Below are 56,881 nucleotides of genomic sequence, written 5' to 3'. Positions count from 1 at the left end.
TAAGTCATATAATTGTAGCATTATTAATCTCCTTTCTCTGTATCAAGAGTTTTGGGGATTACTCCTCTATCATATAATCTATAAGCATTAACTCCATTGGACTCATATCACAATTAAAGTTTACAAGTTCATCTATATGGAATCTATGAATATCTATTTCATTCTCTATATCTAGAAGATCTTTAATATCTCGATTCCAGTCCATTATATATTCCTCTGCAATCCTTATATTATTATCTTCTATTAAAGGTTTTCCCTCTTCGTCTTTAATACTATACATATCAATAAGTTTTTGTTTTTCTTTGTTGTATAACTTAAGTTCATCTTCTATTTTTGCTATATTTTTAGCTAAAACATAGGAAACTTTTATAGGTAAATTTTTCTGTGAGATTGCTCCTAAGGCTGGAGCATCATTTACTATTCGGTTATTGCTTAATTTTATAATCATTATAAAGTACCTCCTACAACTAATTTTTCTTCACCAATATATAAACTTTCATAAAATTCATCCATGTAAGCTAATTATGGATCTTCTATCTCATTTATTCTTGTTAATGCTACTTTCTTAGTTGCTTTTAACATATTGGTTATCTTTTTATCTAAATATATCTAGATTTATATTTAATATTTATATCTACACTATTTCTACTAACAGTAATTGTATTGGCTCCTGGCTTAAGTCTAGGAAACTCCCACATATCGCAATCATTAAACTTATTAATTCCATCAACTGTTACAGTATCTTCTCCTATTATTACTTTTTTACCACCTGTTAAGTTTTTAATAGTAATAGGGTTATCACTTAATCCATTGATTACTAGATCTGCAATAGTTATAGAAGGTATTATCTCAACTATAGCTGGTGTTTCTATATCACCATCTACATCTATAGTTTTATTAGTAATTCTATTCATGATCTCAATTTTCTCTTCTTTCTCAGCTACAACAAGCATAGTCACTTCTAGAATTTCATTTCCCTCTACTATATGCTCTGATGATGGAGTATCACTTATAAAACCCTTATAATAAATGTCTATATCATGAAATTTTATTGTTGATATAGCTAATTGCTTAATAATATTACTCTTCATGGTCTCTATCTCATCATCATTACTGCATATTATATCTAACTTAAGTTTAAGTACCTTATATTTACATCTAAACTTATTAGATATATATGGATTAAGTGAGTTAGCGCTCCAATCATTTATAATATCAATTTCAGCGGTTCCTATATTTCTATCTAATAATTTTGCCTTAAAGTTATTTATATTAATATTATTTATAAACACTATCTCACCCTCTTTCCAGCTAAAGCAAATTTACCATCAACTTTTTTATAAGTATACTCGGATATTTTCTCGCTATCCATATATACTGGAACTATAAATGTGCTATCTTCTTGAATATCATCGCTATTTAGTTTAGTGTATGGAGTTTCCATAGCAGCTCTATAACTAGAGTTCATTGCCATATTGCCAGAAACTTTAGTAGTTTCAAAATCAATTGTAGCTCTCATTTTTCTTGTTAGATCCTCTAGATTACCATCTACTTCTTTTTCAAGATTTGGAGTTTCTACATCAACACCTACACCAATACCCTTAATAAGGTTTTTACCTATCATATCTCTAAATAGAGTTGATGGTGAATGGATTCCAAAAAAGTCTTTAAATCCATTTGCTATACTACTGGCTACATTTCTTACTGTATCCACCACTGCACTAACCCCTGCTAGAAGACCATTTTTTAAGCCCTCCAAACAGTTTGCACCTATTTGCATCCAATCAGCTTGAGCAAAAGCTCCTATAATTGCAGCTATTATAGTAGGTATACTACCTACTAACGTAGGAATTGCTATAATAAGTCCTTGTATTAGAGCCCCTATTATTTGAATGGCTGCTTCTATAATTGATGGTAAGTTATTAATAACTGCTAATACTATTCCATTTATTATCTTTGGAATTTCCATAATTAATTGTGGTAATGCTCCAATTATTCCTTGTATTAGAGCCAGTATTATTTGAATGGCTGCTTCTATAACTTGTGGAAGATTTGCTATGAGAGTATCTACTATATTTAACAAAGCTTGTACAGCCATTGGAATTAGCTCTGGCAACATTGCTGCTAATCCATTAATAAGTGCCACAATAATATTTATACCACTCTCAAGTATAAGTGGTAAATTTTCTCCTATAGATTCAATGATAATTGTTATGGCTTGTATTACTAGCGGTATTAACCCTGGTAACATTGAAGATATTCCATCCATAAGTGCTAAAACAATTTGAAATATACTTTCCATAATCGTTGGTAAATTTTCGATTAAAAAATTCATAATACTTATCATAGATTCTTTTATTAGCTCCATTAAACCTGGAATAGCTGTTACTAATCCTGATAACAATTCAGATATTAAAGTAATTCCTAGCTCAAATATATTAGGTAACATTTCAATAATGCCTTCAGCTAGCTGCGTTACTATCTTTATTGATGCGTCTGCTATTACTGGCACATTATCGCTGAATCCAGTTATCAATGTTTCTATAATTGAAACTGCAATATCCATAAATTCAGGAGCTTTTGCAGCTATGCCTGCAATTGCCTCAGTAAATACATCTGGAATCTTATCTGCAAGCTCTTCAAAGCCACCTTCTTTGAATGCTGAAGATAACGTCCATATCATACCTGTCGCTGAAGCTGTTATTTCTTTTAATGGACCATCTAGGCTATCACTCATATCTTTTCCAAGGCTCATAAGTGAGCTTTGGAATATAGTAACTTCACGGCCTAATCCATCTTCCATACCTGCCGCATCTTCATTTAACTTTGCTATATTTTCCTCTGCATCTCCACTAAATTCAGCAATTTTAGATACTCCTTGTGCAAACTGTTCTCCAGCCTTTATTCCATAAGATCCAACTTTTCCAATAGCTTTAATAGTACCACTAAAAGCAGCTGATGCAGCCTTACCAACTTTGGATGATATGTTTGCAAACGCACCTATTCCTTCTTTACCAACCTCAGCAGCAATCTTTAGAAAAGCTCCTTTTCCTGATATTCCAACAGCAGAACCAATTCTTTCAAAAGCCCCTTTACCATATTCTATGGTTGAAGATGCGAACTTACCCCATTTAGTTTCTTTTATTGAATTTAGTGCTCTATCAAAACTTCCCCTTATCCTATCTGAAAATTCACTTATCCTATCTGAAATTTCCCTTGATTTTCTTTCAAGAGTTTCCGCTATGGAATCAAAAAGACTTATTTTCCTTAATTCTCTTCCAATTAAATTTATAGCTTTAGAGTTAGCTTTAATTATTTCTTTTCCTGCTTCAGTAACTAATTTAGAAATAATTTTTGTACTTTCCTCTTTAGCTTCTTCTCCTTGTGACTCTAAGTTTTCTAATATGCTTTTTAATGTTGCATTTATCTCTTCATTTATACTTGTATTTGACATAATATCACCTGCCTTTTATTAAGCAGGCTATGGCTCACTACTCTAGGGTGTGGCTCTAAGCTCTGGCTTTTCTATTTCTATATTTATTAACCTCTTACATCTACTGCATTTTATTTCTCCTTTGATGTAATCAGCTTTAATTAATAATTTGTTACAAAATGGACACTTCACTTTTACTATAAAGATCACCACCTTTATCAATATAAAAAGTGCTTAGTTTTCTAAGCACTTTTTATTCTATTGATTCCTATATAGAATACACAAATTAAAGTATTCCACTTAAATCTCCATTTCCCATAAGAGCATTTTCAATTTCTGTTACCTTTTGTTTTTTAGATTTACTTAATGGAATTGCATAGATTTTCTTCATATTGCTATAGAAATCCTTTTGTTCTTTACTCATATTACTATTTATAGTCATAGATCTATATCCCATAATCTTAACTATTTCATTGTCTTCCTTTAGTGATTTAAACATGGCTTTAAATTTCCACCAATGTAAGTCTTCTATGTCTTGAAGATCTATGCCATATTGGGTTAGAAAAGCGGAGTAAATATAATCATCGTCATATTCAAAACTATATGCTCTTGTACTCTTGCCCATAGCTACTCCACTACTTCCTTCCTTAATCTCTTTTCCACCTCTATAAAACCAAAGAATTTGTTTAATTGCTTCTTCTAAATTATCTGGTATCAATGGATAATATAGAAAAAGAGCATTATTTATTTTTTCTTTATCATCAAGCTCATCATCCTGCATCATTATTTCAAATAATATTGATGTACGAAAATCATAATTAATTCTATATTCTATATTATCTATTTCAACTTTTTGAGGCAAAATATCAATTAAAATATTCATTATTTTTTAGAACGTCTTTGAATTCTATTAGAAGAATACTTATTAGCAATAAGTTCAATTTCTTTATTCTTCTCATTTATACCTGTGATAAGAGCCTCAAAGGCCTTTAAGCATTCAAGTAAGTTAACTTTATCTCCAAATATTCTTTTATGAGTGCCTTCGCCAAAAAGTTCATCAAATACATTAAAGATGGCTCTGCACTGAGTTCTTATTCCTTCTCCAATTGACATATCTTTTATGTCTTCTTCTATATTCATTACTTTTTTTATTGCTTTATCATATTTTTCTGCCACATCAGCATCAAATATATCTAATTCTAGCTCAATTCCATTAATATTCATTGAATATACCTCCTACTAAATTGCAGTAAATGTTTTTGTTTTAGTATCAAATGTACCTTCGATAAAATCGCCTACTGCATTTAAGTTTCCTGATACTACAATAGTTTCTCCACCTGCTCCAGCTAGTCCAGCAACTTCACAACTTACTTTAAATTTTCTAGCCTTATAAGTATTTTCACTTCCTGCTATTGGTTGAAATAGTTCAACTTTAACATAGTCAAATTGTGCATCTGCACCAGTAAGATGATTTCTTCCAACGTTGTATAATGCCATTACTGCCCCTTCACTTTTAATTAAATCTGATGTAAATGGGAATTGTGTTTGGTATGACTTAATTGTAGTTGAAGATGACTTATCGTTAATATAAACTTTAGTATCAAGTTGAGCTGCAGGGTTTTCGTCTAATGTATTAAAACCTGCTCCCATTAATTCATATTTCTCTGCACCTGTTGCTCCACCTATATTTATATAATCTGCTATTTGATGTCTTTGTATTGATTCTTTACTCATTATTTTTTCCTCCTTCTTGGTAATATACCACTCTACATTCTATTTTATATTGTGCTTTATCTAGATTTTTTTCGAAAACATAACCACTTGTTAATGCTTCTATTTTTTGTGCCACTCTACCACTATCTAATACTGGTAGATTATTAAGTTCTGATTGAAGTTCCAGCCACTTAGCAAAGTTTTCATAGAATTTACTATTAGCTATATTTTGTACTACATCTTGTCCATATACTTCCCTACTGACAAACATAAAACAGTATTGTCTAAGACTACTACCATCAACATACTTTTTTAAAATTTGTTCTCTAGGAAGTTCTTCTATCATATAGGATACTGTATTTTCACCTAAGTAATTAACATTAATACCATCATTGATATTTGCTAAATAAGGACAGGTTCCTATATATTCTTTGATACTTTCTACTATATTCATTTCTACCTCCTCTACCGATTTATATATTCTCAATATCTATTAGCTATTTATTAAAATCATTGTCACAGTTTAAGAGCATTGGTTGCTAGTTTTTAAAATTGAATTGGTTTATATAGATTCTATTAAGCTAATTAAATTTAAATATATATTTTTATTTACTTTAAATTAGAGGCTATTCTTTCTTTTAAATTATCCTAAGGTATTTCAAATAATTTATAAATCTTAATGTAAAAATCACCGCATTATTATCACCCCTTTCCTTTAGCTTCATTTCTTATTTGTTAATAAAACTTTTTAACCATAACTCATAGTGATAAATTAATATTTTAAACTTTATTATTCTTATTTAAAAAATTAAAAACTAATTTATTATCTTAAGGCTCAACTTTTAATAACTTATCACCACTGCGATAATATTATTCTAGCACCTCTTTAAACCGATTATATAAAGGGAGTTTAAAAGGAATTTAAAAAGAATTTAAAAAGAATATATTTGCAAGAGATTTAATAGCTTTTGACTTTATTGATGACACATATTCCTCTGTAATATAAAGCTTTGCTGAAATATTCCTATTACTTTCCTTCTGAAAATATCTCATTTCAATAATACTTCTTTCTCTATCTGTAAGGGTTTCTAGAGCATTTTCAACCTTTTTTATTTCAGCATCCTTAACTTTCATAGCATAGTTCAATCTGTTAATTTTATCCTCTTTTCTTATTATCATATTTTCCACTGTTGAAGTAATCTTATTTGTTTTTCCTGTATTTTCTATGTAATTTATACCAATACCATCATCATATTCACTTTCTAACAATTCTATATCTAGTTTTATATTTTTTATTTCTGCTTTCGTTTGGTTAAAGTTATAAAGAATGGTTTCAATTTTTTTATTCATATTCATATTGGTTCCCCCTTGAATTTAATTTAATAATTTATAATTTATTTCTTTTAATAACAATATTGATCATATTCATACACCTAACTCCTGTTTGAATTTAATTGAAATTCTTATGTAATACACTTATAGGTAGTAATGTGCATGAATACACTGAATATTAGACTAAAAGAGCTTCCACTCAGCTACAAATACTTAAGTTAAAAATTAAATGCTATAAATACAAAAATCTTTGGCGTAATTTGAGCTATACTTATTAAAGAGTATTATATTTTTAATTTGTAAACCAAAAATAAAATTTTTTTATTTATTTTTCATTAAAAGTTGTTTTATGACTTCAACTTCCTTTTCATCTACCCCAAAAACCTCTTTAATAGTAGGTAGACTTATATAAGTTGTAATTACAATTAGATACCCTCAAATAGCACATATGCATTTAGCTATAAAAAAGGAAAAAAATAATAGGAGATTTATAATTTTTATAAATCTCCTACATAAATCTATATGAAAACTCCCTAAGGCTAGTGTATCCGTGGATAGAAAATGTATATGAAACAGTAGATATGTTTTTAATAAATTCAGTATGTTGTATATATAAAGATTGTGTAGACACCAACATTAGCAATAAAATAGAGACATCTTAAAGGATATGCTAGGAGACAGATATAAGAAATTAGACATTAAATAAAAGTATATGTAAATAATTTGTTTAAGATTATTCCATTTTCATATTGTTGCGAATTATGAATTACTATATCACACTATGTTAAATTAATTTGTATATTATAAATGAAGATATAAAAGAGTCTATTTTAAAATAGACTCTTTTATATCTTCAATATCTTTTTTTATAGTTTCAACTATAGTAAATTTTTCTGTTAATTTAGAGATTATTTCTTGGTATTTGTTTTCTCTTTCTTCTTGTTTTAAATCTCTCTTTTCTTGAGCTTTTAAGATATAAAATAATAAACTCATACTTAGTAAAGCCCATATGCCTTGAGATGTTGCTACGTTTAATAATTCATTTTCCAACTTTATCACGTCCTTGTATATTATATTTTAATGTTCTTTAGTAAGTTTAGATCTTAACGCCTTAAGCTATCAATAGCTTGTCTACTTATTTCTAAATTATTAGACACTTCTTTATTTTTATTAATAAATACTCTATCTACGCTATATTACTTTTTATTTTAGATAGAGCTTTTCTATTTAATCTATTGATATATTGTCTAGACATACTTAGTTTTTTAGATATTTGTATATCAGAAAGACAATCAAAGTATTTTAAAATAATAATTTGTTTTTCTTTATCAGTTAGATACTTTAGAAAATCATAAAATTCTAAATCACTATGAAAATCTACTTTATTATTGAAGTCCTGAATTTCACAAATATATTCGCTAGTATTAATTTTATTTTTATTACGACTAATATTTATAAAGGAATTTCGAACTCCTTTATTTATATAGCTTAAAATAAATTTATCATCAATAAAATTTTTATTAATAGGCATCTTATTAATAATCTCTATAAAGCATAATGTAATATCACATTTTGCGTCCTCATAATTTAATAGTTTAGAGTATTTAGATAATAAAGGATTAAATTTTAATATTAAATTATATAAATCATTAGAATCCCCCAATTGAGCATTAGTTATCATGTTACATAAATTAGAATCCATATAATTCCCTCCCCTTAATATGTAAATACAAATTAAGTCGTAAAATGTAACCTAAACCACATAATGTAATAGAAATATATTTACTAACACCATATTAGGAAGGATTTTTACAATATACTCATTAACCGGAAACTTAATCCAATTAAAGTTAAATCCAATAAAGTAACTTTATTGGATAAACATATAATAGTTGGTAAATCTGCATTAACAATTTTTAATTATAATAGAAGTTACTATCTCTATATTTATTTTTTCAGTTTAAGAAGATAAAAATCTAAGATAAATGAAGTAACTACAAGAAAATATATATAAGAGCAAGGTGGCTTCAAACGAAGGGATAGACAAGCACATTTAGCCCCTGGCTAGTAAAAGAGACTTATCACCCGTTTTACGTGTAATTATGACTAAATAATAGAATAATAACTTTTATAAATATCCTACATAAATCTCTATATAAAAACTTCTATAATGATAGAAAAAGTAATAAAGTATAACAATAGTTATATATATGTATAAAAAAGGTTTTAAAAAAGAGGACATTTCAAATACCCTCTTTCTTAAAACCTTTTATTAGTTAATTTCATAAGCAGTTTCACTGGTGTCTACAGCTATTGCACTAAGCTTTTCAACAAGCTTGCCCTTCTTAGAGCTAAATATACTTTGATCACCGATACAGTTATCCATCAGATTAACTATATCTTGTTCCTGAACCACTTCTTTTCCATCAGAAATAGTTAAAATTCACATACTTAATTACCATTGATGACTTCATTTTTGTAGATGTAATTGCCACAAAAATCACTCCTTTCTTAACTTCTTATATATATGTGGTTTTATTTATTTTTTCCTTTTTCAATCTTCTAATCACATTATGCAAGGTGGAATTTATATTAAAGCATTAGAAGTATTAAATGATAAATGGTTACTGAGACGATGGTTTATTTATCTGTTATGGTATAATTTATGAATGTATATAAGTTTGATTAATAATAAAATATATGTTTATTTATAAGGGGGGTTAAATAATTATGGCCGGATACATAATTATTTCTATATTTTTTGCGATTTTACGTTCAATAAATAGTAGATGGGTTAAATTTAAAAAGAGTAAAACTGAAGATTTCAAACATGAAAAAATATTTATGATTTTGGATAAATTATTCTTAGTTCTTTGCATTTTATCACTTTTGGCTTTCCCTATTTCTTTTATTGCTGTGTGTATTATTGTATTCTTTTTTCAATAATTTAAAAAACAAGTTAATTGTAAATTACAATTAACTTGTTCCTTTTTCAACTTTCATGCAATTATAATAGTATTTTATAGCTTCATTAATAATCTCACTGTACTGAATAACTTCATCTGAATATAAAAATTTCCTCAAGCTTCTTTATATTATCAACTTCGATTAAATAAGTACGTCTTAAAGATTCCTTTCCACTTGAATTAAGATGTAGCTCCTGTTTACCCACTTCCTTTTTAATCTTATTTATCTTACTGGATGCTCTGCTATGGTTTGTTAATCCATATGAATCATCCAAAGAAGGCTTTTTCTTAATGTCCATAGACATACCTTTAACTTTCTTTTTCTTAGCCTCCATTTTTTTAATATCCTCTATATCCATATAAGTGTAGGGATTCTCTACATCCTCATCATATTTTTCAACATTCCTTGAAACCTCTTCTTCTTCCTTAGATAGCACATAATTATCAATAGTTTTAATTGTTCTATCATTATTAAAAATTAATTTTTGATTTACCATTTATACATCATACTTTCAATATTTTAAACTTTTTAACTTTTTAACTTTTTATGTTCTTCCTAGGTTAAACCCTCGATATGACTATCACTAATCCACCTAGAGCAAACCCACATTTTTATAAACAGAGTTCTTTGCTTTAGAGTGGGTTTATATGCTTCACAAGAACTCATAGATAGAATTGTTTCTTCAAATAATTTATCTAATCCCCAGCAAAGCATATCTGCACCTTGTCTAAGGTGCTTTTCCCTATTAAATCACAAGTTCAGTTGCACTTTATAATGAGTATGTACTCCTGTAAATCCATCTTCATGTATATGATCAATTCCTAATCCTTTAATATGTTCATGGGTGTGCATAAATGATACTTGTAATTTTTTATTTACAGGGTTAACTCCCACATATGCATTTACACCAAACACGTCTTTTAACATTTCAGAATTTATTACTTCGTCTACTGTTCCAAAGCTTATTATCTTTCCGTCTTTCATTACAATCAAATAATCACAATACATAGATGCTAGATTTATATCATGTATAGCTGATAAAGTAGTTATATTAAGACTTTTAACTAAGTCCATGAGTTGTATCTGATAGCCTATATCTAAATGATTTGTTGGTTCATCTAATACTAAAAAATTAGTATTTTGAACTAAGGCCCTAGCTATTAACGTTCTTTGTTTTTCTCCCCCTGAAACTTCAGAAAAATTCCTCTCACTATAACTTTCTAAGCCTACCTTTTGGAGCATATCCTTAACCATTTGTAAATCATCTTTAGAGTAATCTTCAAAAACTGATTTATATGGATATCTTCCCATCTTTACTATTTGCTCCACAGTAAAATCAAAGTGAGTATTACTTTCTTGAGCTAAAACTGCAATCTCTTTTGCACAATCTTTATCTTTCATTTTCGCTAATTCTTTATTATCTAATAATATACTTCCACTTGATGGCTTATAAAGTCTGTATATGTTTTTAAGTAATGTAGATTTTCCTGAACCATTAGGACCTATAACTCCTACGAATGAACCTTTTGGAATGTCAAAAGATATATCTTTTAATATTTCTTTTTTATCTATGCTAAATCTTAAATTTTTAACTTGAACTTTAAACATTACTCTTTTCCTCCAAATGAATAGTTTTTCTTAGAAATTAAGTATAAGAAGAATGGTCCTCCAACTAATGAAGTTATTATCCCTATAGGTATTTCTATTGGTGGGAATAGCCCTCTAGCTATAACATCTGATGCTATTAAGAATATAGCACCTATTAACGATGAAAGTACTATAAGTTTTTTATGATCACTTCCTGCTATAGTTCTACATATATGTGGTACTACAAGTCCTATAAATCCTATAGCCCCAGTTATAGCAACTAATGCCGATGTAAGCAATGTAGCTAATATTAAAATTATAGATTTTATAAGCTTTATATTTATTCCAAGTATTATTGCACTATCATCACCAAGAAGTAATATATCTAGTGATTTAGACATTGTTAATGCTGCTATCATAACTACAACTAACATAATGAAGGGGAATAATAAAACCTCCCACTTCGCTCCTCCTAAACTACCAATAGTCCAAAACAAAGCGCTCTTTGCTTGATTTGAATTCTCTGCTGAATATATAAGTAAGTTAGTAAGCGCCGAGAATATTGTTGATATTGCCATACCTGATAATACTAATCTTGTTGTAGATGTTGTTTTACCCATTTGAGTACCTATAGCAAAAACTAACACTCCAGATATAAGAGAACCTACAAAAGCTCCCGTTGTTACACTATTTATCCCAAGTGATGACATGCCACCTAAAACTATGACTGCAACAGCACCACAAGATGCCCCTGATGATATACCTAATATATATGGTTCAGCTATTGGGTTTTTAGTTACACATTGCATAAGAACTCCACAAAGTGCAAGTCCTGCTCCACATATAGCTCCTAGTAGCACTCTAGGAAATCTTATTTCCCATATTATATTTTGTGTCATTACACTTCCAACATCACTGTAAACTTCTCCATTTGTTAATTTACAAAGTAATACTTTATATACTTCTCCAGGTTCAATATATGTACTACCTATAGCTATTGCTGTAACTACTGTACCTGCTAATATTATAGTTAAAGCTATGACCCAAAATAAAAAGCCTTTCTTTTTAGAAAGGCCTCTTTTATCTTTTAAAGTTCCTTGCATTACTTATCTTCTCCAAATAAATATCCGTGTATTTGTTCCACAAGTTTAGGATTTCGAACTCCTGGAGATAGGTCAGCTAATCCCACAGCATATATTTTGTTATTTTTTATAGCAGGCACATCTTTAAGGGCAGGATGGGCTTTCAAGGAATCTATTTTCTCTTGTACTGGGCTTCCTGCCATGTAATCAGTTACTAATATAACTTCTGGATTCTCTGCTACTATACTTTCAAAGCTTACATGTATATAAGGCTTAGTTGCATTTTTAGCAAATACATTGCTTCCACCTGCAAGGTCTATTAAGTTGTTAGCAAGTCCTACTCCAACTACCATTGCATCATTTTCACCAGCATCATATACCATCATTTTCACTCTATCTTCTTCTTTTATGTCTCCAACTTTATCAGTCACAACTTTTATATCTTTTTTCATTTTATCTATTACTTCTTGAGCTTTATCTTGTACTCCAAATATTTTTCCTAATAATTCAAAATCTTCATAAACAGTTTCTACTGTAGAATCTGCTTGATAAGACTTAGCCATAAATGGAGTTATATCTTTTGATATAAGCTCATCAGGTGATCCGGTAGTTTGTTCACTTATAGATGAATCCCATCCACTTACAAAGTCAGCACCTGTAGCTATGAATCCTTCTTTAGATATTGAATGTCCTTCTAGAATTTGAAGCTGAGGTATTTTATTGTACGCCTCTTCAAATTCCGGTAATATAGGATTATCTAAAAGAGCCGTTGCTATCATTCTATCCTGCAAATCTAATGCTAATAGCATTTCTGTCATAAATTGAGATAATGTAACTGCCTTTTGTCTTGGTGATTCTACTGTTACATCATAATTTTTAGCACCATCTGAATATACAAATTTTACTGCCTCAAAATTACTTACTTGAACTTCAGTATCTGGTTTTTTCACCGTATCTTTTTCATTATTAGAGCATCCTACTGCACCTATAGCTAACCCAGCTATAGTTAATGTAATTATAAATTTTCTTAACTTCTTATTCATCCCCTATTTTTCTCCATTTCTTTATTTTATGAATGATCTTATCAATATTAAAAGTGTCAAGCACTGTGAATGGTTATTTTCACTCTGCCTTACCCATTTTACATTGCATCTTATAATGCATTTGGGAAAAAATTTCGTTTTAAAGACAATATAAACCGCAAATCTACATTTGAAATGCAGCTTTTGAGCCTTAATTTAACAAGCAACGATTTCCTTGATCATAAACTCTTTTCCGCATAATAACTCCCATCCTTCACTTGTACAGTTTGGACACTTACTATTATGCTCAATGATATTAAAAACTTTTTTACATTTTTTGCAAAGAGCATTGCCTGGTAATATCTCAATTTTTAATTTTGTATCTTGTAATCGTGTACCATCTACTGCAGCTGGATAACAGGATTCAATATATCTGGGAATCATTGATGATAGCTCACCAATTTGGAGAACTATTGTATCTATTTTTGTTAATCCATTTTTTTCTGCGAAATTTTCAACAGTCTTAACAACCTCAATCACTACGCCTAATTCATGCAATTAAACTCACCTCTACTTACCTATATTAAAAATCTAAGGGGAACCTTAGGTCCCCCTCTATCTTTTTTACAATCTATCTTACCTTTAGGCATTATCAAATAAATAATTAAGAATTTCCTTTAATCATCTTCTTAACTTTTCTAGCATTAATTACGATTTTACGCTTAATTATATTTTTAACAATTATAGGTTTAAGTTTTTCAAGTGGTACACTTTGTGCATCATATTTTCTATAAAGTGTAATAGCATCAAACTTACATCTAGTTGTACATGCACCACATCCTATACAAGTATATTCATCTACTGTTGTAGCACCACATCCAAGGCAACGCTCTGTTTCCTTCTTCATTTGCTCTTCAGTAAAGGTAGGACGTAAATCTCTAAATGTTTCTTTTGATTTAGCTCCATCTACATGAGCTATTCTATTTCTCTTAATATTATCATAACCATCCAAAACTAAGTTAGCTTTGTCAAATGCATGATACGCTCTTCTATCACGACCAAAAACTAAGCTTTGTCCCGGATGAACAAAACGATGGATTGATATTGCAGCTTCTTTACCTAAGGCAATAGCATCTATAGCAAATTTAGGTCCAGTTAAGGCATCTCCACCTGCAAATATATCTAGTTCTCCAGTTTGTAATGTAAATGAATCTGCTTTAATTGTCTTGTTTGGATTTAATTCTACTTTGCTATCTTCTAATAAATTACCCCAGTCCATTCCTTGACCTACTGAAATTAAAATATGGCTTGCCTTAACAACTTTAACTTCATTTTCATCAAATTTTGGATTGAACCTTTTATTTTCATCAAAAACAGAAATACACTTCTTAAACTCAATTCCAATTACCTTGCCATTTTCAATTAGAATTCTCTTTGGTCCCCAAGAATTATTGATTTCTATCTCTTCTGCTAAAGCTTCATCAATTTCTTCATCTAAAGCAGGCATTTCTTTTCTTGATTCAAGACAGAACATAGAAGTTTTAGATGCTCCAACTCTTGTAGCTGTTCTTGCAACGTCAATGGCAACGTTACCACCACCGATTACAACAACTTCTCCACCTAGCTTAATGTCATTTCCTAAGTTAACTTCACGTAAGAAATCAACTCCAGTCATAACACCTTCTGCCTCTTCACCTTCTATACCAAGGTTTCTTCCAGCTTGTGCACCTATTGCTAGATAGAATGCTTCATAGCCTTCACGTCTTAAATCCTTAAGACTTACATCTTTTCCTACTTCAACACCAGTCTTAAATTCAACACCTAATTCTCTTAAAACTTCTATTTCTGCATTTATTACATCTTTTTCTAATCTATAAGATGGAATTCCAAGTGTTAACATACCACCAAGTGCTTTTTGCTTTTCAAATACAGTTACCTTATAACCATCAATAGCTAAGTAATAGGCACAAGATAAACCTGAAGGTCCACCACCTACAATTGCTATCTTTTTACCATATTCATGTCTTTTCTTTGGCACGAAACGATGTTCCATCTTTAAATCTTGCTCAGCAATAAACTTTTTGATTTCATCTACAGCAACTGCTTCATCAATTTCCCCTCTAGTACATGCAGATTCGCATTTTCTTGGACATATACGTCCACATACTGCTGGGAATGGATTTTCATTTTTTATAAGTTCAAGTGCATCTTTATATCTTCCTTGAGAAGCCAGTTTTATATAACCTTGAACAGAAATATGGGCTGGACAGTATGTTTTACATGGACTTGTACCAGTTTCAACAACATTTTCTCTATTAGTACGATGATCCACATTCCACTTATCTTCTCCCCACTCTGTATTATGAGCAAAGTCTTCTCTCTTCTTTTCAGAAATTGGTGTTTTAGTACATAATTTTTGTCCTAATTTTAATGCATTAACTGGACAAACTTGAACACATTCTCCACACGCAACACATTTGTCTTTATCTACTTTTGAAACATAATTCGAACGCACAAAATCATTGTTTCCAAACATACCAGCAAGTCTTGTAGCGTAACATGAACAACCACAACAGTTACAGATAGCATGAGTATGGCCTGGACCATCTGCATTTGGTATTTGATGCATTAAACCGTTTTCTTCGGCTCTTTTAATGATTTCAAAAGCTTCTTCACGGGTAATTGCTCGACCTCGGCCTGTACGTATATAGTATTCTGCCGCATGTCCAAGCTGAATACACATATCTTCTTTTAAGTGTCCACAGCCTTCGCCCATAGCTTCTCTTGATGTACGGCAAGAACAATCAGAAACAGAGAATACAGTATTTTCATTAAGATATTTAGAAATTTCTTCATATGAAGCTCTTCTAGTTTCTCCTTCAATAGCTGTTTCTATTGGTATAACACGCATAGTACCTGTTCCTACTGGAAAAACACCCGCTGTAATAGGAGCTTTTTTTCTTCCGTATGCCTCAAAAGCCTCTGCAATTTGCTTATAATTTTTAACACTATCTCTATCAGGATGATTAACTATCATTTCCATTTGTCCTGGAACCCAAATATCAAACCAGTACTTATCAACCCCATCTATTTCATTAACAAAGCAAACACCCGCAACAGCTAAATCCCATAGTATTTTTGCTGTTTCCTCTACAGATTTTCCACATGAAGCTGCAACCTCTTCTGCAGTCTTCTTTTTACGGAATTCAAGACAAAGCCCCACCTCTGCCATTTCTGTTGTAACAACTGGCTCCAAAATTTTATATTCTGGGTCTTTCGGCTTTATTTCATTTTTTGAACCAGGTTTTATTTTACTTATATGATTTGCAAGCTCTAATACTTTTTCTTTTACCATATGTATTCCCCCTAATTACGTCTCTCTCAAATAAATAATAGATCAGTTTTCTCGCCTATTTTTCACTCCAATTTTTTACTTCCCTACGTATCCAGTTAGCCCATTCATCGATTCCCTCACCATTTCTAGCAGAGATTGGGATAACCTTGATATTAGGATTCAATTTTTTTACACGCTCTTTTACTGCCTCTAAATTAAAATCAAAATAATCTATGGCATCTATTTTATTAATTAATAAAACATCGACAATGGAAAACATCAAAGGGTATTTTAAAGGTTTGTCATCTCCCTCTGGTATACTTAAAATCATGGCATTTTTTGATGCACCAGTATCAAATTCTGCTGGACATACTAAGTTTCCTACATTTTCTAAGATGACAAAATCAACGCCTTCTGTACCCAATCCAGTTAACCCTTGTTTGGTCATATCTGCATCAAGATGACACATTCCACCTGTGTGCAATTGGATTACTTTTGCACCTGTCTTTGAAACAGTATTAGCATCTACATCTGAATCAATATCTGCTTCTAAAACCCCAATACTCATTTCATCTTTCAAAGTTTCAATTGTTCTTAAAACAGTTGTTGTTTTACCTGAACCTGGTGATGACATTAAATTCAATAAAAAAGTCTTTTCTTTCTTTAGCTCTTTCCTAAGCAAATCCGCTTGCCTATCGTTGTCTTCGAAAACACTTTGCTTAATCTCAAGAACTTTATACGTATCCATATCATCTACCCCCCCATTTAATTTATACTTCACCATAAAAAATATTACTTACAATCAAATTGTATCACGGAATCCATATTAATGAAATATATTCCCATATATGTTTTAATATAATAAGATTTACTATATATTATCTATTGTTTTGCATTGGTTGTTTATAACCTTCATTTCCTTAGGAAAGTCGATTCACATTCGCTTTAGTAAAGGAAACTTCTTCTCACATGCGTTCAAATGAGTAAGCTCGAGTAACCAAATCAAAGATTTGGACTCTTACTTAAGTTCTGCTAACTAAACCAAAGATTTAGAGCATCACTTATGGTACAGTTCCTCATATCATATTCTAAATTCTATTAAATTTTGCATAGAACTACTATTCCCTCCTCATTCATCAAGTTTATAGATGTCGCCTAATCCATAATCTAATGAGTGGTTATCAGCTATTTGTCTTGAAATAAGATAATAGTTTTAATTGTTCCATCATTACTAAAAATTAACTTTTGATTTGCCATTTTTCCCATTTCGAACTTCTTAGTTTCCACACTTCCTATATTCCACCCAATTTGAACACTTGATATAACTAATACTAAGCCTTCTCGAGTAAAACTATATTTTTACAAATATATATACTTAACTTCTCAAAAATAATTTTTAGGTAAATATCTTAATACATAGTACAATCCCTTCTGTAGATACAAGGATTAAAAGTTATAAAGATACTAATAGCCACATTTACTTAACTCAATTTTGTTAATAAATACAGTTATGGTATAATATTCATATGAGATGACGCATATCATGAAATTAGGATTACTAATATAATCTTTTTGTTTGGAAGGAGCATGGGTATTGTCAGAGATAAAGAATGCAAACATTGATGATTCTCAGCTAATTACTGACATAAAAATAAAAGCATACAATAAAGAAATTAATACTTATTTAGGAAGGAATGGAGGCCCTCAAGGATATAATGAGGTGGAGTCTCAAATTTATATTATCGAAAACTTTATTGCTTATAAAATTGAATTAGATAATCAAATTATAGGGGCATTGTTTCTTATCCCTTTAGGTGATAATAAGATGAGATTTGAGGATTTTGTAATAGAGCCATCATTTCAAGGAAAAGGCTACGGTTATAGAGTAATGGAATTGATTGAAAAAACATATCCAGATATTAATCAATGGCAACTTTCTACACCCGTATTTAGTGTAGGTAATCAACATTTATATGAAAAATTTGGTTATATAGAAGTTTCAAGAAATGAAGATGAAATTGAATATATAAAGAAAATTCAATTGTAAGCAATCTTCCTTAATATTAAAAGGTAGTCCAAGTTTGAGTTCAGACTTGGACTACCTGTATTTAGTGTGTATACATCAACAATTTGCTCTAACAGAGCCTAATTTTAAAATAGTAGATGATATTAATGTTAATGGACATAGAAATTAGCTTAACAAATTAACCTCTAAATTCGATCAGTTCACCATCAGGTCCTTTAAAAACTACTCTTTTCCAACCAATTTCTTGCGGCACTCTTGGAGTGGGAATATGAGGTTCGGTCACAACTGGAACACCTGCATTCTTAAGTCTTTGATAATCAGCATCAAAGTTATTGCTAACAAGACAAAAATGAAATCCACTATTTTTCTTTTCTTTTGTCCAGTGCTCAAATTCTAAAACAGTATCTCCCAATTGAAGATAAACTACTTTTTCAATTTCTGGCATGCCCGGAACATCATGTTCAAAATATTTCTTAAAGCCGAAATATTTCTCATAAAAATCAATTGATTTCTGTCTATCCTTTACAGCAAATGCAACATGGTCTATACGTTTAAACATTTAATCTACCTCCATACTAGAAGTCATTACTTCCAAGTTTTTTGAATTACACGGTTAATATCGAATTAACTGGTTATCTTAATTTGCAGTACAACCCAATTCGATGAGCTGGTGTTATTAAATCCATGAGTTTCTCCCTTGGGAGATAAAATAATGTCTTTTTCACTTATTATGAATTCTTCATTATTTATTGTTATGGTTCCTTCACCAGAAATAACATAAAAAACCTCATCAATATCCGTATGCTTATGATCTGGTGTCGTTTGGTTAGGCCCGTAAAGCAGAAGTCCTACGTCAAGCTGCCCTTCTTTAAAAATAGCTTTGCGTGCACTCCTTTCAGATGCAAAATCAAGTATGTCCCCTATATTTATTTTATTCATATAATTATTTCTCCCTTCACAAATATCTTGTGTAAAAATCGTAGTCTGCATTTGAAATAACTAGACTGTTACAACTTGATTATATTGTAAGATCTTTACTTTCTTATCGCAAGTAGGCACTATTTTGTGCTATACTAACTATAAAGTAAGTATTATTTAATAAGTAAAGGAGATAGTAAAATGCCATGTGATAAATCATGTCCTATTGAGCATACAGTTGACTTGATTGGGCACAAATGGAAGGTGCTTATTCTTAGAAATCTAATGAATAACGGTATTCAAAGATTCAACGAACTTAACAAGGGAATTGAAGGAATAAGTCAGAAGATGCTTACGCAACAGCTGCGGCAAATGGAGACCGATGGGCTTATTCGAAGAAAAATTTATCCTGAGGTTCCACCAAAAGTTGAATATTCTCTTACAGAACTTGGCCAAACATTGAAGCCAGTCTTGGATGTAATGAGTCATTGGGGAACGGAACATATTAATAGTGGTATATTAGATGACTGAGATTTATGCAGGCACGACAAAGCATTATTTCTTCCTTTCTACTACATAGAGCCTGTGAAAAAAAGTCTGTAAATTATATACAGTGATTAGTCACATTTTTCTTATATTAAGCATTACAGGTGGACAATCCCATCTGTAGTTTTTTAACATTATATTAAAACATAGCCTTGATTTAACATGCACAACATCATCTGTTTTAGTTGGAACACTTCAGAATTTAAAAGTTTTGTCAGGATCAACTTTGTTTGAACTCTCTCTATCTATCAAAAGTTCTTTTAGCATTATCAAATTTAATTTTATTGTTGTTTTCATCTAGTTCTATTAATAAGCTCTATATATTGTGAATCTCCATATCCTATTGTTGGGAAAAGATCAAATAACCTATTAACTAATTCTGATGTTGGTAAACCTTTATTTCTAGAAATATACTTTACTACTGCATTATTTTCTTTTAGCATATCTAAATATATGTCTATTGCCTGATACATTACTGGAAGTAGTTCATTTGATGGTTTTTCATGATTTACCAATACTTCTTTGTATACAGAATAATAGTTACCTAATTTAAGTTCAGTTTGACTTACTTTAAATTCATCCTCTCTGAAGCTATTTAGGAACACTTTGCCATCATATCCGGACTGTTCAAGATAGGCAAGTATTGTAAGTAGGTTCATTTGACAAAACATGTCTTCACCAAACCATAAAACTATACATTTATATTCTTTATTAAAAAGATTGTCTAATGGATCAATAACTTTTTTAATATAATTTTCTACTGAACCATGATGTCCTAATGCTCGTATTTTTATAAACTCTTTATCAAAGACTTGTTTATTAGTCGCGTTTACACACATCGCTTCATTAAATGGAACGTAATCAGAATCTCCCATTAGTTTTTTATCTTTAAACTCTTCATACATGACCTGACCATTCAATATGTTGAGTACGTCTTTGTCAAACAACTCACTCTTCTCATTTTGTAACTGTTCAACTTCAATTTTTCTAGAAATACTCATTTTACACCATTCCTCATCTTTATTGATAGTAAGTTTAACAAATGATTGAATAGGCAGTTTGTTAAGTTGAAATTCTCTTGGATTTATACCAAAAACAGTTTTAAAAGCTCTACTATATGCTTCTTGCGAAGAATAATCGTAATCAAATGCAATGTCAATTATCTTCCTCTCATTTGCCAAATCTTCCGTAGATAAATACAATCTTCTAAGAAGAATATAGCGCCTAATACTTATACCTGTTACTTGGTGAAATTTAAAAGAACAATAATAAGGGGAATATCCCATATAATTAGATAGTTCATCTAATGAAAATTCATTTTTTAAATTTTCTTCAATCCAATCAATCATAAGCTGTATATATTCATTCATTTATCTCACTCCTAAATAAAATTATAATAGGTATCAATTTCTCTCTTTTGATATTTCTTGCGATTTATAAAATTAAACTTTTATAAAAAATTGTGAGATAATATCTCTAATCTCATATAAGGGGTTTGGCTAGCAGAACTGACACGAATATAACCGATTTTTCGCAAAATATCACCTAGTTTTGAGACAAGTCTTATGAGACGCTCTTAGCTATTACTTTATCAGCCTACTACACTTGCATCAATAGAGTACACCTCACTTCTACAGTTTTCATATATATCTCATATTAGTAAACTTTATAAATTTATAAAAATAGTATCTAATCGAAGGTGGATGTATCTTTTTTATTATAGTGAATTTATTGTTACTTTTATCATATATTAAACTTCTGTTTGTTTTAGGCCTATGCATTTAATCTAATAGGTGGAGATTTGGCTTTATGGTAGATCGGATTATTTATATCTCCGGTCTACCATAAAGCTAGGTTTTAATATAGATAAGTTTTATGTATTTTATCCGATGACTATCCGCTCTAATACTCCCATCTTCTTCAAATTGGGAGTAAAAATCCCCTCTGAAGCAAAGAACTCTGTTTATAGAAAAACATAAAAAAGAAATGTATAAATCCTACATTTTCATGTTGGAACAGTTATACACTTACATTATAAAACTTACTCTAGCAATAAACTTCAACTACTCTTTTTTCTTTGTCGCCTATAAAAATTGTTGTTTCCTTCATTGTTCTGGCTTCTCCATTTACCCTTCTAAAGTCAAATATTAGAAGGTATCCTTCATTAAGGTTATACTGCTCTAAGTATTTACATAGCTGCATTAATCCCTTTTGATGATAAGATTCTCCACTCCACCTTTTTAGCTCTAGGATATACATCTTTTTGTTATATGTTATAACAATATCAAATCTCTTTTCATATCCACCCTGTACTTCTTTAAACGCAAAGCCTGTTCCATTTATTATTGGACTTATGAAAGCTAAAAATAGAAGTCTTCCATCAGCCTCCAAAAAAGCCCCTCTTTTCTCAGAATACTCATGCTTCATAAACTCTAAGAACTTTACAAGTATTTTTCTAACATCTAGGTTGCCATCTTCCTTTATATAGCCACTCCTTTGGTTATAGGAGCCTACATTAGTTGAGGTTTCTATAAGGGAACTCATATAATTATAAATTCTTTGCTCATATATCCTATTGTTAATTTTAATTTTTCCATTATAATTTTTAAAAAGACCATATATTATACATGGTCTTTTCCTTCTTTATTTCTTCAATCATCCACTGATATTGTGAATCTCCAAGGCCGTACTGAGAAAACAGTGTAAGCAGTTCTTCTACTAGATTTTCCTTGTTAAGATTGTTTTTGATGTAGCGTATGATATAGCCGTTTTCTTCTCGGTATCCAAGATATAAATTCATTGCCTGATAAGTGATGGGCAGCAATTTTGCATCACATTTTTTTCTATCGCAAAGCACAGTTTTGTATATATAATTATAACCATCTGTATCAATTTCCACAGCATCTGGCAACATTTATCCGTTTGCTCTTGCACCATGTAAAAAGCACATCACCGTCAAAATGAACTTCCTCCGAATATAAAAGAACAGTAATTAAGTTCATCTGGCAGAACATATCGTCACCAAACCATAAAACGAGTGAGTTTCATTTAACTCTTCCCATAAATATCTTATAGAATCTAAACTTTCTTTATTTCCACTTATTACTTAAATTTTACTCACTATATTTCCTCACATCCATATCCTTAATATACACTATACATAAAATTATGCGTTACTTATTATATTGTCATTACCTATATTCATGTCACTCTTTAGATATCTATATAACTATTCATCGAATATCTTCTCTCAGGATACGGTGGAATGATTGTAGCACAACACTGAAACTCTGTTGATATAGTGGAGATTTTATGATCTTTTATAGAATTTATTGCATAGTAAAAATACATTGACTAATTAGACAATGTATTCTTTGTAGATTTGAATATTATTTTCTGCTATTGCTAAACCATTCAATCGTAGCCTTTTCCATTTCTTTTGGAAGTTTTTTATTATATACCTCATTATATAACCATGCTAATGTCTTATTATTTAGATATTTTATCATTTCATTTTCTGCTTCTGACATTACTACCTTTATTAAACAAGGACATTTGGTATGTGTATCTGGTAAATTATCTTTATCTAATAATATATTATTTTGTCTAATTTCCGCACATTGAAAGAATGGTTCACTTCCTTCTACTGCTTCAACAACATCCCAAAATGTTATCTCTTCTGCACTACGAGCTAGTGCATAACCACCTTTTACACCTGGTATAGATTTTATAATTCCTGACTTGCTTAATTTTGCATATACTTTTGATAAATAGGTCTCTGAGATACCTTGAAATGTTGCTAAATCCCTTATTCCAACAGATTTACCTTCTTCTAAGTTTACCATATATAATAAACAATGTAATGCATACTCTACTCCTACTGAAAACTTCATCTTATTTATACTCCTTTATTATATTACAGTCTTTTCTTAATAATAGCTTATTATTTATTTTCATTCAAGATACTCATACAGCATCAAATATATACTTTTCAAAAAACATATTTATTGACAATGGCGGAAAAACGTAATATTATAATTATAGATGCTATGTGTCGACGATAAGTATTATCTATAATTCAAGGAGGAATATAAAATGTTTACAGAAAATTTTTTAGAAGTACTAAATCATGAAGGTGTAGTTTCTATTGTAACTTGTTCAAATAATGAGGCTCATGTTTCTAATACATGGAATAGCTATTTAGTTATTGTAGAGGACAATAAAATTTTAATTCCTGCAGCTGCTATGATTAAGACAGAAGAAAATATTAATGCTAACCATAATGTAAAATTAACTCTTGGTAGCAAGGAAGTAATGGGATATAACTATATGGGAACTGGATTTTTACTTGAAGGAACTACTAAGTTTTTAAAAGATGGAGATCACTTTAAGATGATGAGAGAAAAATACTCATTTCTTACAAGAGTATTAGAGATTACAGTTAGCTCTTGTAAACAAACATTATAATTTTTCAAATACAAGGAGAAAACTATGCCAAGAAGAATCAATAAATCAGATTGTGTAGCTTGTGGAACTTGCCAAAGAGTGTGTATTGTTGGGTGTATAACACAAGTAGACGATAAAAAGAGAATAATCACTGAATCTGCTTGTGTTGACTGTGGAGCTTGCCAACTTGCTTGCCCTAAAAAATGTATTACCCACTATTAATAAAACCGTACCAGAAGTAAGTGGTACAGTTTTATTAATAGTATAATTACAAGAGTGTGAAATTATTTCTGTAAATAACATAATTAATATTTCTTCATCATTAAATTCTCCCCGAACTTAAAAACTCCTATATGTAATCACATTACACATAGGAGTTTTTCTTATATTGAACTTTTATAAAATTCTACTGTTGGTTTATCTTCTTTAATTAGCTTATTTAACTTCTCTATACTTCTATCATTCAAATTTTTACTATCTAATAAAGAGCATATTTAATTTGATAAATCATTATAAAATTGTATTTTCCATTCACTTGATTAAGTTGATGACCTTATTATTCCATTAAAAAACTTACTCTAGCAATAAACTTCAACTATTCTTTTTTCTTTGTCGCCTATAGAATTTGTTGTTTCCTTCATTGTTCCGGCTTCCCCATTACCCTTCTAAAGTCAAATATTAAAAGATATCCTTCATTAAGGTTATGCTGACCTAAGTATTCACCTAGCTGCATTAATCCCTTTTGATGATAAGATTCTCCACTCCACCTTTTCAGCTCTAGTATATACATCTTTTTATTGTAAGTTATGACTATATCAAATCTCTTTTCATATCCACCCTGTACTTCTTTAAAAGCAAAGCCTGTTCCATTTACTATTGGGCTTATGAAAGCTAAAAATAGAAGTCTTCCATCAGCCTCTAAGAAAGCCTCTCTTTTCTCAGAGTACTCATGCCTCATAAACTCTGAGAACTTTACAAGGATTTTTCTAACATCTAGGTTGCCATCTTCCTTAATTTAATGAAATTTTAGGAGATAACTTTTCATTAAATAAGATAATAGTTTTAATTGTTCCATCATTATTAAAAATTAATTTTTGATTTGTCATTTACACATCCTACTTTCAATACTTTTAACTTTTTAACTTTTTATGTTCTTATGTTCTTATGTTCTTACTAGGTTAAACCCTTGATATGACTATCACTAAGTCGCCTAGATAAAAACTACACTTTATAATTATATATTTAATTTTTAAAAAATAATTTTTGTTTTAAGTTTAAACTTTTAATTCCTATTGGCCGATAATATTTAAGGATATTGAATTCACTAATCCTGTAGAGTACAAGAGATAACAGTTTATAAATACCATAATCAATATTAACATTAGTAAAAATATTTGAAAAAATTGACAAAATTAGGACTGATGTATATAATTATGGTGAATTTGAAAAGCGGAGGCTGAACAATATATGAACAATTTAAAGATAAAGTCAAAACTAATATTTTTATCGGTTTTAGCATTAGTGCTTATTAGTATAATCAGTGGGGTAGGATATTATTATATTGCAAATGCAAATGAAGACATAACAACAATGTATAAAGAAAATTTATTGAGCGTCAAATGGTTAAATGATAATAGAAACCAAGCTAGGGCTATAGAGGCAGATTTATATTACATACTATTACATACAGACGATAAAAATAAGCAAGATGAAAAATCAAAAGATATTGAAACTAGGAAAGAAATATTTGATACAAACTGGGATAACTTCAAACAAATTGCTAATGATAGTTATGTAAAAGAAAGGATTCCTATTGTTGAAAGCAATCTTCAAAAATTCATAGATGGAAGAACTGCAGCTACTAAATTAGCCATGGAAGGGAAACAGAAAGAAGCCATGGAGGAATTTAGTGCTGTTGAAAATAATAAAGAAAAATTTAATGAGAGCCTAAATGAAATCGCAATGTATAATATTAAATTAGCAGATGATTTAAATACTAAAAATGATAACGATTTTAGTTTTTCACGAAAGTTATTTGGGACAATATTTTTAATTGCCTTAGTTATTGGTTATTTTTTTGCACGTATTATTTCAAAGTCTATTTCTCGACCATTAGTTTTAATAGCAAATAATTTAAAACTTATGTCTACTGGTGACTTTACAATAAATAATTCAATAGTATTTATAAAGAGAAAAGATGAAATAGGAGATATTGCAAATGCAATGGAAGTAATGCAAAATTCATTAAAACATTTGATTGGCAATGTAACAAAAGAATCTAGTGGTATTAAAACAGTGGTGAGCACTATTTCAGAGAATATGAATAATTTAAACGCAAATATAGAAGAAGTCAACGCAACTACAGAAGAGTTATCGGCAGGAATGGAAGAAACTGCAGCATCAGCACAAGAAATGAATGCAACAGCGGATGAGATAGAAAGAGCAGTTAACTCTATAGCAACAAAAGCCCAAGAAGGCGCTATAGAAGCTCAAGTAATAAATAAAAGAGCAATGGATACTAAAGATAATGTTATAAAATCACAAGAGAAATCCATGGAAATATTATCGAAAACTAAAGGCAAATTGCAAATTGCAATGGAAAATTCAAAAGTAGTGGAGCAAATCAGCATACTGTCTGAGTCGATTATGCAGATATCTTCACAAACTAATCTTTTGTCATTAAATGCAGCCATTGAGGCAGCAAGAGCTGGAGAAGTTGGAAAGGGATTTGCTGTAGTTGCAGATGAAATAAGAAAACTTGCAGAAGAATCCAAAAATATAGTGATTGAAATACAAAGTATGACTGAAAAGGTTACTGGTTCAGTAAATGATTTATCTGCTAGCTCGAAGGAATTATTGAGTTTTGTATCGGAAGAGGTTCAGAGTGATTATAATACAATGCTAGATGTGGCAGGTGAATATAGTAAAGATGCAGAGTTTGTAAGCAACTTAGTACTAGAATTTAGCTCCACTTCCGAGGAACTTTTAGCTTCACTTCAAGATGTAGTAAAGACAATAGAACAGGTATCAATGGCTTCTAATGAAGGAGCTGAAGGAACCACAAATATTGCCCAAAAGGCATCGGATATAACTGAAAAATCCAATAAAATCGTTGAAGAGGCAGAAAAGTCCAAGGAAAGTGCAGAACAATTAAATGAAGAAGTATCTAAGTTTAAAATTTAAGTTTAATACCTTAGAATTAAACTAACTATGTTAATTAAAAGATAATATATATTTCAAAAAACTACTATACCCTAGTGGAGCAACTGCAATGTGTTTCACTAGGGTTGTATTTATTTAGTATGAATGATTTATGAAATTAATAGTTCTTAGATATGAGGCTCTAAAAAGCTTATTAAACACCAATGCAATAAATCATTGCATCGCTATTTAAATTTTTTTCAAAATAGTGGAAATAACTTAGTTCCAGATACTACTACTTTAGCCCTATTGCATGCTTTGCTATTCTGAAACATATTACATCTAAATTATACCATATACATATGATATATTAGATGAACCTTTATTGTAATAATGTGGTAAATAAGTTATAGTTATCTTATTAAGTAACTGAATTAGTTAAAAATGTGAACTAAATATTATTGATACAATGAGGGGTGAAGAAAATGATTAAATGTTATCAATGTAACGAAGTATTTTCATACAAAGACATTTTGATAATTCTCTGGAAATCATCTAAATATAAAGACGTAATTTGTAAAGATTGTGGTTGTGTATATAGGATCAGCTATTTTACAAGAATATTATTAGACATTCTAATAGTATTGCCTGTATTCTTTTCTAATTTTTTAGCATCATGGGGTATTAATATATTTTTAGTTTACTTCCCATATATTATAGCACTAATTATTATAAGTCCAATTTTTGTTAAATTTAAACTAATAACTAATAAGCAATCCATTCAAAGAAATGAGAGTAATCTGTAGTTTATAGACTCTACAGTAGCTCTGATTGAGATCTATAAAAGGTATTAATTAAATAAAGAATGTTGGTAAATATATTCATCACAATGCCCCCATTAGATAACAATAATTTAATTTTTTAGGAAGATATTGTAAAATATCCTGCAAACGTAACTATTCAGATTATATAAATGGGGTGTTGCTAACATTTCCGTCAAAACCACGCTAAGCAATAAATTTCAATGAAATATTTATGTAAAAATTCTTGAAAATGTAAAGTTGAATATCATTCAAGTTTTTTTTACTAAAACTCAACTTTCTCTCCATTGTTAATAGAGTTATATTAAACTTATAATAGATTTATCAAAGGGCCTTTTAGTTGCAAAAATTGGAGGTATTAAGTTGAATGAATTAAATATTGGTAAAACAATTTTAGAATTAAGAAAGACAAAAAATCTTACTCAAGAGCAGTTAGCTTCCATGGTTGGAGTTTCAGCAGGAGCAGTAAGCAAATGGGAAAACGGAAATTCCACGCCAGATATTTCGTTGTTAGCTCCATTAGCACGTGCATTAAATACATCTATTGATTTTTTGCTATCTTTTCAGCCTCAGCTTTCGGAAACAGATGTTGCTAATATTAAACAGAAATTAATAGAAATATTTTTACATGATGGTTATACTACTGGAGAAGCAAAGTGTTTACAATACTTAAATGAGTATGCAAATAGTATGCAACTTAAATATGAAGTTGCTGGTTTAATTTATATGTATTTGTTCATGGCCAAAGAGCCTTCTGAGGAGTTTATAAAATCAAAATGTCAATATTCCTTAGCCTTGTTGCAGCAGGTAGTTGATAGTAGAGACCCTAAGTATACTCAAATGGCACTTTTTAGTATTGCACATATTCAGATGGATATGGAGAACTATGAAGAAACTGAAAAAGCACTTAAAGAACTACCACAGAACCCTATAGATTCAACAATTGTATATTCAAATCTTTACCTAAAACAGGGTAAGAATAAGGAGACTATGGAGCTTTGTAGTGGTAAATTGATATATTATATAATTCAAAGTGGTGGTATGCTTGCTACATTAGCAAATGTTTCAAAGATAGAACAAAATTATGATAAAGCAATAGTTTACCTAGATGCATATTCTCAACTGCAGAAAATATTTAAAATAGGGTTAGGTTCAGCAGCATGCAGTTATTGCAAATTATATATGGAAATTAATCAGAATGATGTTGCTGCTCTATGGTTTAAGACTTATGTTGAAGAATTACTCACTACTAAATATGAACATGAAAGTAATCCTTATTTTGAAAAAATTAAATTAGAGGTTAATCCTGAAGGTCAGAAAATTATAAGAAAAAATATGTTGCAGTCCCTTATAAATGAAGATGAATTTAAAATTTTAGCTGGAATTGATGACTATGAACAAGGTATTAGCAAGTTAAAGGATGCTGTTACTAAAATGTAAATAAGTTTTCAATGAAAATTATTCATAGCAATCAAACTACTAAATTCTAATGTTATATTATTCACCAAGGAGAGATGAAGAAAGAACTATTTTATATTGTTACTTAGAAATGGAGAAAGCGTGTTATCATGAAGATTGATAGATTACTAGGAATTTTAAATGTCCTTGCCAATATGGACAGGATTACAATCCAAGAATTGGCAGACCGGTTTGAAGTTTCCAAACGTACAATTTTTCGAGATTTGGATACTTTGAACCAGTCGGGAGTTCCTATTGTTACATATTCAGGAATTGGTGGCGGTGTATCAGTCATTGACGGATATAAACTCAAAAGTAATATTCTTTCTAAGAAAGATATAAAAAATGTTTTTACTGCACTTAATGGACTCATGAGTATTAATGAAAACACAGATTTAACAAATCTAATAGCGAAACTAATTCCAGAAGAAGCAAGTACGGTATTTTCAGAAAGTGATTATGTAATTGATTTGTCCTCATGGTTTCAAGACAGCATTACACAAGAAAAGGTATCCGGTTTGCATAAGGCAATTAAAAATCAAAATTGTATTTATCTAGAATATATCTCCAAGAGGTCACGTTCAGCAAGAATTGTTCAACCTCATAAACTTGTTTTTAAGCAATCATACTGGTATTTATACGCTTTTTGCGAGGATAAGCAGGAGTTCCGCTTGTTTAAGGTCAATCGAATTGTTACTTATAAAATTATGGATGCAAGTTTCAGTTGTAAGTCAGTTGAAAAAATAGATTTTAGAAAAGATTTTGGTACTGATTTATTTTCTTCACAAGACCCAACATCATTGTTCGAAGTTGTACTAGAATATGATGTTACTAATGAATTCTTTTTAACAGATAAGATAGATGCTAAATTTTTTCATAGGATAAACAGTGGAGAAGAAAAGAGTCAGATTATATTTTCTGCTTCTACCTTAGAGTGGGTTACTAATTTAGTTTTCAGTCTGCAAGACAAAGTTAAAGTTATAGCACCCCTTGAACTAAAAGAAGCAATAAAAACCAGAATAAAAAGAATAAATGAACTCTACAAAGATGACATATAGGTGTCATCTTTTTCGTTGTACAATACTTAAGAAAGGAAGTGTTACAATGAAAAAAGAAATACTTGTGTTTATTTTTGATGGATATGCAGATTGGGAAAGTGCTTATATTTGTTCAGAACTCAATGGATCAGAAACAGATTATATTGTAAAAACTTTAAGTCTAGACAAAGAACCTAAAATCTCTATGGGAGGTTTTCGAATCATTCCTGATTATACTGTAAGTGATTACCCCCAAAAATTCGAGATGTTGCTTTTGATTGGTGGTCACGCTTGGATGGAACAGAAAAACAATGCCATTCAACCTGTGGTAGAGTATGCCATCAAGCATCATATTCTAGTAGCATCAATCTGTAATGCCACTAATTTTATGGCAGAGAACGGATACTTGGATAATATCAGACATTCAGGCAATTCGTTGGAGTATATGAAGTCACAAGCACCACACTACAAGGGCGACAGCAATTTTATTGAAAAACAAGCAGTTTGTGATTCTGCTATCATCACTGCAAATGGTACGGCTTCTTTAGAATTCGCTAGAAAAATTATGTTGTATTTGAATGTTAAGCCTGTAGAAAAAATTGAGGAATGGTATGAGTTTTACAAATTAGGTTTCTATCAGAAATAAAGCAATATAGTTCGATGTTAAGACAAATCAGAAAGTGTATGCTTGCTATTTTTTCTTAGGCACGTGAAAATAAATAATAGACCAAAGATTCGAAGTATATTTGTCACGAGGCAAGGAGTTAAAATCCTGTCATAGTTGCGCTATGATAGGATTTTAACGACGCAGTATTCGTGGCAAATAGGCGAGAAAACTGATCTATTATTTATTTGATAGTGCCTTAGGCTCTGTTAGATTAAAATGTTGATTTATAATATTAAAATAAGATAGTCCATTTTTACATTTGGACTACCTTATTTAACGAGAGTGTCTAATTATACTATCTAATACTCTTAGGAGATATCTTAATTGCTATGCTTGTACCAACTCCTACAATAATTCCATTTAATGCAGAATATATAAAATCTGGAATAGAAATTACATATATCCTTAAAATACCAATAATAAGCATAACTAAAAATACACAACAGACACAAAAACAGGCTTTCCACTCTTGCTTAATAGTGATATATGAACTAATTTTTTTAGTGAATTTATCTTTTTTATCAATATTAAAATAAATAATTATGCTTAATGCCATAGATATTAATAGTGGCATTGATTTATACAAAGAACTAATCATATTTCTATTCTGACCTCCCTTAATTTTTATCATATATTTATTATATATAATTATATCTAGCTTTATAGTTTAATCAGTATAATTTTAATATTGTACAATAAACTAATATAATTACGTTCAATTATTTTATTGGTTTTCCAATTTTCTTATCTTGTCTCCATTGAGGAGCAATTCCATCATCACCCCAATATTCATCCATGCTTATTATCTTTTCTCCACAAAACCTAATAAATGAAGTAGCGTGAACAGATACACTATTATCTAAAAGCCACACTCTTGTAACTGAAATAGCCAAATCATCTACAATTTCAAGTTTCTCAACCTCTCCGCACCACTTACCAGGGTATTCACAATTTGCTATTATATATTCTTCTGTAGTAAAACTTTCATTAGTATTATGCCAATTAATTATTGCATTTGTCTCAAAATATGTTTGAAGTTTTATAGGGTTTTGTTCAATAACATCTTCCCAAAAATTCAACACTCTTTTCTTAATATCCATATACATTCCCCCTTTTTTAACAATTCTCAATATAATTAAAATATTTATTTAAGAAATGTTATGTTTGTTGGTTGGTATCCACATTTTTATAGCATTTATATTATGACATATTTCTATTAGTTCATTGATTAATACTCGTCCAATACCCTGTCGCCTCAATTTTTTTAATACTCCAATTTCGTATAAGCACATCATATCTCTTGTCATATCCACTCTGTTTTGACAATATGCCATTGCATATCCAACAACGCATTGGTTCTCTATAGCAACTAAAAAATAGTTATTTTCATTAGCAAGAAATTTATTAATGGCAATTTCATCTAATATTACATCATCTTCTTCTCCTTTTACTTTTGTAATTGCTTCAATTACTAATTTAATGTCTAAGCTATTACATCTATGCACCCTCATGATTGACTCCTTTCACCAAAGCAAATAATATTAAATATTCCATTTTCTATTATTGTACCATAATCCATAGCTATATCCATCTTTTCTTTGTTCAACCATTTTGATTATCAAAATTGAAGCATTAAGGTGCATTTTTATAACATTGTAAGCCATCTCTTAATAAAACTTTATTGAAGGTAACTCAATTTCTGCTTTAAACCCTTTTCCTATATCACTTGATAAAATCAAACGTCCTTCATGTGCCTTTGCAATTCTTGCAACCATTGGTACACCTAAACCATGCCCATTCTGGCGGGGGCGCTTTCTTTTAGAAGAAAAGGGCAGTTCTAATAGATCAGGAAGTTCATTTTGAGAAATCCCCTTACCATTATCAGCTACGATGAAACTATAGGTCTTATTGTTTGCATCAAAGGATGTTTGCAATTGTATCCGACATCCCTCAGGATTATGATTAATGCTGTTTTGTATCAAATTAGTAATGGCCCGGGTCAGTAAACGTTCATCACCACTTACTTGAGCGCTTTCATCCGAAATCTCTACTTCCAGCATGAACCCTTCATCTAATCCATTATTTAAAAATTCCGATGCAATTTGTCTTGCCAATGCTGATAGCCGGATCGGTTTTTTGTTTATGGGCTGCATTTCATATTCTAGCATTGAAACAAGGTTTAAGTCGCTTACAAGGGAGCGCAGGTTTTCTGCCTGCTGCCTTATAATACCCGCTTCTCTCCTTTGTTCTGTTGGAATATCCCTATTTTCCTCCAGATCACTTGCATAGCCAAGCACCATAGAAAGAGGGGTTCGTATATCGTGTGAAATACCAGCAATCCAGTTGGAACGGGCTTCATCCCTGCTTTTCAAACTATCATTTCTTTGCCTTAATAAATCTGAAGTGCGGTTCACGCTTTGTGCAAGGTTAGCTAAGATTCCTTTTGGATCTACAAATGTTTCTCTATCCTCAGCAAGGTCTTGTATTCCTTGGATTAGCGGACGGATGGAGTGGATTAACCTGTAGCCTATGAAAAGTGATAAAAGTAATGCCAGCGCAATATTTCCAATGAGTAAAGAAGTAATCCTTACCGGCAAAGAAGAAGCTAAGCTTATTGGAAGGATATATTGATATTTTGCCAAGGTTTTTTTCGGATACCCCACAACTACCAATCCTTCATCATGTTCCCATACAAAAACGGGATAATCCATCAAGTAGCTTCGGGTAAACTTAGCAGCATCGGTTAATGAATATGTTTTGGGAAGTTCGTTGGGAAGCATATAATTCCATGCTACATCTCCTGTATTGTCAATGAGCATTGCCCATGCATGATTCTGCTTCAGTAATTTTTCTGACGAGGAATCCAAAGAATAGGTATTAGATGAACCATGCAAGCCTTCTGCCACGGTTTGAGCAACAGCAGCTGGAGAGTTTCCCTCATTCATACCTTTGAATACCCAGATACCTAACAGTATAAAGTTTAAAATTAGTATAAAAACAGAAATTATCATGGTTGCACTAATAAAGCGTTTTAAGATGCGTACTGTGCCTTCCATCTTTACTCCTCCTTTACCATCAACTTATATCCTAACCCTCGTATGGTCTGTAGATATTCCGGATTGGAAGGATTTCCTTCGATCTTTTCCCGGATACGACGAATGTGCACCATAAGTGTGTTTTCATATCCATAATAATCATCTCCCCATGCGGCCTGACAAAGAGCGTCACTGGTTACGATTCGATTTCGATTTTCATAAAGCTTAGAAAGCAATGCATGTTCTTTTGCTGTCAAAGAATATTCGTCGCTACCATTCCGAGCGATACCACTTTCAAGATCAATAATGCGATTCCCCAAGTTGAAGACTGGACGTTGTTCTCTCTTAGGCTGTGAATAAACCCGTCGCAATATTGCCGTTATACGAAGAACTAGTTCCCGTGGCAAAAATGGTTTTACAATGTAATCATCTGCACCAAGTCCAAGGCCTAATAGACGATCCTCATCCTCACCTCTTGCTGATAAAAAAAGGACGGGCATATTTGATATTTGACGCAAGGATGACAGAAGAGAAAAGCCGTCTCCATCAGGTAACATCACATCCAAAATTGCTATATCAGGTTTTACAGATTGAAAAACCTCCATTGCCTCTGCACAATTAGAGGCTTGATAAATACGCGCAAATCCTTCTTTACGCAAGAATCCCTCTACCATATTTCTTATTTCACGCTCATCCTCCACGATGAGCAGTTTTTTATTTTTAATATAATCCATATAAAATCACCCACAATAATTATACATTATTATTTCTCATTTCACCCATTATATTCTTCCTATTCCTACGATTTAAGGTTGACGTAAGGTTATTTTCAGCTTGAAGAAAGGTTGCCTCATTATACTTTAGGTATATGAAAATAAAGAACAGATCAAAGAACACTGTTAAACAGATTGGAGGAAGTTAATATGAGTCAAATTGTTTCTACTCATAATCTTTCAAAGCGGTATGGCAATGACTACCGTGTGAAGGATATAAATTTATCAGTATGTGAAGGTGATATTTACGGCTTTCTTGGTCCCAACGGAGCAGGAAAATCCACAACATTAAAAATGATTTTGGGGTTGACTAGACCTACTGATGGCAAAGTAACGGTCTTTGGAAAGGATTTTGAAGAAAACCGCAATCTTATTTTAAGCCAAACCGGTTCTCTCATCGAATCTCCATCCTATTATGGGCATCTTACAGGACTTGAAAATATGCGTGTTATACAGAGGCTGAGGGATGTACCAGATAAGAATGTATCAGAGGCCCTGAAGATTGTACGGTTGGAAAATCAAAAGGATAAAAAAGTGAGTCAATATTCCCTGGGCATGAAGCAACGTTTAGGAATTGCCATGGCGCTGCTATCTTTTCCAAAGCTTTTAATTCTGGATGAACCTACAAATGGTCTTGATCCTGCTGGTATCGGTGAAATCCGTGAACTGATTAAATCTTTACCTCAGCGTTATGGAATCACGGTACTGATTTCTAGTCACCTTCTTTCTGAAATTGAGCAGATTGCAACCTCTGTAGGCATTATCAACGATGGAATGATGATGTTCCAAGGTAGCATGGATTCGCTGAAAAACAAAAATCGCCCAACTATTGAGATAAAGACACGACACAATACATTGGCCCAGAAACTACTTCTTGCCAAAGGTTTCTCTCCTATAGAGCAGGAGGACTCTCTTGTGTTTGAAAACCTGACAGATGATCAAATAACACAGGCAAATAGAAGTTTAGTTGCAGCTGATATTGATGTTCTTCGTATTGAAGAGCATAAGAAGAACTTGGAGAGCATTTTCCTAGATATTACGGGAAAGGAGCAGAGTCTGTAATGAAAGCCATTAGACTTGAATTCTATAAATTGCGTCATAAACACTTGTTTTTGATGACTACATTATTTTTACTAGTAGAAATCGCATGGACGTTCATGTCAACCAGTATGTCCATTTCCCGTAATCCAGATTATGCCATATGGGAGCTGCTTATTGCAACATTGTCATCCATGAATGGCCTGTTTTTACCCATTCTTTCAGCAGTATGCGTATCTCGAATCTGTGATATGGAGCATAAAGGAAATACGTGGAAATTATTGATGACTGTTTCTGTAAAGCAAGGTCAACTCTATGCAGCAAAGTTTATTTCAGCATCTATAGTCATGCTGTGGGCATGTACCCTGCAAGTAATTGCCATAGTAGTATTTGGCGTTGTTAATGGTTTTGAGCAACCTGTGCCATTATTTTTGCTAGTTCGATTTCTTATAGGTATGGTTTTAACCAATATGACCATTATAGCATTACAACAATGGGTATCCATGGCAGTGAAAAATCAGGCTTTCGCACTATGCCTCGGTATGATCGGTGGATTTATCGGCATGGCAGCAGGTTTGTTCCCTTCTGGAGTGCGTAGGATTTTTGTGTGGTCATATTACACAGATCTAAGCCCAATTACACAAAGCTATATAAGTGAAAAAATGCAATTTATTGTACGAGATATGAGTTCATTACTGCCTGCGATGGCGATGCTGATTGTGGCTGGAATTGTTATATATCTAGCTGGAAGCACCCATATATCCAGGCAAGAGGTATAAGGAGGATTGATTATGTCAAGACGGTGTATTTCTGCTGAATGGGTGAAACTTCGCCATTCCCATATATGGATGATACTGATGATTCTTCCGGTTGTAAGCGTATTGATTGGCAGTGCCAACTTTTGTATGAACCAAGGTGTATTGAAGAAGGAATGGTATAGCCTATGGTCACAAATTGGTTTATTTTACGGGGAATTTTTCTTTCCAATTCTTATTGCTATTTGCTGCGCATATATGTGGAGACTGGAACATCTTAATAAAAACTGGAATATGATTATGACCGCGCCCGTATCAGCTGCCAGTATTTTTCTATCTAAATTGATAGTAGTGGGCGTGCTGCTGATTTTTGTTCAAGGATTCTTTTTTCTATTGTACTTCTTTGGAGGTAAACTGTTAGGCTTAACCTCTTCTCTTCCTAGTGAACTACCTGGATGGATGCTTCGGGGCTGGATATCTGCTCTTACAATTGGCACACTGCAATTAGCACTATCCATGTGTATCCGTAGCTTTGCTGTTCCTATTGGGATAGGTTTATGTGCTACTTTCCTTGGCCTAGGTATGTACGTTATGCATTTTGGAATGTTTTTTCCTCATTCACTACTGACCATTGGTATGGGAGTTCTCAGCCAAACAAGCCTTTCATCCCAGGGTGATCATCTTTTGTTTTTCATAATGAACTTGCTATACATTGTTGTAATCAGTATAGTAGCCATACATCATATGAGAAAATCTGATGTAGTAGCCTAGGCACATGAAAATAAATAATNNATTTTAACGACGCAGTATTCGTGGCAAATAGGCGAGAAAACTGATCTATTATTTATTTGATAGTGCCTCAAACATAGAAAGGAGTGTTTTCATGAAAAAAACAACAAAACTATTAGCTGCCGGTGTAGCCCTTATTATTGTTATGGTTGTATCATTTTTCATATTCTTTTTTAATCCTGCCAGGCTTACCCCCAAAAATCCTGAAGGGAAAACCTGCTATTACACTATGATAGTCAATGATGACACAAAGTTAAAGGTCGAAGAAGAGTGTGAATATACATTAGATGCTTATAATAAGAATGGTAAAAAAAAGACCCTTACCTTTATCAGTAACAAACAACTGCGAGAAGGTGCGTATTTAGAGTTATATGTTGCACCATTTCGTGGCGTTACCTACTGGCAGGAGGTTCAGTTGGATGAATTGCCTAATCAAGTCAAGAATGTTTATTCAGAGTAAAAATTAAAAGGCGTATTAGTGAAGAATTTTAAATTGTAAATATATGTTATCAAATTTTCTCAGCTGTAGTATTATAGACAGGAAATACGGGTTTGATGCTATATGAAAAATAGCCACAAAGTAGCAATGAACTAATTTGTGGCTATTTCTGACTTGTAGTATCAATTAAATTTTTCTTATCCATCCGTGGTTTGTTTGCCACCATGTTCCGCTTTCATCTATTATTGTAAATGCTTCTCCTGGAACATATGAACCGATTCTGTTACCATTAGGGCTATCCATAATTGGCATTGTTATAGTAGATTTTACATTCAGTGTACTTACATAACCATGATTTGTTTCCCACCAATTTCCCTGCTTACTCATAAGTATAAAGCTTTCATCTACTGAATATGATCCAATTCTAGTACCATTTGGGCTATCCATGATTGGCGTATCGGTTGAGGCTTTATATGCACGTTTTTGTACAAATCCGTGGTTTGTTTGCCACCATGCACCAATTTCACAAAATGCTGTGAATGATTCCCCTGGAACATAGGAACCGATTCTGTTGCCATTAGGATTATCCAAGATTGGCATTGTATTATAGGATGTGCCATTTGTTACATTTATCCATCCGTGTAGTGTTCTCCACCACTGACCACTTGCACTAATGACTGTAAATGATTCTCCAGAAACATAACTACCAATTCTAGTACCGTCAGGGTTGTCCATGATATTTATTGTACCTGAAGGAGTGTATGTGTACTTTTGTATATATCCGTGGTTTGTTTGCCACCAACTACCTACATCACCTATAATGGTATACTCTTCTCCTGGAACATAGGAACCGATTATGTTACCATTAGGACTATCCATAATGTTCATATTTGTAAAGGCGTTACATACAATTGGAGTGAAAGCGCTGATACCAGGCACTCTTCTTGCTGCATAGAAACTCCAACTCTCTATCGGTGATATTTTTACTACATCGCCTGTTTTAGGTGCGTGAATAACTTTACCATCGCCAATATATATACCAACATGTTCAGTGTCTGGAAATACTAAATCACCTGGTTGTAGATCAGATTTAGATACGGGCACACCAACATGTATTTGATCATGAGTTGTCCTAGGTAAATTTATTCCAAAATGTGCGTATACATATTGTACTAAACCAGAGCAATCAAAAGTAGGTTTACCATTTCTGTCCAATTCACCTGTGGCTCCCCATACATAAGTACATCCTAAAAATTTTTTTGCATAACTTACTATATCTTGTCCGGTAACAGTAGTTGCTTCTACATTTGTATTGAATAACAATACGTTAAACAATAAAGTAAAAACTAAAAGTGAAGAAATGATTTTGCTTTTTCTTTTGAACTTCATTTTTTATCCCCCTAAAATTTATTTCATTTACAAGTATAACTATTAAGTGTAAAAAATTACAAATACTGTGCAAATGGGTACTTGAGGAATAGATTCTTAATGCTCTATATTCCTAATATATACTTATTATTACCTATTATTACATATATTTATATTATATTTCATAATATACATTGTTAATCATTAGTTATATTAGACTGAATTTATAAAATTACCCCTTCTAATTTCCCAAAAGCATATATAATATAAGAGCACATGTTTATAAGAGTGGTAATATTATGAAAATAGATTTTATTTAAGATTTATGCGGAATAATTTAGCTTTATGTAGGAATAATAAGATGTATCTAATTGAGAAGTAGGGTATATATTTGCTTGAGAAAAATAATAGGAAAATTGATATTTATCTTAGATTGTATAAAAAAAATGGAAGCAAGCAAGACATATAGAAGAGCAAATAGAAAAGATAACCAGATTTATAATAACTCTTTCTGTAGCTACCATAGGTTTAATTATACAGAAGTCATGCTCTAGAATGTGTATACTTTTAGCAATATTTTTAATTATATTAGGTATATACGTTATTATTATTTTTATGAAGTATTATGAAAGGTTTAAATTTCATATTGGAAGAGAGAGGATTATTAGAGAATTTGTTGATGAAAAGTATTTGGGCTCAAATGTAAATAAATTGATGAGGAAGAGCAAGCTAAATCATAATAAAAAGTATTGTATTACTTATAAAGTTAGACTTTATTTCTCATGATATCAGATTATTTTATTTTTAGAGCACGCTCGTTTACAATTTATTTACATTTATAACGTATTTATCTAACTTGTATGTGTGATATCCCATCTGAGCATATTGAATTTTAAAAATTCATTAAATTTTCTTATTGACATTTTCCCATGCTCATTGTATAACTAAGAAGGTCCTAATAATAAGGTTTACATAACTACTTACAGTAAACTCACAAGTGTTTTATTTCCATTTAGTAGTTTATATTAATCACTAAATCAAGGATAAAAATCTACATAATAAAGTAAGAGGTGTAATTTATGAATAATTTGAAAAGAAAAGTCTTGTGTATAGCTTTAGTCTCCACTATATCCATTTCTCTAGTTGCTTGTGGAAATTCTGATAAAGCTAAAAACACTAATAATGATAAGGCTACTACAGAGCAGTCAAGTAAGAATGAAGTTAAACTAGAAAAAGGTAACTGGGCAAATGAAAACTATGAAGCCTTAAAAACTCTTATAGAAAACAACGGTAAAAACAGTAAAGACTATGATGAAACTAAAAAACCATATGCTGTATTTGACTGGGATAATACTACAATAATTAATGATGTTGAGGAAGCATTACTTGCATATCAATTAACAAACCTTGAGTTTAAAATGACTCCTGAAGAGTTTAGTAATACTATTAGAACTAACATTCCAAAGGATAACTTTAATGAAAAATGTAATAACAAAGCTGGAGAGGCTGTTAATATCGAATCAGTTGGTGCTGATATTGATTCAGACTACAAATTCTTATATGAAAATTACAAGGGATTCAAAGGCGATAAATCTTTAGATGAGATTAAAAATACTCTTGAATATAAAGACTTTATAGCTAAAACTAGATATCTTTATGCATCAATTGGAGAATCTTTTAGTTCAGATATAAGCTACCCATGGGTAACTTATTTATTTGCTGGAATGACACAAGAAGAAGTTGCTACATTAACAGAGAAATCAAATGATTACTGGTTATCTCATGAACTTGGAGAAGAAACTTGGGTAAGTCCAGAAGAATTAAAGGGCAACGCTGGTGTAGTTTCTGTTACTTTCAATACTGGTTTAAGAACAATAAAAGAACAACAAAACCTTTATAAGACTTTAATGGCTAATGGAATAGATGTTTATATCTGTTCAGCATCATTTATAGATGTTGTTAGAGAATTTGCTACAAACCCTAAGTATGGATATGATATTCCAAAAGAAAACGTATATGCTATGGAATTAGTAAAAGATGATAAAGGCGTAATTAAACCTGAATTTAACAAAGATTACTATCAAACTCAAGGCAAAGGCAAAACTCAAACTATAGAGAAATTTTTAGTAGAAAAGCATGGTGGAAAAGGTCCTTTAATAGTTGGAGGAGATAGTGCTGGAGATGTTGCTATGTTATCTGACTTTAATGATACAAAGTTTTCATTAATCGTTAATAGATGCAAAGGTGATGAACTAGGTAAGCTTTCAAAAGAAGCTGCTGACACTATAGGAAAAGAGGATGCTAGATATTATTTACAAGGAAGAAATGAAAACACTGGTGAATTTATACCAACTCAAAAATCTGTATTCCTTGGAAAAAGCGAAGAAGTTTTATTAAAAGAATCTAAATAATCAAACCATGCTTATATGACAAAGTGAATTAATTATAGATATTACTTATAAAAATAAAATATTGTTTTAGGATTAGGGGCTGTGCACTAAATAATTAGTGCACAGCTTCTTTTTGTATAAACAGAGTTCTTTGCTTCAGAGGTGGTTTTTACTCTCACTGAAGCTTACTAACGGACTTCTAAGTATCAGTATTTTTAATACTTAGAAGTCGTTGTCATTATCCGGATATTATCATTTAATATTATGTTGATATTATAACAATTTTTAAGGGAAGCCACTTCAACTCGGCTTCCCTTAATGCACTTATTAAGAAGATATACTATTTTAACCAACAATCTACTTATAATAGACTACATTGTTCAAAAATATCTCCTTGCCTTCTTTTTGTAGTTCAAATATTCTTTTCCAAATACAGTAGGTAGAAATTTCTCTTCTTCTAATATTTGAAGATGGAGCAATAAGATTGAAGAACACGCAAATATTAGATTAAAGGTATTTGAAAACGCTATAGCTATGCCTATATAAAAAAGGTCAAAACCCACAAATGCAGGATTTCTGCTGTACTTGTAAATACCAGTATTAATTATTTTAGTCTTTTGAGTATTATCTATTCCTGCTCTCCAACTATCACGCATTGTTACCATGGCAGTAATAAATACCACAACGCCTAATAAAGCAATAACAAATCCTATATATCTTATTAAATTATTTTGTATTAAGATTGGTAAGTTTTTTATAAATACAACACTAATGAATTGTATTCCTGCTGTTAAAAATGTAATGGATTTTAAAATAGTTTCGATAACAAAAGTCTTTTTAGGCTTACTACCTCTACCCATTCGATCAGTTTTAATGCCACTTTTACCTTGCATAAGCATTTTAGCAAAATAACTTCCATAAAAAACTAAGATAACTATTAAACCTATAATATTATTTGTGTTCACCCATCCCCCTCCTTTTACACGATTACAAATAATTACTAATATATTTAGCCGCAACACCATTAACCCTATTCATCTTACGGTAATTTCACTGACATGAACGGCTATGGCAGACTTTGCAAGTGCAAGCCCAAGACCATATCCATTTGTTTATACTCTATTATAAATTCTTAACATTTAATGCTCTGAAAGAATTCAATACTGCAAGGATAGTTACTCCTACATCAGCAAATATTGCAGCCCACATTGTAGTTATTCCCAGTGCACTTAAAATAAGCACAAGAACTTTTATACCAATTGCAAATACAATATTTTCATATGCAATTTTTAATGTCTTCTTGGAAATCCTCATTGCAGTAGCAATTTTGGAAGGTTCATCAGTCATAATTACAACATCAGCTGCTTCAATAGCGGCATCAGAACCTAAACCACCCATTGCTATTCCAATATCTGCACGAGCTAAAACAGGTGCATCATTAATTCCATCTCCTACAAAAGCAAGTTTACCTTTTGCAGATTTTTGTGAGAATAGTTCTTCCAGTCTATCAACTTTATCTCCAGGTAATAGTTCAGCATATACTTTATCAATGCCAAGATCTTTACCAACTTTTAAGCCAACATTTTTATTATCACCTGTTAACATAACTGTTTGTTTAATGTTAGCTGCCTTTAATTCTTTTATTGCCTGTGCTGAATCTGCCTTTACCTCATCTGCAATAACAATGTATCCAGCATATTTGTTATCAACTGCAACATGTACAACAGTACCTATGAGCTCTCCATCAAAATAAGGGATATTCATCTTTTTCATGAGCTTGACATTACCTGCTGAAATCTTTTTCCCATCAACTATTGCATTAACACCATGACCTGATATTTCTTCGACATCCGAAATACGTCCATTATCGATTTCTTTACCATAAGCACGTTTTAGAGAAATAGAAATTGGATGATTGGAATAACTTTCTGCATAAGCAGTTAATTCTAATAATTCTTCTTTTGAAATTCCATGACCATTAATTTCTTGTACATTGAATACACCTTTTGTTAGTGTTCCAGTTTTATCAAAAACAACAATTTCTGTTTGTGCTAATGCTTCTAAATAACTACTGCCTTTAACTAAGACTCCCCTTCTTGAAGCTCCACCTATTCCACCAAAGAAACTTAAAGGTATGGAAATAACGAGAGCACAAGGACAAGAAACTACAAGGAATGATAATGCTCTATATACCCAATCACTGAAAGTAGCCCCATCTATAACAAGAGGCGGTACAATAGCAAGTATAGCTGCAATAATTACAACAACAGGAGTATAGTATCTAGCAAACTTAGTAATAAATTGTTCTGAATTAGATTTTTTACTGCTTGCATTCTCAACTAAATCGAGGATCTTACTTACAGTAGATTCTTCAAATTCCTTAGTAACCTCTACAGTAATAACTCCATTTATATTAATACATCCGCTTAGAATATCGCTTCCTACTTCTACTTCACGAGGAACAGACTCTCCAGTAAGTGCTGATGTATCAACCATTGAACTTCCATCTATAACCTTACCATCAAGAGGAACTTTCTCTCCTGCTTTAATTACAATAATATCTCCAACCTTTACTTCATCTGGGTCAGTCTTAATAAGTTCCTCTCCTTTTTTAACATTGGCATAATCGGGTCTAATATCCATGAGGTCTGAAATTGACTTTCTTGACTTACCAACTGCATAGCTTTGAAATAACTCACCAACTTGATAAAACAACATAACTGCAACACCTTCTGGATAATCACCAATTAAAAGCGCTCCAATTGTAGCAATACCCATTAAAAAACTTTCATCGAAAACTTTACCCTTAATGATATTTTTAACAGCCTTCATAACTACATCTCCACCTACAATGATGTAGCTTGTTAGAAACATAGCAGCCCTTAGCCATTCAGTATTAAAATTTATGAACACTGATACAATAAATATTACTGCACCAATAATTATTCGCCATAAACGCTTTTTCATTCTTACACAACTCCTTTAAGCCTTTTTCATAATCACATGAGACTCAATGTTTTTGACGATTTTTTCTGCCTCTTGCACAATTTCAGACATCTTTTCATCTTCGCTCTCAATGATAAGTTTTTGTGTCATAAAGTTAACGGTAGCTTCCCTAACACCAACAAGCTCATTAATAGCCCTTTCAATTTTTGCTGCACAATTTGCACAGTCTAAACCTTCAAGTATAAATTTCTTTTTCATGATACATCCCCCTAAATATTATTTATAATTTTATTTTATATGCTCTAAGCCTTTTTTGATTCTCTTAGCACATTCCTTACTTGATATGAATACTTGAATATATATTCATGTGTGCTTTTAAAAAACATCTAGATTTAATACATTAATAATTCTTATCGGTATGAATTAAATCTAGATTATATATACTTTTATGCTTTAAAATTCCTTTAAGCTTTTAAGCTTTTTTCACAATAACATGAGACTCAAGTTTTTTAACGATTTTTTCTGCCGCTTGTACAATTTCAGGCATCTTTTCATCTTCGCCCTCAATAACAAGTTTTTGTGTCATAAAGTTAACAGTAGCCTCCTTAACACCATCAAGCTCATTAATAGCCCTTTCCATTTTTGCTGCACAATTTGCACAATCTAAACCTTCAAGTATAAATTTCTTTTTCATAATACCATCCTCCTAAATATTATTTGTATTTTATATATCTAAGCCTTTTTAATTTTCTTAGTATATTTTTTATTTTATGTGAATACTTGAATATATGTTCATGTTTTTTCTTAAAAATATTCTAATATATATTTTTACGTATTTTTTTATTCCTCGTTGATATGAATTAAACCTTGGTCAAATATATTCTTTACATGGTCATCATCAAGAGAATAATATACTACTTTACCTTCTTTTCTATTTTTCACTAAATTAGCCTGCTTTAAAACTCTCAATTGATGGGAAATTGCTGATTGTGTCATGTTAAGCAAAACAGCTATATCGCAAACACACATTTCAGCTTCATCCAATGCCCATAGTATCTTGATACGGGTTGAATCTCCAAATACTTTAAATAATTCAGCTAAGTCATAAAGAATTTCTTCTTCAGGCATTTTAGATTTCACTTCATTTACAATATCTTCATGTATTACATCACAATCGCATCTTTCAATTGGAGTATATTTCTTTGCCATATTGTCTACCCTCTTTCTATAGCACCTTGCTTTGATACTTGAATGACTATTCATATGTTATATTCTTATTGTATTCCTAGTTTAATCATATGTCAATAGTTATATGAACAATTATTCAAGTGTTTTAGAAATATTTAATTTAAGTACTTTAATACACTAATTATCATTTTTCTTATGTTTATAAAAAATAAATTTAAGACCATTCTAAAGAGTAGATTGGAATTAAATATTTATTACCTCTTTTTCACATCCCAAAATAGGTATATTATGCATTAAAAAGAGCAGAATTATAAACAGAGTCCTAAGCTTCAGAGAGGGTTTTACTCCCACTGAAGCTTACTAAGAAGTCGTTGTCCTTTAGGGNNTTAGGGGAAATCGTTATCCAGGTCGTAACCGCTCTTTACTACCACTTTGAAGAAAAGCAGAAAGCTCAATCTCTGATTTGGTGCGAATCGCTTTCACAGAGTGCAATGTGAGTATTAGAGCGGCTAGTCATCGGATAAAATGATGTTTAAATATTATACATCATTTTAATTATATTAATATTAATTTATGTTGGGATGAGAAGTTTATGAAAGAAGTATTACATTTAGGAGTTGATATAGGATCAACTACTATTAAGCTTGTATTATTAGATACTAAGAACAATATTATTTATAGTAAATATGAAAGACACTACTCTAATATAAAGGAGACTACAGCTTCCTTTATATTAGAAGTTTTTAAAAAATATAAAGATTATGATATCACAGCAATGATAACAGGCTCTAGTGGATTATCACTATCAAAGTTTTTAGGATTATCTTTTATTCAAGAAGTTATTGCTTGCACAGAAGCCGTTGAAGTTTTTATAAATAATGCTGATGTAGTAATAGAATTAGGTGGAGAAGATGCAAAAATAACATATTTTGAAGGTAGTTTAGAGCAACGTATGAATGGTGTTTGTGCTGGTGGTACAGGCGCTTTTATAGATCAGATGGCTACATTACTTGAAACAGATGCTAAAGGATTAAATGAATTAGCTAAAAATTATAAGATAATTTATCCAATTGCTGCAAGATGTGGGGTTTTTGCAAAAACAGATATACAATCTCTTATAAATGAAGGAGCCACCAAGGAAGATATAGCTGCATCTATATTTCAAGCTGTTGTAAACCAGACTATAAGTGGGCTTGCCTGTGGAAAGCCAATAAAGGGAAATGTTGCGTTTTTAGGAGGTCCTTTATACTTTTTATCAGAGCTTAGGAAAAGGTTTATTGATACTTTAAAGTTAAAGCAAGAAGAAATATTATTTCCAAAAGACCCTCAACTATTTGTAGCTATTGGTGCAGCTATTGAATCTAAAAAAGAGAAAGTTATAACTTTTGAACAACTGTTAAAAGCTGTTGAAAGTTTAGAGAATAATAATATAGCTACTTCAGATACCTTAGAGGCATTATTTAAAAATGAACAGGAATTACAAAGCTTTAGACAAAGGCATTACAATTATAAGGCAAAGACAAGGGATATAACTTCATATGAGGGAGAGACTTTTTTAGGTATAGATGCAGGTTCAACAACTACTAAAGCTATATTAATAGATAATGAAGGGGCTATATTATATTCTTTTTATGGTAGCAATAAAGGCAATCCTATGCAAATTACTATAAACATATTAAAAGATATATATAGTAAAATTAATGAAAAAATAAGAATTGCTAAAGTTGCTGTTACTGGATATGGAGAGGCTCTTATAAAGTCAGCTTTAAATATTGATATTGGAGAAGTTGAAACCATTGCACATTATAGAGCAGCAAAGCATTTTTTAAAGGATGTGGACTTTATTCTTGATATAGGAGGTCAAGATATGAAGTGCATCAAGATAAAAAATGAAGTAATAAATTCTATTCAATTAAATGAGGCTTGTTCATCAGGTTGTGGTTCTTTTCTTGATATGTTCGCACAATCTTTAAACATGAACATTGAAGAGTTTTCCCAAAAAGGTTTACTTTCAAAAAATCCAGTGGATTTAGGGTCAAGATGTACTGTATTTATGAATTCTAAAGTTAAGCAAGTCCAAAAGGAAGGCGCTGATATTGGAGCTATATCTTCTGGATTATCTTATTCTGTAATTAAAAATGCCCTTTATAAAGTTATAAAAATAAGAAAACCTGAAGACCTTGGAGAAAAAATTATAGTTCAAGGAGGAACTTTTTATAATGAAGCTGTTCTAAGGGCCTTTGAGAAAGTTACTGGCAAAGAAGTTGTAAGACCAGATATCGCTGGTCTCATGGGAGCATTTGGAGCTGCCCTTATTGCAAAAGATAACTATAATGGAAATGAGATTTCTAATATTTTAGGGGAATCTGATCTTGAAAAATTTGGAGTGTCAAATGAATTTAGACATTGTGAATTATGTAGTAATAATTGTTTACTTACTGTAAATAAATTTTCTGATGGTAGGAAATTTATTTCTGGTAATAGATGTGAAAGAGGGATAGGAGTTAATAAAAATACAAAAAAAGCAGCAAATTTATTTAATTATAAATATAAAAGAATTTTTGGATATATACCTCTTTCAATAGAAGAAGCAACAAGAGGAGAAGTAGGTATACCAAGAGTCTTAAATATGTATGAAAATTATCCATTTTGGCACACTTTCTTTACAGAACTAGGTTTTAGAGTAATATTATCTCCCAACTCTACAAAGAAAATTTACAATGAAGGTATTGATACTATACCATCAGAGTCTACTTGTTATCCTGCGAAAATTGCCCATGGACATATAACAAATCTTATAAAGAAAGATTTAAAATTTATATTTTATCCATGTATTTCTTATGAGAGATTAGAAGATAAAAGTGCAGATAATCACTATAATTGTGCCATAGTAATTTCTTATCCAGAGGTTATTAAAAATAATATTGAATTTTTGAGAAGTAAAGACATAATATATAAAAATCCATTTTTGAATTTTAATGATAGAAAGTCAATGAAGAAGAACTTATATGATGAACTAAAAGTATTTGATATAAGTCAAAAAGAAATAAGCTTTGCAGTTGATAAAGCTTATGAAGAAGTTACTAATGTTAAAGAGGATATAAAAAATAAGGCATTAGAAATTCTAGAAGACTTAGATAAAAGTGGTGGAAAAGGCATTGTATTAAGTGGCAGACCCTATCATTTAGATTTAGAGATAAATCATGGTATATCAGATATGATATCGCAAGAAGGATTGGCGGTATTTACAGAGGATTCTGTAGCTGATTTAGTTAAAACTCCAATACCATTAAGAGTGCTGGATCAATGGACTTATCATTCAAGAGCATATAAGGCAGCTCAGTTTGTAGGTACTAGAGAAAACTTAGAGTTAATCCAATTAAACTCTTTTGGATGTGGATTAGATGCAATTGCTACAGATCAAGTACAAGAAATATTAGATGGCTTTGGTAAAATATACACACTATTAAAAATAGATGAAGTTAATAATTTAGGGTCAGCTAGAATCAGAGTACGTTCTCTTAAAGCTGCCATGGATGATATAAATAAGTCACGAATCTTAAATTCAAATTCAAAAATCATTAATCCCTATGATAAAATTATATTTACAAAAGAAATGAGAGAAAAACATACACTACTTTGTCCTCAATTTTCTCCAATACATTTTGAATTGCTAGAAGTTGCTTTTAAAAGCTCAGGATATAATTTAAAGGTATTACCTACAGTTGATCGACATACAATAGAGGAAGGATTAAAGTATGTAAATAATGATACTTGCTATCCTGCCATTGTGGTAGTAGGTCAAATTATAAGTGCACTTAAATCTAAGCAGTATAACTTAAATAGTACTTCTGTGGTGATTTCTCAAACAGGAGGTACTTGTAGAGCATCTAACTATATTGCTCTTATAAGAAAAGCATTAAAAGATGCAGGATATGAAAAAATACCAGTTATATCTTTAAGTGTTCAAGGAATAGAGAACAATCCAGGGTTTAAAATAACAATACCAATAATTAATAAGGGATTAATGGCATTAGCTTACGGAGATATGCTTTTAAAAATGACAAATAGAGTAAGGCCTTATGAAAAAATAAAAAATTCAACAAATTTACTTTGTTTAAAATGGTTAGATATATGTAAAAATAGTATAGCTAGTGGAAGCTTTAAGGAATTTAAAAATATTACAAATGAAATGGTAAATGAATTTGACAGCTTGGAAATGAAAAATACAATTAAGCCAAAGGTAGCAGTAGTTGGAGAAATTTTCTTAAAGTATAATAGTTTAGCCAATAACAATATTATAGAAGTACTAGAGGAAGAAGGCGCAGAAGTAATAATACCAGATTTAATATACTTTCTATTGTATTGTGCCTATAATCAGAAGTTTAAATATGAAAAGCTAGGTGGAAACTTAAAAAATTTCTTAGGTGGTAGATTAGCTATTGAATATATAGAATTTTATGTTGCACAAATGAAGAAAGCACTAAGTAATAGTGAAAAATTCATGCTACCACAAAGAATTGAAAAATTAGCTAAAGGAACTGATGATATTTTATCTCTTGGTAATCAAGCTGGAGAGGGATGGTTATTAACCGCAGAGATTATTAAGTTAGTGAAATCTGGAATTAGTAATATGATTTGCATACAGCCTTTTGCGTGTTTACCAAATCATGTAATAGGAAAAGGTATGATTAGAGAAATTAAAAGAAGATATCCTTATTTAAATATTACTCCAATAGATTATGATCCTGGTGCTAGTGAAGTAAACCAATTAAACAGAATAAAGCTCATGCTTTCTACTGGAATTAAAAATATGGAAAAAGTACAAAAATAAACAGAGCTCTTTGCTTCAGATGGGGTTTTTTACTCCCACTGAAGCTTAGAAATCGTTATCCAGGGACGTACCCGCTCTTTACTCCAACTTTGAAGAATATTGGAGTATTAGAGCGGGTAGTCATCGGATAAAGCTCATGTACTTAATGTTAAAGTCTGAATAGTTAACAATAGATCACATAAGCATAGTAAAAAATTCTTAATATAGAATATTAACAAATTAATGGAACTCCTAAAAAGAGTTCCATTAATTTGTACTTATAGAAAAAGCGAATAAACTAATTTCTTCTTAGTGAAGAATCATAACCTCAAACTCGATTTTCCCGTTATCCGATATACTTTCAAAAGAGTTAATTTTTTGAAATCCTAATCGCTGATATACCTTAATTGCTCGTTTATTAAAAGTTGCTACAGTCAAACGAAATACTTTTGCTGATAGTTTATTTCTGGCAAAATCTAAACCACTATTAAAAAAATCAAGCCCTAATCCTTGGCCACATAAATTTGGTTTTATTCCTAAACCAATATCAGTAATATCTTTGCAATCATAAACACCAAATTGATTTCCTGCTGAAACTTGAGCAGATTCACCAAAGCAATAGTAGCCTATTAGATTATTCTCCTTGCTAGAAACCGAAAAATAATACCCATTAAGAAGTTCATCTATACAGCTATCACTTTCATCCATACTATAGATTGAAAATGGTTCTTTATAAACCCATTTTGAAATTTGCTTTGCTTCATTATAATTCATTTGCTTTATATTTAGTTCCATGCTAAATCCCCCATTACTTAATTGCCTATTTATTTGATTATATCCTATATATTTGTAAAGATGAATAACCACTTATCATAGTGAATTTAAAAAAGTTTAAGAAAAATCTTCTATATCTCTATTTTACTGAGAACACTTCATCCGTCTGTTAGGATAAGAAAAGAACCAATTAAGAGAACAGGTTAAAATTAATTATACCAGTATTTACAAAAATATATAAGTATGTAATAAATAGTGGTACAATTATTATACTAATTAGTTAGTGCTTTGATTTTATTGTGAATTAGAAGATGAAAATAAGATCTTTGAAAATTGAATAATACGGTATATAAAATTATATAGTTAAAAACATAATGTATGACGTAATTTTTATATTTACAGGATTAATTATAAACTTAAATACTTAGAAAATTTTCTATGGTGGAGGATGAAAGTGAAAAAATTCATACAACAAATATCAACAAATAATTTAGAAGATTTTTTTACATTGTTTAGTAATGATAAATGTGAAAAATGCCAGTGTACTTTCTACTTTTCAGTTAATAATATCGATAATTGGACTAAAATGAGCATTGAAGAAGTTAAAAAATTAAGAGAAAATATAACAAGTAAATGTCATGACGGATATATTTATTATATAGATCATAAACCTGTTGCGTGGTGTCAATGTGTGTATCCACAAGATGTACCTTATCTAAAAAAATTACTAAATATTGAAAAAAGCGAAAATGCTAAAATAATATCATGCTTTTTTATTAAAAGAGAGTATAGGGGAAAAGGGATACAAAAAGAGCTTTTACAAAATGTATTAGTTCAATGTAAAAATGAAGAAATAGACTTAATTTATTCAATACCAGTTTTTGATGATTTTCTTAAGACTATTGATGAGAAACGAAAAAATGAAAAGTTGCATACAGGACACAAGAAATTATTTGAACAGTTTAATTTTATTTGTATAGGTAACAATGGAAGATACTATTTTATGAAAAAGGATTTAACTATATAAAATAAATAATTTTTTAAATACTGTATTATTCAACAATGAATTTTACGGTACTTTTTACGTTTATAATTCTGAAATAGAACAAAATCATTGGAAACGGGGGCTATAGTATGTCAAATTCAAGAAAGCTGGTTGGACACCTACCATCAGCTGGAGTTATTATAGTAGATGAAAAAAATAGGGTGCTATTACAACTAAGAACTGATAATAATAAATGGTGTATTCCAGGCGGTGCCATCATTTTAGGTGAAACTACAAAGGAAGCTGCCAAAAGAGAAGTGTTTGAGGAAACAAATTTAGTTGTCGAAGAGCTTAGTCTATTTAATGTTTATTCTGGAGAAGAACAACATTGGATTTATCCTGATGGAAACGAAGTATATTTTATTAGTATTGTGTATATAACAAATAAATTTAACGGAACTATGAAAGTTGATGGAATTGAAGGTACGGAATTAAAATTCTTTGCCATAGATAACCTACCTCAGGATATTACGCCATCCAATAAGCCTATTTTAAATGATGTGAAAAATAGATTGAAACATATTTTTTGGATTAAAGATAAAGAATAGCTTTTTAAGAATACTCCAATTATATTGAATTTCTGATAAGAATCCATATAATAAGCGTATAAGTATTTCAAATTGCTTATACGCTAAAAACTGACTATTACGTTCTCTTTTCTTTGTTTTATAGGCACCATGAAATTGGTAAAAATGTATGTTTAAGGCACATTTTCAGTCATTAAATTATGAGCCTTTGATAATTTTTTTCTTTTGCAAATATTACCTAATCCGATATTAATTATACTGTAAATGCTCAATATTATTACTCATAACTATTTTCCAATTTCCATCTATATACTCAATCATATGAATACCAGTAGTAGATGTTTTGCATAAATTAGGTGACTTGTTGGTCCACTCATAATTATTCAATATGTAGTATAAAACCTCTATGACACCGCCATGAGTAACAATCATTATATTATCTTTCTCTGTCTCCATAGAAATATTATTACAAAGATATTCAAAAGAACTCTTTATTCTATTGTAAAACTCAATAGGACTTTCTCCCTCTGGATATCTCTCATTCATATCTAATGTATTATAAAAAAGCCCAGGATATCTTTCTAATGCCTCTTTATTATCCATTCCTGCCAACTCTCCATTATTCATTTCGCGCCAATCACTAGAATATTCAACTGGTACATTTAGTATATCTTTAAGCTCCCTAGTTGTTTCAACAGTTCTCTCTAAATCACTACTAATTATTTTGCTAATACTATAGTTTTCTCTATTTTTACATAGAAAGCTTGCTAATAATTTTGCTTGCTTAGTACCCTCTTCTATTAGCCCTCGATTGCTCCATCCACCTCTATAGTTGTCATCATCCTGACCATGTCTAACTAGATATATTCTCAATTATGCTCCACCCCTTCATTTCTTTATTTTGTAGGTATTGTAATTACATATTTTTTGCCATCAAAAGAACCAACTATCTGCCCGCCATTTTTAAGCATTACTTTAATAGTTGGAATGTTATTTTTGTATGGAAATAACTTTATATCCTTATAACCAAAGGATATACATTTCTTTAATAATCCTTTAAGCAGGATATTCCCATAACCCTTTCCACGGTATCGCTTACTAATTGCATACCCTAAATTACCGACACCTATACTTTCTAAATACTTACTTGATCTATGTCTAATTCTTCCTATACCAACAGGCTTATCATCAATGTATAAGAAGTAGGTTGTTTCTGGAATCCATCCATCAGGTAAATTATTTCCTTTCGAATAATCATCTTTTTTTTGAAGCCACAAAAGATATTCTTCATACGACTTTTCATAAACTTGATTAAAAAAGCCATTTTCATTGTTTTTTATATTTTGTAACGTTTCATATTCTTCATTACAACAATTCAAAGATAATTGTTTAATTTCTATTTTCATGCCTGTACTCCATTAAATATAAATTAATTTACAAAAATGTATTATTGTCCTTTATTTAATTCTACATGGTGTAATCACAAAATTGCAAGTATTTTACATGAGCTGTACTAGGCTTAATTAATCACTTCATGTAGGGCAGTAACCACATCTAGGACAACGTGGTACATTAAATGTTGTTCCACAAACTGGGCATACATGCATTATTCAACTACCTCCCAATCTTCTGCAAGCATACCTCTCTGACTTGCTAACCATGGCACTCTATTCTTCGATGCTTCTGGGTTGTTAGTCTGTAGTGTCGATGTAGATATATGGATGTGTCATCTTACTATGCTCATCTGGAACTTGTAGTTCAATAAAGATACCTTTACCATTCCATCCTCTACGTCTTGCCTTCTTACCTTACTTTAATTTTTCTAAAGCTTATCCAAAATTCATATACAAATCCTCCTTAATTTTTAAGCATAATAAAAGCACCTACTATTTTTACTTAGTAAGTGCTTTTATTTTTTGTTATCTTCTTTATCCTTCTTTTCAGCTTTTTTTTCTTCTTCTTTAATAATTTCTATAGCTTCCTTAAAAGTAAGGGTCTCATTTATATTTGGTATATCTTTCATAATAATCACCTCGTATAATCCATTATTTGAAGAGAACTTAAGTAATTCATCCATAATAATTTTATGTGTTTTGTCATTTAATTTATTTATATCTTATTTAGTACTAATATTCAATAATTTATCACGAAAAACGTTATAATCAAACTTGTTATTTTTATTTAACATAAAAACATTACCTTGGGTAGTTACAACTGTCATAGCTCCAATTCGTTCATCTCTTATTAATTGGAACCAATCTCCAAACGAAAAAGTACTATGTTTCAAAATCTCTTTTAACATTGTTTAAGAGTTCTTTATTTTCATCTAAGAATCCCATATAAATCCTCCACTAAGAAAATAGCATAGGCTCATTACAATGGAAAAGTAACCGCCTGTTATTGACAGAAAATAAACAATTAAAGAACAAATTAAATACGATTAGCTAATATTTACAAATATATATAAGTATGTAATAAACAGTGGTACAATTAGTATATTAATTAGTTATTACTTACAAAAAATAAACTATTTGGGGGAATATGAGTGAAAGTAAGAGAATATAAAGATACTGATAATCTTCAATGGGTAAGGTGTAGGGTTCTATCATTTTTAGATAGTGCATATTTCGATAATGTACTCCGTGAAAAAGAGCACTATGAAAATCCTTCTATTGAATTAGGGGCAGAGGTTGATGATAAAATTATAGGTTTAATAGACATAGAATATGAAACTGAAAAAGGAACGGTTTGTGATAGTACTGATGAATTAGGGGCCATGATATGCATTTAGCAGTATTACCTGAATATAGAAAATTAGGTATTGCAACCTTGTTACTAGGTGAGGCAATAAATATGTTGCAAATCAAAGAAATAAAGAAACTTGAAGCATGGACAAGAGATGATGAATGGGTAAATGATTGGTATAAAAATAGAGGGTTTATCTTGAAAGAATCATATCTTCATGTTTATGCTGAAGGTAATGAATGTGATAAGATCACTCAATCCAAGATTAATGAATTATTTATATGCAATAGTTTTGCTCACTATATCGGTGAAGATAAGGAGACCATTAAAAAAGAATTTAAAAGGGTGCATGGGTGTAACTTATATGAATTAGTATTAGCAGATTAGTTTGTACTTGTAAAAATTACAAACCAAAAATATCCCCTTTGAAAGAGGTGAACTTTTATATGTTATTAGCATGTAATTATTCTGATGAACTTATAGAACTTCTTAAAGAAGATATTGTTAATGTGGACTATATCAAATTAGGACTTTTTGAAATGTATAAGGATGTTTGGGAAAAAGCTCTCTCAATAAAGCCTATACTTTTGCATGGATTAGGGTTTAATGAAAGAGCAAGCATGAAGAATATAAATGATGTCAATTGGGAGTATGTAAGTAGTTCAATATATAAGTATAAATCCCCTCATTATGCTATTCATTTAGCATCGATCCTAAAAGATTGGG

Annotated in this window: 58 protein-coding genes and 3 pseudogenes (1 of these 61 running past the window's edge); 20 read left to right on the top strand and 41 right to left on the bottom strand. The window is 30.8% G+C overall.

Going from position 1 to position 56,881, the window contains the following annotated elements:
- Positions 1-58 precede the first annotated feature (58 nt).
- The 18 genes from B3W71_RS03140 to hypB all read right to left on the bottom strand — a co-directional run bounded on the left by B3W71_RS03140 (position 59) and on the right by hypB (position 17,218).
- Positions 59-448, bottom strand: coding sequence for a DUF1617 family protein (locus tag B3W71_RS03140; protein WP_346887486.1), 390 nt, complete (start codon positions 446-448; stop codon positions 59-61).
- Between the two features lie 151 nt (positions 449-599).
- Complete coding sequence (locus B3W71_RS03135; RefSeq protein WP_346887485.1) at positions 600-1,292, bottom strand: phage distal tail protein; 693 nt, start codon at positions 1,290-1,292, stop codon at positions 600-602.
- Positions 1,292-3,454 (bottom strand): hypothetical protein, encoded by a 2,163-nt coding sequence (locus B3W71_RS03130; RefSeq protein WP_346887484.1) that lies wholly within the window; start codon positions 3,452-3,454, stop codon positions 1,292-1,294. The genes B3W71_RS03135 and B3W71_RS03130 overlap by 1 nt, the downstream gene beginning before the upstream one ends.
- Before the next feature lie 265 nt (positions 3,455-3,719).
- On the bottom strand, positions 3,720-4,316 hold the full coding sequence (locus B3W71_RS03125) for a bacteriophage Gp15 family protein (RefSeq protein ID WP_346887483.1): 597 nt from the start codon (positions 4,314-4,316) through the stop codon (positions 3,720-3,722).
- Positions 4,316-4,657, bottom strand: coding sequence for a DUF6673 family protein (locus tag B3W71_RS03120; protein ID WP_346887482.1), 342 nt, complete (start codon positions 4,655-4,657; stop codon positions 4,316-4,318). Before B3W71_RS03120 ends, B3W71_RS03125 begins: the two co-directional genes overlap by 1 nt.
- Before the next feature lie 15 nt (positions 4,658-4,672).
- On the bottom strand, positions 4,673-5,167 hold the full coding sequence (locus tag B3W71_RS03115) for a hypothetical protein (RefSeq protein WP_346887481.1): 495 nt from the start codon (positions 5,165-5,167) through the stop codon (positions 4,673-4,675).
- Positions 5,160-5,600, bottom strand: coding sequence for a chloramphenicol resistance protein (locus B3W71_RS03110; RefSeq protein ID WP_346887480.1), 441 nt, complete (start codon positions 5,598-5,600; stop codon positions 5,160-5,162). The genes B3W71_RS03115 and B3W71_RS03110 overlap by 8 nt, the downstream gene beginning before the upstream one ends.
- Positions 5,601-6,067: 467 nt before the next feature.
- A complete protein-coding gene (locus B3W71_RS03105; protein ID WP_346887479.1) occupies positions 6,068-6,502 on the bottom strand; it encodes a sigma factor-like helix-turn-helix DNA-binding protein in 435 nt (144 codons plus the stop codon).
- Between the two features lie 801 nt (positions 6,503-7,303).
- Positions 7,304-7,528, bottom strand: coding sequence for a BhlA/UviB family holin-like peptide (locus B3W71_RS03100; RefSeq protein WP_346887478.1), 225 nt, complete (start codon positions 7,526-7,528; stop codon positions 7,304-7,306).
- 136 nt (positions 7,529-7,664) lie between these two features.
- A complete protein-coding gene (locus B3W71_RS03095; protein WP_346887477.1) occupies positions 7,665-8,180 on the bottom strand; it encodes a sigma factor-like helix-turn-helix DNA-binding protein in 516 nt (171 codons plus the stop codon).
- A 570-nt stretch (positions 8,181-8,750) separates the two neighbouring features.
- Entirely contained in the window at positions 8,751-8,912 is a 162-nt protein-coding gene (locus tag B3W71_RS03090; protein ID WP_346887488.1) for a DUF2922 family protein, read from the bottom strand.
- A gap of 624 nt (positions 8,913-9,536) precedes the next feature.
- Positions 9,537-9,941 (bottom strand): hypothetical protein, encoded by a 405-nt coding sequence (locus B3W71_RS03085; protein ID WP_346887476.1) that lies wholly within the window; start codon positions 9,939-9,941, stop codon positions 9,537-9,539.
- A 254-nt stretch (positions 9,942-10,195) separates the two neighbouring features.
- On the bottom strand, positions 10,196-11,053 hold the full coding sequence (locus B3W71_RS03080) for an ABC transporter ATP-binding protein (protein ID WP_346887475.1): 858 nt from the start codon (positions 11,051-11,053) through the stop codon (positions 10,196-10,198).
- Complete coding sequence (locus tag B3W71_RS03075; RefSeq protein WP_346887474.1) at positions 11,053-12,135, bottom strand: iron ABC transporter permease; 1,083 nt, start codon at positions 12,133-12,135, stop codon at positions 11,053-11,055. The genes B3W71_RS03080 and B3W71_RS03075 overlap by 1 nt, the downstream gene beginning before the upstream one ends.
- Positions 12,135-13,157: an ABC transporter substrate-binding protein gene (locus tag B3W71_RS03070; protein WP_346887473.1), complete on the bottom strand. Its 1,023-nt coding sequence runs from the start codon at positions 13,155-13,157 to the stop codon at positions 12,135-12,137. Before B3W71_RS03070 ends, B3W71_RS03075 begins: the two co-directional genes overlap by 1 nt.
- Positions 13,158-13,352: 195 nt before the next feature.
- Positions 13,353-13,694: a hydrogenase maturation nickel metallochaperone HypA gene (locus tag B3W71_RS03065; RefSeq protein ID WP_346887472.1), complete on the bottom strand. Its 342-nt coding sequence runs from the start codon at positions 13,692-13,694 to the stop codon at positions 13,353-13,355.
- A gap of 106 nt (positions 13,695-13,800) precedes the next feature.
- Entirely contained in the window at positions 13,801-16,491 is a 2,691-nt protein-coding gene (locus tag B3W71_RS03060) for an FAD-dependent oxidoreductase (RefSeq protein WP_346887471.1), read from the bottom strand.
- A gap of 55 nt (positions 16,492-16,546) precedes the next feature.
- A complete protein-coding gene (gene hypB / locus B3W71_RS03055) occupies positions 16,547-17,218 on the bottom strand; it encodes a hydrogenase nickel incorporation protein HypB (RefSeq protein ID WP_346887470.1) in 672 nt (223 codons plus the stop codon).
- Between the two features lie 846 nt (positions 17,219-18,064).
- On the opposite strand from hypB, the gene B3W71_RS03050 reads away from it, so the two are divergent.
- Complete coding sequence (locus B3W71_RS03050; protein WP_346887469.1) at positions 18,065-18,517, top strand: GNAT family N-acetyltransferase; 453 nt, start codon at positions 18,065-18,067, stop codon at positions 18,515-18,517.
- A 157-nt stretch (positions 18,518-18,674) separates the two neighbouring features.
- On the opposite strand, the gene B3W71_RS03045 is transcribed toward B3W71_RS03050, so the two are convergent.
- Positions 18,675-19,055: a VOC family protein gene (locus tag B3W71_RS03045; protein ID WP_346887468.1), complete on the bottom strand. Its 381-nt coding sequence runs from the start codon at positions 19,053-19,055 to the stop codon at positions 18,675-18,677.
- 65 nt (positions 19,056-19,120) lie between these two features.
- Positions 19,121-19,435 carry a cupin domain-containing protein gene (locus tag B3W71_RS03040; RefSeq protein WP_346887467.1) on the bottom strand — a complete coding sequence of 105 codons (315 nt, stop codon included), beginning with the start codon at positions 19,433-19,435 and terminating at the stop codon, positions 19,121-19,123.
- A 180-nt stretch (positions 19,436-19,615) separates the two neighbouring features.
- On the opposite strand from B3W71_RS03040, the gene B3W71_RS03035 reads away from it, so the two are divergent.
- Positions 19,616-19,945, top strand: a complete 330-nt coding sequence (locus B3W71_RS03035) for a helix-turn-helix domain-containing protein (RefSeq protein ID WP_346887466.1) — start codon at positions 19,616-19,618, stop codon at positions 19,943-19,945.
- Between the two features lie 308 nt (positions 19,946-20,253).
- On the opposite strand, the gene B3W71_RS03030 is transcribed toward B3W71_RS03035, so the two are convergent.
- The 4 genes and pseudogenes from B3W71_RS03030 to B3W71_RS03015 form a co-directional block, all read right to left on the bottom strand.
- Positions 20,254-21,330: an AraC family transcriptional regulator gene (locus B3W71_RS03030; RefSeq protein WP_346887465.1), complete on the bottom strand. Its 1,077-nt coding sequence runs from the start codon at positions 21,328-21,330 to the stop codon at positions 20,254-20,256.
- A 676-nt stretch (positions 21,331-22,006) separates the two neighbouring features.
- Positions 22,007-22,585, bottom strand: a pseudogene (locus tag B3W71_RS03025) (AAA family ATPase); the annotation flags it as partial.
- Entirely contained in the window at positions 22,566-22,874 is a 309-nt protein-coding gene (locus tag B3W71_RS03020) for a hypothetical protein (RefSeq protein ID WP_346887464.1), read from the bottom strand. The gene B3W71_RS03020 and the pseudogene B3W71_RS03025, both read right to left, overlap by 20 nt.
- 475 nt (positions 22,875-23,349) lie before the next feature.
- Positions 23,350-23,853 carry an Rrf2 family transcriptional regulator gene (locus B3W71_RS03015; RefSeq protein WP_346887463.1) on the bottom strand — a complete coding sequence of 168 codons (504 nt, stop codon included), beginning with the start codon at positions 23,851-23,853 and terminating at the stop codon, positions 23,350-23,352.
- A 202-nt stretch (positions 23,854-24,055) separates the two neighbouring features.
- Here B3W71_RS03015 and B3W71_RS03010 point away from each other — a divergent pair, with 202 nt between their 5' ends.
- Both B3W71_RS03010 and B3W71_RS03005 read left to right on the top strand, forming a co-directional pair.
- Entirely contained in the window at positions 24,056-24,427 is a 372-nt protein-coding gene (locus B3W71_RS03010) for a pyridoxamine 5'-phosphate oxidase family protein (RefSeq protein WP_346887462.1), read from the top strand.
- Between the two features lie 24 nt (positions 24,428-24,451).
- Positions 24,452-24,628, top strand: a complete 177-nt coding sequence (locus B3W71_RS03005) for an ATP-binding protein (RefSeq protein WP_346887461.1) — start codon at positions 24,452-24,454, stop codon at positions 24,626-24,628.
- Between the two features lie 356 nt (positions 24,629-24,984).
- Here the strand turns inward: B3W71_RS03005 and B3W71_RS03000 are convergent.
- Positions 24,985-25,421, bottom strand: a pseudogene (locus B3W71_RS03000) (AAA family ATPase); the annotation flags it as partial.
- Between the two features lie 452 nt (positions 25,422-25,873).
- On the opposite strand from B3W71_RS03000, the gene B3W71_RS02995 reads away from it, so the two are divergent.
- From B3W71_RS02995 to B3W71_RS02975, 5 genes are all read left to right on the top strand, one after another.
- Positions 25,874-27,589: a methyl-accepting chemotaxis protein gene (locus B3W71_RS02995; RefSeq protein ID WP_346887460.1), complete on the top strand. Its 1,716-nt coding sequence runs from the start codon at positions 25,874-25,876 to the stop codon at positions 27,587-27,589.
- Between the two features lie 443 nt (positions 27,590-28,032).
- A complete protein-coding gene (locus B3W71_RS02990; RefSeq protein ID WP_346887459.1) occupies positions 28,033-28,353 on the top strand; it encodes a TIGR04104 family putative zinc finger protein in 321 nt (106 codons plus the stop codon).
- A 378-nt stretch (positions 28,354-28,731) separates the two neighbouring features.
- Complete coding sequence (locus B3W71_RS02985) at positions 28,732-29,808, top strand: helix-turn-helix domain-containing protein (protein WP_346887458.1); 1,077 nt, start codon at positions 28,732-28,734, stop codon at positions 29,806-29,808.
- Positions 29,809-29,936: 128 nt separating this feature from the next.
- Positions 29,937-30,884, top strand: coding sequence for a YafY family protein (locus B3W71_RS02980; protein ID WP_346887457.1), 948 nt, complete (start codon positions 29,937-29,939; stop codon positions 30,882-30,884).
- A gap of 46 nt (positions 30,885-30,930) precedes the next feature.
- Positions 30,931-31,509 (top strand): type 1 glutamine amidotransferase family protein, encoded by a 579-nt coding sequence (locus B3W71_RS02975; protein WP_346887456.1) that lies wholly within the window; start codon positions 30,931-30,933, stop codon positions 31,507-31,509.
- A gap of 316 nt (positions 31,510-31,825) precedes the next feature.
- Here the strand turns inward: B3W71_RS02975 and B3W71_RS02970 are convergent, their stop codons facing one another.
- From B3W71_RS02970 to B3W71_RS02950, 5 genes are all read right to left on the bottom strand, one after another.
- The gene (locus B3W71_RS02970; RefSeq protein WP_346887455.1) at positions 31,826-32,128 is read right to left on the bottom strand and encodes a hypothetical protein; all 303 of its coding nucleotides are present in this window, start codon (positions 32,126-32,128) and stop codon (positions 31,826-31,828) included.
- Between the two features lie 121 nt (positions 32,129-32,249).
- On the bottom strand, positions 32,250-32,630 hold the full coding sequence (locus tag B3W71_RS02965; protein ID WP_346887454.1) for a nuclear transport factor 2 family protein: 381 nt from the start codon (positions 32,628-32,630) through the stop codon (positions 32,250-32,252).
- Between the two features lie 48 nt (positions 32,631-32,678).
- Positions 32,679-33,041 carry a GNAT family N-acetyltransferase gene (locus tag B3W71_RS02960; RefSeq protein ID WP_346887453.1) on the bottom strand — a complete coding sequence of 121 codons (363 nt, stop codon included), beginning with the start codon at positions 33,039-33,041 and terminating at the stop codon, positions 32,679-32,681.
- 156 nt (positions 33,042-33,197) lie between these two features.
- Complete coding sequence (locus tag B3W71_RS02955; RefSeq protein WP_346887452.1) at positions 33,198-34,586, bottom strand: HAMP domain-containing sensor histidine kinase; 1,389 nt, start codon at positions 34,584-34,586, stop codon at positions 33,198-33,200.
- A gap of 2 nt (positions 34,587-34,588) precedes the next feature.
- Positions 34,589-35,299 (bottom strand): response regulator transcription factor, encoded by a 711-nt coding sequence (locus tag B3W71_RS02950; RefSeq protein ID WP_346887451.1) that lies wholly within the window; start codon positions 35,297-35,299, stop codon positions 34,589-34,591.
- 189 nt (positions 35,300-35,488) lie between these two features.
- Here B3W71_RS02950 and B3W71_RS02945 point away from each other — a divergent pair, with 189 nt between their 5' ends.
- The 4 genes from B3W71_RS02945 (at position 35,489) to B3W71_RS02930 (ending at position 38,380) form a co-directional block, all read left to right on the top strand.
- The gene (locus B3W71_RS02945; RefSeq protein WP_346887450.1) at positions 35,489-36,400 is read left to right on the top strand and encodes an ABC transporter ATP-binding protein; all 912 of its coding nucleotides are present in this window, start codon (positions 35,489-35,491) and stop codon (positions 36,398-36,400) included.
- Positions 36,400-37,155 carry an ABC transporter permease gene (locus B3W71_RS02940; RefSeq protein WP_346887449.1) on the top strand — a complete coding sequence of 252 codons (756 nt, stop codon included), beginning with the start codon at positions 36,400-36,402 and terminating at the stop codon, positions 37,153-37,155. Before B3W71_RS02945 ends, B3W71_RS02940 begins: the two co-directional genes overlap by 1 nt.
- Before the next feature lie 12 nt (positions 37,156-37,167).
- Positions 37,168-37,902 (top strand): ABC transporter permease, encoded by a 735-nt coding sequence (locus B3W71_RS02935; protein WP_346887448.1) that lies wholly within the window; start codon positions 37,168-37,170, stop codon positions 37,900-37,902.
- Positions 37,903-38,014: 112 nt separating this feature from the next.
- Entirely contained in the window at positions 38,015-38,380 is a 366-nt protein-coding gene (locus B3W71_RS02930; RefSeq protein WP_346887447.1) for a YxeA family protein, read from the top strand.
- Between the two features lie 165 nt (positions 38,381-38,545).
- Here B3W71_RS02930 and B3W71_RS02925 read toward each other — a convergent pair whose 3' ends face one another.
- The gene (locus B3W71_RS02925) at positions 38,546-39,748 is read right to left on the bottom strand and encodes a C40 family peptidase (RefSeq protein WP_346887446.1); all 1,203 of its coding nucleotides are present in this window, start codon (positions 39,746-39,748) and stop codon (positions 38,546-38,548) included.
- A gap of 1,058 nt (positions 39,749-40,806) precedes the next feature.
- Between B3W71_RS02925 and B3W71_RS02920 the strand changes: the two genes are divergently transcribed.
- Positions 40,807-42,138 carry a haloacid dehalogenase-like hydrolase gene (locus B3W71_RS02920; protein ID WP_346887445.1) on the top strand — a complete coding sequence of 444 codons (1,332 nt, stop codon included), beginning with the start codon at positions 40,807-40,809 and terminating at the stop codon, positions 42,136-42,138.
- A gap of 359 nt (positions 42,139-42,497) precedes the next feature.
- On the opposite strand, the gene B3W71_RS02915 is transcribed toward B3W71_RS02920, so the two are convergent.
- The 5 genes from B3W71_RS02915 to B3W71_RS02895 all read right to left on the bottom strand — a co-directional run bounded on the left by B3W71_RS02915 (position 42,498) and on the right by B3W71_RS02895 (position 46,272).
- On the bottom strand, positions 42,498-43,082 hold the full coding sequence (locus B3W71_RS02915; RefSeq protein WP_346887444.1) for an isoprenylcysteine carboxylmethyltransferase family protein: 585 nt from the start codon (positions 43,080-43,082) through the stop codon (positions 42,498-42,500).
- A gap of 157 nt (positions 43,083-43,239) precedes the next feature.
- Positions 43,240-45,084 (bottom strand): heavy metal translocating P-type ATPase, encoded by a 1,845-nt coding sequence (locus B3W71_RS02910; RefSeq protein WP_346887443.1) that lies wholly within the window; start codon positions 45,082-45,084, stop codon positions 43,240-43,242.
- A gap of 15 nt (positions 45,085-45,099) precedes the next feature.
- Complete coding sequence (locus B3W71_RS02905) at positions 45,100-45,321, bottom strand: cation transporter (protein WP_346887442.1); 222 nt, start codon at positions 45,319-45,321, stop codon at positions 45,100-45,102.
- A 214-nt stretch (positions 45,322-45,535) separates the two neighbouring features.
- The gene (locus B3W71_RS02900) at positions 45,536-45,757 is read right to left on the bottom strand and encodes a cation transporter (protein WP_346887441.1); all 222 of its coding nucleotides are present in this window, start codon (positions 45,755-45,757) and stop codon (positions 45,536-45,538) included.
- A 146-nt stretch (positions 45,758-45,903) separates the two neighbouring features.
- Positions 45,904-46,272: a metalloregulator ArsR/SmtB family transcription factor gene (locus B3W71_RS02895; protein ID WP_346887440.1), complete on the bottom strand. Its 369-nt coding sequence runs from the start codon at positions 46,270-46,272 to the stop codon at positions 45,904-45,906.
- A 571-nt stretch (positions 46,273-46,843) separates the two neighbouring features.
- Between B3W71_RS02895 and B3W71_RS02890 the strand changes: the two genes are divergently transcribed.
- A complete protein-coding gene (locus B3W71_RS02890; protein WP_346887439.1) occupies positions 46,844-51,085 on the top strand; it encodes an acyl-CoA dehydratase activase-related protein in 4,242 nt (1,413 codons plus the stop codon).
- Between the two features lie 288 nt (positions 51,086-51,373).
- On the opposite strand, the gene B3W71_RS02885 is transcribed toward B3W71_RS02890, so the two are convergent.
- Entirely contained in the window at positions 51,374-51,859 is a 486-nt protein-coding gene (locus tag B3W71_RS02885) for a GNAT family N-acetyltransferase (protein WP_346887438.1), read from the bottom strand.
- Between the two features lie 433 nt (positions 51,860-52,292).
- Here B3W71_RS02885 and B3W71_RS02880 point away from each other — a divergent pair, with 433 nt between their 5' ends.
- Both B3W71_RS02880 and B3W71_RS02875 read left to right on the top strand, forming a co-directional pair.
- Entirely contained in the window at positions 52,293-52,865 is a 573-nt protein-coding gene (locus tag B3W71_RS02880; protein ID WP_346887437.1) for a GNAT family N-acetyltransferase, read from the top strand.
- A gap of 107 nt (positions 52,866-52,972) precedes the next feature.
- Positions 52,973-53,431 carry an NUDIX hydrolase gene (locus tag B3W71_RS02875; RefSeq protein ID WP_346887436.1) on the top strand — a complete coding sequence of 153 codons (459 nt, stop codon included), beginning with the start codon at positions 52,973-52,975 and terminating at the stop codon, positions 53,429-53,431.
- A gap of 228 nt (positions 53,432-53,659) precedes the next feature.
- Here B3W71_RS02875 and B3W71_RS02870 read toward each other — a convergent pair whose 3' ends face one another.
- From B3W71_RS02870 to B3W71_RS19225, 4 genes and pseudogenes are all read right to left on the bottom strand, one after another.
- Positions 53,660-54,283, bottom strand: a complete 624-nt coding sequence (locus B3W71_RS02870; RefSeq protein WP_346887435.1) for a histidine phosphatase family protein — start codon at positions 54,281-54,283, stop codon at positions 53,660-53,662.
- Positions 54,284-54,306: 23 nt separating this feature from the next.
- Complete coding sequence (locus B3W71_RS02865) at positions 54,307-54,816, bottom strand: GNAT family N-acetyltransferase (RefSeq protein WP_346887434.1); 510 nt, start codon at positions 54,814-54,816, stop codon at positions 54,307-54,309.
- Positions 54,817-55,016: 200 nt separating this feature from the next.
- Positions 55,017-55,127, bottom strand: a complete 111-nt coding sequence (locus tag B3W71_RS19230; protein WP_414631974.1) for a Thoeris anti-defense Tad2 family protein — start codon at positions 55,125-55,127, stop codon at positions 55,017-55,019.
- Positions 55,102-55,206, bottom strand: a pseudogene (locus B3W71_RS19225) (Thoeris anti-defense Tad2 family protein); the annotation flags it as partial. The pseudogene B3W71_RS19225 and the gene B3W71_RS19230, both read right to left, overlap by 26 nt.
- 749 nt (positions 55,207-55,955) lie before the next feature.
- Between B3W71_RS19225 and B3W71_RS02860 the strand changes: the two are divergent.
- The 3 genes in view from B3W71_RS02860 to B3W71_RS02850 are tightly spaced (at most 59 nt apart) and all read left to right on the top strand, a layout consistent with a single transcriptional unit that may run on beyond the window.
- Complete coding sequence (locus B3W71_RS02860) at positions 55,956-56,201, top strand: hypothetical protein (RefSeq protein ID WP_346887433.1); 246 nt, start codon at positions 55,956-55,958, stop codon at positions 56,199-56,201.
- The gene (locus tag B3W71_RS02855) at positions 56,192-56,542 is read left to right on the top strand and encodes a GNAT family N-acetyltransferase (RefSeq protein ID WP_346887432.1); all 351 of its coding nucleotides are present in this window, start codon (positions 56,192-56,194) and stop codon (positions 56,540-56,542) included. The genes B3W71_RS02860 and B3W71_RS02855 overlap by 10 nt, the downstream gene beginning before the upstream one ends.
- Before the next feature lie 59 nt (positions 56,543-56,601).
- Positions 56,602-56,881 carry the beginning of a DUF692 family multinuclear iron-containing protein gene (locus tag B3W71_RS02850; RefSeq protein WP_346887431.1) on the top strand. Its footprint extends 524 nt past the window's final position, so the window shows 280 of its 804 coding nt (coding positions 1-280); the start codon lies at positions 56,602-56,604; the stop codon falls past the right edge of the window.

Origin of the sequence: Clostridium sp. UBA1056, from assembly GCA_002316385.1 — a bacterium.
In the GTDB taxonomy this organism is placed as follows: Bacteria; Bacillota; Clostridia; order Clostridiales; family Clostridiaceae; genus Clostridium_J.
Note: the sequence above shows the minus strand (reverse complement) of the source record. Positions and strands in the feature narration are given on the sequence as shown.

Coding starts and splice junctions, on each gene's coding strand:
- B3W71_RS03115 (WP_346887481.1), bottom strand. CDS start 5,167: ATGAGTAAAGAATCAATACAAAGACATCAAATAGCAGATTATATAAAT.
- B3W71_RS03015 (WP_346887463.1), bottom strand. CDS start 23,853: ATGAAGTTTTCAGTAGGAGTAGAGTATGCATTACATTGTTTATTATAT.
- B3W71_RS02905 (WP_346887442.1), bottom strand. CDS start 45,321: ATGAAAAAGAAATTTATACTTGAAGGTTTAGACTGTGCAAATTGTGCA.
- B3W71_RS02855 (WP_346887432.1), top strand. CDS start 56,192: ATGCATTTAGCAGTATTACCTGAATATAGAAAATTAGGTATTGCAACC.
- B3W71_RS02925 (WP_346887446.1), bottom strand. CDS start 39,748: ATGAAGTTCAAAAGAAAAAGCAAAATCATTTCTTCACTTTTAGTTTTT.
- B3W71_RS02990 (WP_346887459.1), top strand. CDS start 28,033: ATGATTAAATGTTATCAATGTAACGAAGTATTTTCATACAAAGACATT.
- B3W71_RS02955 (WP_346887452.1), bottom strand. CDS start 34,586: ATGGAAGGCACAGTACGCATCTTAAAACGCTTTATTAGTGCAACCATG.
- B3W71_RS03120 (WP_346887482.1), bottom strand. CDS start 4,657: ATGAATATTAATGGAATTGAGCTAGAATTAGATATATTTGATGCTGAT.
- B3W71_RS02980 (WP_346887457.1), top strand. CDS start 29,937: ATGAAGATTGATAGATTACTAGGAATTTTAAATGTCCTTGCCAATATG.
- B3W71_RS03075 (WP_346887474.1), bottom strand. CDS start 12,135: ATGCAAGGAACTTTAAAAGATAAAAGAGGCCTTTCTAAAAAGAAAGGC.
- B3W71_RS02970 (WP_346887455.1), bottom strand. CDS start 32,128: ATGATTAGTTCTTTGTATAAATCAATGCCACTATTAATATCTATGGCA.
- B3W71_RS02950 (WP_346887451.1), bottom strand. CDS start 35,299: ATGGATTATATTAAAAATAAAAAACTGCTCATCGTGGAGGATGAGCGT.
- B3W71_RS03005 (WP_346887461.1), top strand. CDS start 24,452: ATGCCAAGAAGAATCAATAAATCAGATTGTGTAGCTTGTGGAACTTGC.
- B3W71_RS03010 (WP_346887462.1), top strand. CDS start 24,056: ATGTTTACAGAAAATTTTTTAGAAGTACTAAATCATGAAGGTGTAGTT.
- B3W71_RS02920 (WP_346887445.1), top strand. CDS start 40,807: ATGAATAATTTGAAAAGAAAAGTCTTGTGTATAGCTTTAGTCTCCACT.
- B3W71_RS02945 (WP_346887450.1), top strand. CDS start 35,489: ATGAGTCAAATTGTTTCTACTCATAATCTTTCAAAGCGGTATGGCAAT.
- B3W71_RS03085 (WP_346887476.1), bottom strand. CDS start 9,941: ATGGTAAATCAAAAATTAATTTTTAATAATGATAGAACAATTAAAACT.
- B3W71_RS02935 (WP_346887448.1), top strand. CDS start 37,168: ATGTCAAGACGGTGTATTTCTGCTGAATGGGTGAAACTTCGCCATTCC.
- B3W71_RS03080 (WP_346887475.1), bottom strand. CDS start 11,053: ATGTTTAAAGTTCAAGTTAAAAATTTAAGATTTAGCATAGATAAAAAA.
- B3W71_RS03030 (WP_346887465.1), bottom strand. CDS start 21,330: ATGAATGAATATATACAGCTTATGATTGATTGGATTGAAGAAAATTTA.
- B3W71_RS02975 (WP_346887456.1), top strand. CDS start 30,931: ATGAAAAAAGAAATACTTGTGTTTATTTTTGATGGATATGCAGATTGG.
- hypB (WP_346887470.1), bottom strand. CDS start 17,218: ATGGATACGTATAAAGTTCTTGAGATTAAGCAAAGTGTTTTCGAAGAC.
- B3W71_RS02910 (WP_346887443.1), bottom strand. CDS start 45,084: ATGAAAAAGCGTTTATGGCGAATAATTATTGGTGCAGTAATATTTATT.
- B3W71_RS03045 (WP_346887468.1), bottom strand. CDS start 19,055: ATGTTTAAACGTATAGACCATGTTGCATTTGCTGTAAAGGATAGACAG.
- B3W71_RS02995 (WP_346887460.1), top strand. CDS start 25,874: ATGAACAATTTAAAGATAAAGTCAAAACTAATATTTTTATCGGTTTTA.
- B3W71_RS02865 (WP_346887434.1), bottom strand. CDS start 54,816: ATGAAAATAGAAATTAAACAATTATCTTTGAATTGTTGTAATGAAGAA.
- B3W71_RS03130 (WP_346887484.1), bottom strand. CDS start 3,454: ATGTCAAATACAAGTATAAATGAAGAGATAAATGCAACATTAAAAAGC.
- B3W71_RS02900 (WP_346887441.1), bottom strand. CDS start 45,757: ATGAAAAAGAAATTTATACTTGAAGGTTTAGATTGTGCAAATTGTGCA.
- B3W71_RS03095 (WP_346887477.1), bottom strand. CDS start 8,180: ATGGATTCTAATTTATGTAACATGATAACTAATGCTCAATTGGGGGAT.
- B3W71_RS02960 (WP_346887453.1), bottom strand. CDS start 33,041: ATGAGGGTGCATAGATGTAATAGCTTAGACATTAAATTAGTAATTGAA.
- B3W71_RS02965 (WP_346887454.1), bottom strand. CDS start 32,630: ATGGATATTAAGAAAAGAGTGTTGAATTTTTGGGAAGATGTTATTGAA.
- B3W71_RS02885 (WP_346887438.1), bottom strand. CDS start 51,859: ATGGAACTAAATATAAAGCAAATGAATTATAATGAAGCAAAGCAAATT.
- B3W71_RS02875 (WP_346887436.1), top strand. CDS start 52,973: ATGTCAAATTCAAGAAAGCTGGTTGGACACCTACCATCAGCTGGAGTT.
- B3W71_RS02895 (WP_346887440.1), bottom strand. CDS start 46,272: ATGGCAAAGAAATATACTCCAATTGAAAGATGCGATTGTGATGTAATA.
- B3W71_RS03040 (WP_346887467.1), bottom strand. CDS start 19,435: ATGAATAAAATAAATATAGGGGACATACTTGATTTTGCATCTGAAAGG.
- B3W71_RS03125 (WP_346887483.1), bottom strand. CDS start 4,316: ATGAATATTTTAATTGATATTTTGCCTCAAAAAGTTGAAATAGATAAT.
- B3W71_RS03140 (WP_346887486.1), bottom strand. CDS start 448: ATGATTATAAAATTAAGCAATAACCGAATAGTAAATGATGCTCCAGCC.
- B3W71_RS02940 (WP_346887449.1), top strand. CDS start 36,400: ATGAAAGCCATTAGACTTGAATTCTATAAATTGCGTCATAAACACTTG.
- B3W71_RS03020 (WP_346887464.1), bottom strand. CDS start 22,874: ATGTTGCCAGATGCTGTGGAAATTGATACAGATGGTTATAATTATATA.
- B3W71_RS02890 (WP_346887439.1), top strand. CDS start 46,844: ATGAAAGAAGTATTACATTTAGGAGTTGATATAGGATCAACTACTATT.
- B3W71_RS03070 (WP_346887473.1), bottom strand. CDS start 13,157: ATGAATAAGAAGTTAAGAAAATTTATAATTACATTAACTATAGCTGGG.
- B3W71_RS03105 (WP_346887479.1), bottom strand. CDS start 6,502: ATGAATATGAATAAAAAAATTGAAACCATTCTTTATAACTTTAACCAA.
- B3W71_RS03035 (WP_346887466.1), top strand. CDS start 19,616: ATGCCATGTGATAAATCATGTCCTATTGAGCATACAGTTGACTTGATT.
- B3W71_RS03060 (WP_346887471.1), bottom strand. CDS start 16,491: ATGGTAAAAGAAAAAGTATTAGAGCTTGCAAATCATATAAGTAAAATA.
- B3W71_RS03110 (WP_346887480.1), bottom strand. CDS start 5,600: ATGAATATAGTAGAAAGTATCAAAGAATATATAGGAACCTGTCCTTAT.
- B3W71_RS02930 (WP_346887447.1), top strand. CDS start 38,015: ATGAAAAAAACAACAAAACTATTAGCTGCCGGTGTAGCCCTTATTATT.